The sequence below is a fragment of the Aerococcus kribbianus genome (assembly GCF_026805545.1).
GTDB lineage: Bacteria > Bacillota > Bacilli > Lactobacillales > Aerococcaceae > Aerococcus > Aerococcus kribbianus.
In genome coordinates, this window is the sequence record NZ_JAPRFR010000002.1 from 173014 (window position 1) to 230684 (window position 57671).

Annotated in this window: 62 protein-coding genes and 1 pseudogene (2 of these 63 only partly in view); 13 read left to right on the forward strand and 50 right to left on the reverse strand. The window is 37.8% G+C overall.

Annotation, left to right across the window (positions count from 1 at the left end):
• The 3 genes from OW157_RS05755 to OW157_RS05765 form a co-directional block, all read left to right on the forward strand.
• Positions 1 to 300, forward strand: partial view of an HIT family protein gene (locus tag OW157_RS05755; protein ID WP_268752405.1) — the 3' portion only. The gene continues 138 nt to the left of window position 1, outside the view; the window shows 300 of its 438 coding nt (coding positions 139-438); its start codon lies beyond the left edge, outside the window; the stop codon is at positions 298 to 300.
• Entirely contained in the window at positions 300 to 656 is a 357-nt protein-coding gene (locus OW157_RS05760) for a YtxH domain-containing protein (RefSeq protein ID WP_268752406.1), read from the forward strand. Before OW157_RS05755 ends, OW157_RS05760 begins: the two co-directional genes overlap by 1 nt.
• A 102-nt stretch (positions 657 to 758) precedes the next feature.
• Entirely contained in the window at positions 759 to 1850 is a 1092-nt protein-coding gene (locus OW157_RS05765) for a peptidylprolyl isomerase (RefSeq protein ID WP_268752407.1), read from the forward strand.
• Between the two features lie 190 nt (positions 1851 to 2040).
• Here OW157_RS05765 and OW157_RS05770 read toward each other — a convergent pair whose 3' ends face one another.
• The 14 genes from OW157_RS05770 to OW157_RS05835 all read right to left on the reverse strand — a co-directional run bounded on the left by OW157_RS05770 (position 2041) and on the right by OW157_RS05835 (position 16903).
• Positions 2041 to 2994 carry a 3'-5' exoribonuclease YhaM family protein gene (locus OW157_RS05770; RefSeq protein ID WP_268752408.1) on the reverse strand — a complete coding sequence of 318 codons (954 nt, stop codon included), beginning with the start codon at positions 2992 to 2994 and terminating at the stop codon, positions 2041 to 2043.
• 12 nt (positions 2995 to 3006) lie between these two features.
• A complete protein-coding gene (locus OW157_RS05775; RefSeq protein ID WP_268752409.1) occupies positions 3007 to 5769 on the reverse strand; it encodes an ATP-binding protein in 2763 nt (920 codons plus the stop codon).
• A gap of 4 nt (positions 5770 to 5773) precedes the next feature.
• Positions 5774 to 7048: a metallophosphoesterase family protein gene (locus OW157_RS05780; protein WP_268752410.1), complete on the reverse strand. Its 1275-nt coding sequence runs from the start codon at positions 7046 to 7048 to the stop codon at positions 5774 to 5776.
• A 231-nt stretch (positions 7049 to 7279) separates the two neighbouring features.
• Positions 7280 to 7648, reverse strand: coding sequence for a YlbF family regulator (locus OW157_RS05785; RefSeq protein WP_268752411.1), 369 nt, complete (start codon positions 7646 to 7648; stop codon positions 7280 to 7282).
• Positions 7649 to 7721: 73 nt separating this feature from the next.
• Positions 7722 to 9830 (reverse strand): transglycosylase domain-containing protein, encoded by a 2109-nt coding sequence (locus OW157_RS05790; protein ID WP_268752412.1) that lies wholly within the window; start codon positions 9828 to 9830, stop codon positions 7722 to 7724.
• 149 nt (positions 9831 to 9979) lie between these two features.
• The gene (gene trmL / locus OW157_RS05795) at positions 9980 to 10492 is read right to left on the reverse strand and encodes a tRNA (uridine(34)/cytosine(34)/5-carboxymethylaminomethyluridine(34)-2'-O)-methyltransferase TrmL (RefSeq protein WP_268752413.1); all 513 of its coding nucleotides are present in this window, start codon (positions 10490 to 10492) and stop codon (positions 9980 to 9982) included.
• A gap of 163 nt (positions 10493 to 10655) precedes the next feature.
• On the reverse strand, positions 10656 to 11201 hold the full coding sequence (locus OW157_RS05800; protein WP_268752414.1) for a GNAT family N-acetyltransferase: 546 nt from the start codon (positions 11199 to 11201) through the stop codon (positions 10656 to 10658).
• Between the two features lie 1013 nt (positions 11202 to 12214).
• Positions 12215 to 12847: a copper homeostasis protein CutC gene (locus tag OW157_RS05805; RefSeq protein ID WP_268752415.1), complete on the reverse strand. Its 633-nt coding sequence runs from the start codon at positions 12845 to 12847 to the stop codon at positions 12215 to 12217.
• A 118-nt stretch (positions 12848 to 12965) separates the two neighbouring features.
• Positions 12966 to 13667, reverse strand: coding sequence for a hydroxyacid dehydrogenase (locus OW157_RS05810; protein ID WP_268752416.1), 702 nt, complete (start codon positions 13665 to 13667; stop codon positions 12966 to 12968).
• A 153-nt stretch (positions 13668 to 13820) separates the two neighbouring features.
• Positions 13821 to 13964, reverse strand: coding sequence for a hypothetical protein (locus tag OW157_RS05815; RefSeq protein ID WP_268752417.1), 144 nt, complete (start codon positions 13962 to 13964; stop codon positions 13821 to 13823).
• Positions 13964 to 14704, reverse strand: coding sequence for a sugar phosphate isomerase/epimerase family protein (locus OW157_RS05820; protein ID WP_268752418.1), 741 nt, complete (start codon positions 14702 to 14704; stop codon positions 13964 to 13966). The genes OW157_RS05815 and OW157_RS05820 overlap by 1 nt, the downstream gene beginning before the upstream one ends.
• 507 nt (positions 14705 to 15211) lie before the next feature.
• On the reverse strand, positions 15212 to 16222 hold the full coding sequence (locus tag OW157_RS05825) for a DUF5633 domain-containing protein (protein WP_268752419.1): 1011 nt from the start codon (positions 16220 to 16222) through the stop codon (positions 15212 to 15214).
• A gap of 233 nt (positions 16223 to 16455) precedes the next feature.
• The gene (locus OW157_RS05830; RefSeq protein WP_268752420.1) at positions 16456 to 16743 is read right to left on the reverse strand and encodes an ASCH domain-containing protein; all 288 of its coding nucleotides are present in this window, start codon (positions 16741 to 16743) and stop codon (positions 16456 to 16458) included.
• Positions 16658 to 16903, reverse strand: coding sequence for an ASCH domain-containing protein (locus OW157_RS05835; RefSeq protein ID WP_268752421.1), 246 nt, complete (start codon positions 16901 to 16903; stop codon positions 16658 to 16660). The genes OW157_RS05830 and OW157_RS05835 overlap by 86 nt, the downstream gene beginning before the upstream one ends.
• Positions 16904 to 18114: 1211 nt before the next feature.
• On the opposite strand from OW157_RS05835, the gene OW157_RS05840 reads away from it, so the two are divergent.
• The 9 genes and pseudogenes from OW157_RS05840 to OW157_RS05880 all read left to right on the forward strand — a co-directional run bounded on the left by OW157_RS05840 (position 18115) and on the right by OW157_RS05880 (position 25413).
• Positions 18115 to 18687 (forward strand): Dps family protein, encoded by a 573-nt coding sequence (locus OW157_RS05840; RefSeq protein ID WP_268752422.1) that lies wholly within the window; start codon positions 18115 to 18117, stop codon positions 18685 to 18687.
• 180 nt (positions 18688 to 18867) lie between these two features.
• A complete protein-coding gene (locus tag OW157_RS05845; RefSeq protein ID WP_268752423.1) occupies positions 18868 to 19575 on the forward strand; it encodes a Crp/Fnr family transcriptional regulator in 708 nt (235 codons plus the stop codon).
• Positions 19576 to 19598: 23 nt separating this feature from the next.
• Positions 19599 to 19892 (forward strand): prolipoprotein diacylglyceryl transferase family protein, encoded by a 294-nt coding sequence (locus OW157_RS05850; RefSeq protein ID WP_268752424.1) that lies wholly within the window; start codon positions 19599 to 19601, stop codon positions 19890 to 19892.
• A gap of 146 nt (positions 19893 to 20038) precedes the next feature.
• The gene (locus OW157_RS05855; RefSeq protein ID WP_268752425.1) at positions 20039 to 20272 is read left to right on the forward strand and encodes a heavy-metal-associated domain-containing protein; all 234 of its coding nucleotides are present in this window, start codon (positions 20039 to 20041) and stop codon (positions 20270 to 20272) included.
• Positions 20273 to 20469: 197 nt separating this feature from the next.
• Positions 20470 to 22374 carry a heavy metal translocating P-type ATPase gene (locus OW157_RS05860; RefSeq protein WP_268752426.1) on the forward strand — a complete coding sequence of 635 codons (1905 nt, stop codon included), beginning with the start codon at positions 20470 to 20472 and terminating at the stop codon, positions 22372 to 22374.
• Positions 22375 to 22619: 245 nt separating this feature from the next.
• Positions 22620 to 23301, forward strand: a pseudogene (locus tag OW157_RS05865) (IS6 family transposase).
• A gap of 176 nt (positions 23302 to 23477) precedes the next feature.
• Positions 23478 to 24401: a 2-keto-3-deoxygluconate permease gene (locus OW157_RS05870; RefSeq protein ID WP_268752427.1), complete on the forward strand. Its 924-nt coding sequence runs from the start codon at positions 23478 to 23480 to the stop codon at positions 24399 to 24401.
• A gap of 38 nt (positions 24402 to 24439) precedes the next feature.
• The gene (locus OW157_RS05875; protein WP_268752428.1) at positions 24440 to 24709 is read left to right on the forward strand and encodes a hypothetical protein; all 270 of its coding nucleotides are present in this window, start codon (positions 24440 to 24442) and stop codon (positions 24707 to 24709) included.
• Positions 24709 to 25413 carry an amidohydrolase family protein gene (locus OW157_RS05880; protein WP_268752487.1) on the forward strand — a complete coding sequence of 235 codons (705 nt, stop codon included), beginning with the start codon at positions 24709 to 24711 and terminating at the stop codon, positions 25411 to 25413. Before OW157_RS05875 ends, OW157_RS05880 begins: the two co-directional genes overlap by 1 nt.
• Positions 25414 to 25462: 49 nt before the next feature.
• Here the strand turns inward: OW157_RS05880 and OW157_RS05885 are convergent, their stop codons facing one another.
• Positions 25463 to 25915: a GNAT family N-acetyltransferase gene (locus OW157_RS05885; protein WP_268752429.1), complete on the reverse strand. Its 453-nt coding sequence runs from the start codon at positions 25913 to 25915 to the stop codon at positions 25463 to 25465.
• 133 nt (positions 25916 to 26048) lie between these two features.
• Between OW157_RS05885 and spxB the strand changes: the two genes are divergently transcribed.
• On the forward strand, positions 26049 to 27809 hold the full coding sequence (gene spxB / locus OW157_RS05890; protein ID WP_268752488.1) for a pyruvate oxidase: 1761 nt from the start codon (positions 26049 to 26051) through the stop codon (positions 27807 to 27809).
• A gap of 43 nt (positions 27810 to 27852) precedes the next feature.
• On the opposite strand, the gene OW157_RS05895 is transcribed toward spxB, so the two are convergent.
• The 35 genes from OW157_RS05895 to OW157_RS06065 form a co-directional block, all read right to left on the reverse strand.
• Positions 27853 to 28974 (reverse strand): Fic family protein, encoded by a 1122-nt coding sequence (locus OW157_RS05895; RefSeq protein ID WP_268752430.1) that lies wholly within the window; start codon positions 28972 to 28974, stop codon positions 27853 to 27855.
• A 170-nt stretch (positions 28975 to 29144) separates the two neighbouring features.
• On the reverse strand, positions 29145 to 29339 hold the full coding sequence (locus OW157_RS05900) for a hypothetical protein (RefSeq protein ID WP_268752431.1): 195 nt from the start codon (positions 29337 to 29339) through the stop codon (positions 29145 to 29147).
• A 123-nt stretch (positions 29340 to 29462) separates the two neighbouring features.
• Positions 29463 to 30485 (reverse strand): SPOR domain-containing protein, encoded by a 1023-nt coding sequence (locus tag OW157_RS05905; protein WP_268752432.1) that lies wholly within the window; start codon positions 30483 to 30485, stop codon positions 29463 to 29465.
• Between the two features lies 1 nt (position 30486).
• Positions 30487 to 30690, reverse strand: a complete 204-nt coding sequence (locus OW157_RS05910) for a phage holin (protein ID WP_268752433.1) — start codon at positions 30688 to 30690, stop codon at positions 30487 to 30489.
• Positions 30674 to 31117, reverse strand: coding sequence for a hypothetical protein (locus OW157_RS05915; protein WP_268752434.1), 444 nt, complete (start codon positions 31115 to 31117; stop codon positions 30674 to 30676). The genes OW157_RS05910 and OW157_RS05915 overlap by 17 nt, the downstream gene beginning before the upstream one ends.
• Positions 31118 to 31172: 55 nt before the next feature.
• Positions 31173 to 31301: a CD1375 family protein gene (locus tag OW157_RS05920; protein ID WP_268752435.1), complete on the reverse strand. Its 129-nt coding sequence runs from the start codon at positions 31299 to 31301 to the stop codon at positions 31173 to 31175.
• 43 nt (positions 31302 to 31344) lie between these two features.
• Entirely contained in the window at positions 31345 to 31797 is a 453-nt protein-coding gene (locus tag OW157_RS05925) for a hypothetical protein (protein ID WP_268752436.1), read from the reverse strand.
• Positions 31794 to 33827, reverse strand: a complete 2034-nt coding sequence (locus tag OW157_RS05930; protein ID WP_268752437.1) for a DUF859 family phage minor structural protein — start codon at positions 33825 to 33827, stop codon at positions 31794 to 31796. Before OW157_RS05930 ends, OW157_RS05925 begins: the two co-directional genes overlap by 4 nt.
• Positions 33827 to 38395 carry a phage tail spike protein gene (locus tag OW157_RS05935; protein WP_268752438.1) on the reverse strand — a complete coding sequence of 1523 codons (4569 nt, stop codon included), beginning with the start codon at positions 38393 to 38395 and terminating at the stop codon, positions 33827 to 33829. The genes OW157_RS05930 and OW157_RS05935 overlap by 1 nt, the downstream gene beginning before the upstream one ends.
• Complete coding sequence (locus OW157_RS05940; RefSeq protein ID WP_268752783.1) at positions 38392 to 40038, reverse strand: distal tail protein Dit; 1647 nt, start codon at positions 40036 to 40038, stop codon at positions 38392 to 38394. Before OW157_RS05940 ends, OW157_RS05935 begins: the two co-directional genes overlap by 4 nt.
• Positions 40039 to 40043: 5 nt before the next feature.
• Positions 40044 to 44210: a phage tail tape measure protein gene (locus tag OW157_RS05945; protein ID WP_268752440.1), complete on the reverse strand. Its 4167-nt coding sequence runs from the start codon at positions 44208 to 44210 to the stop codon at positions 40044 to 40046.
• A 14-nt stretch (positions 44211 to 44224) separates the two neighbouring features.
• Positions 44225 to 44365, reverse strand: a complete 141-nt coding sequence (locus OW157_RS05950; protein ID WP_268752441.1) for a hypothetical protein — start codon at positions 44363 to 44365, stop codon at positions 44225 to 44227.
• Positions 44366 to 44391: 26 nt separating this feature from the next.
• The gene (gene gpG / locus OW157_RS05955; protein ID WP_268752442.1) at positions 44392 to 44724 is read right to left on the reverse strand and encodes a phage tail assembly chaperone G; all 333 of its coding nucleotides are present in this window, start codon (positions 44722 to 44724) and stop codon (positions 44392 to 44394) included.
• A 50-nt stretch (positions 44725 to 44774) separates the two neighbouring features.
• A complete protein-coding gene (locus OW157_RS05960; RefSeq protein WP_268752443.1) occupies positions 44775 to 45374 on the reverse strand; it encodes a major tail protein in 600 nt (199 codons plus the stop codon).
• A 17-nt stretch (positions 45375 to 45391) separates the two neighbouring features.
• A complete protein-coding gene (locus OW157_RS05965; RefSeq protein WP_268752444.1) occupies positions 45392 to 45787 on the reverse strand; it encodes a hypothetical protein in 396 nt (131 codons plus the stop codon).
• An 11-nt stretch (positions 45788 to 45798) separates the two neighbouring features.
• On the reverse strand, positions 45799 to 46209 hold the full coding sequence (locus OW157_RS05970; RefSeq protein ID WP_268752445.1) for an HK97 gp10 family phage protein: 411 nt from the start codon (positions 46207 to 46209) through the stop codon (positions 45799 to 45801).
• Positions 46206 to 46571 carry a phage head-tail adapter protein gene (locus OW157_RS05975; RefSeq protein ID WP_268752446.1) on the reverse strand — a complete coding sequence of 122 codons (366 nt, stop codon included), beginning with the start codon at positions 46569 to 46571 and terminating at the stop codon, positions 46206 to 46208. Before OW157_RS05975 ends, OW157_RS05970 begins: the two co-directional genes overlap by 4 nt.
• Complete coding sequence (locus tag OW157_RS05980) at positions 46555 to 46833, reverse strand: phage head-tail connector protein (protein WP_268752447.1); 279 nt, start codon at positions 46831 to 46833, stop codon at positions 46555 to 46557. The genes OW157_RS05975 and OW157_RS05980 overlap by 17 nt, the downstream gene beginning before the upstream one ends.
• 10 nt (positions 46834 to 46843) lie before the next feature.
• On the reverse strand, positions 46844 to 47005 hold the full coding sequence (locus OW157_RS05985) for a hypothetical protein (protein ID WP_268752448.1): 162 nt from the start codon (positions 47003 to 47005) through the stop codon (positions 46844 to 46846).
• Positions 47006 to 47019: 14 nt separating this feature from the next.
• The gene (locus OW157_RS05990; RefSeq protein ID WP_268752489.1) at positions 47020 to 48174 is read right to left on the reverse strand and encodes a phage major capsid protein; all 1155 of its coding nucleotides are present in this window, start codon (positions 48172 to 48174) and stop codon (positions 47020 to 47022) included.
• A gap of 21 nt (positions 48175 to 48195) precedes the next feature.
• Positions 48196 to 48855 carry a head maturation protease, ClpP-related gene (locus OW157_RS05995; protein ID WP_268752449.1) on the reverse strand — a complete coding sequence of 220 codons (660 nt, stop codon included), beginning with the start codon at positions 48853 to 48855 and terminating at the stop codon, positions 48196 to 48198.
• The gene (locus OW157_RS06000) at positions 48836 to 50020 is read right to left on the reverse strand and encodes a phage portal protein (RefSeq protein ID WP_268752450.1); all 1185 of its coding nucleotides are present in this window, start codon (positions 50018 to 50020) and stop codon (positions 48836 to 48838) included. The genes OW157_RS05995 and OW157_RS06000 overlap by 20 nt, the downstream gene beginning before the upstream one ends.
• A gap of 12 nt (positions 50021 to 50032) precedes the next feature.
• A complete protein-coding gene (locus OW157_RS06005) occupies positions 50033 to 51754 on the reverse strand; it encodes a terminase TerL endonuclease subunit (RefSeq protein WP_268752784.1) in 1722 nt (573 codons plus the stop codon).
• A gap of 1 nt (position 51755) precedes the next feature.
• On the reverse strand, positions 51756 to 52292 hold the full coding sequence (locus OW157_RS06010; protein WP_268752452.1) for a helix-turn-helix domain-containing protein: 537 nt from the start codon (positions 52290 to 52292) through the stop codon (positions 51756 to 51758).
• A gap of 123 nt (positions 52293 to 52415) precedes the next feature.
• Positions 52416 to 52673 carry a hypothetical protein gene (locus OW157_RS06015; RefSeq protein ID WP_268752453.1) on the reverse strand — a complete coding sequence of 86 codons (258 nt, stop codon included), beginning with the start codon at positions 52671 to 52673 and terminating at the stop codon, positions 52416 to 52418.
• On the reverse strand, positions 52666 to 52977 hold the full coding sequence (locus OW157_RS06020; protein WP_268752454.1) for an HNH endonuclease: 312 nt from the start codon (positions 52975 to 52977) through the stop codon (positions 52666 to 52668). The genes OW157_RS06015 and OW157_RS06020 overlap by 8 nt, the downstream gene beginning before the upstream one ends.
• Positions 52978 to 53950: 973 nt before the next feature.
• Positions 53951 to 54394: an ArpU family phage packaging/lysis transcriptional regulator gene (locus OW157_RS06025; RefSeq protein ID WP_268752455.1), complete on the reverse strand. Its 444-nt coding sequence runs from the start codon at positions 54392 to 54394 to the stop codon at positions 53951 to 53953.
• Between the two features lie 119 nt (positions 54395 to 54513).
• Positions 54514 to 54747: a glutaredoxin family protein gene (locus OW157_RS06030; RefSeq protein ID WP_268752456.1), complete on the reverse strand. Its 234-nt coding sequence runs from the start codon at positions 54745 to 54747 to the stop codon at positions 54514 to 54516.
• Positions 54747 to 54914: a hypothetical protein gene (locus tag OW157_RS06035; protein WP_268752457.1), complete on the reverse strand. Its 168-nt coding sequence runs from the start codon at positions 54912 to 54914 to the stop codon at positions 54747 to 54749. Before OW157_RS06035 ends, OW157_RS06030 begins: the two co-directional genes overlap by 1 nt.
• Complete coding sequence (locus OW157_RS06040) at positions 54907 to 55092, reverse strand: hypothetical protein (RefSeq protein ID WP_268752458.1); 186 nt, start codon at positions 55090 to 55092, stop codon at positions 54907 to 54909. The genes OW157_RS06035 and OW157_RS06040 overlap by 8 nt, the downstream gene beginning before the upstream one ends.
• Positions 55079 to 55669 (reverse strand): hypothetical protein, encoded by a 591-nt coding sequence (locus OW157_RS06045; protein WP_268752459.1) that lies wholly within the window; start codon positions 55667 to 55669, stop codon positions 55079 to 55081. Before OW157_RS06045 ends, OW157_RS06040 begins: the two co-directional genes overlap by 14 nt.
• A gap of 15 nt (positions 55670 to 55684) precedes the next feature.
• Positions 55685 to 56164, reverse strand: coding sequence for a single-stranded DNA-binding protein (locus tag OW157_RS06050; RefSeq protein ID WP_268752785.1), 480 nt, complete (start codon positions 56162 to 56164; stop codon positions 55685 to 55687).
• Positions 56165 to 56363: 199 nt separating this feature from the next.
• Positions 56364 to 56753, reverse strand: coding sequence for a RusA family crossover junction endodeoxyribonuclease (locus OW157_RS06055; RefSeq protein WP_268752461.1), 390 nt, complete (start codon positions 56751 to 56753; stop codon positions 56364 to 56366).
• The gene (locus OW157_RS06060) at positions 56743 to 56943 is read right to left on the reverse strand and encodes a hypothetical protein (protein ID WP_268752462.1); all 201 of its coding nucleotides are present in this window, start codon (positions 56941 to 56943) and stop codon (positions 56743 to 56745) included. The genes OW157_RS06055 and OW157_RS06060 overlap by 11 nt, the downstream gene beginning before the upstream one ends.
• Positions 56940 to 57671 carry the 3' portion of an ATP-binding protein gene (locus tag OW157_RS06065; RefSeq protein ID WP_268752463.1) on the reverse strand. It continues 102 nt past the right edge of the window, so the window shows 732 of its 834 coding nt (coding positions 103-834); its start codon lies beyond the right edge, outside the window — the gene reads right to left on this strand; the stop codon is at positions 56940 to 56942. Before OW157_RS06065 ends, OW157_RS06060 begins: the two co-directional genes overlap by 4 nt.

The following is a 57671-nucleotide window of genomic DNA, read 5'->3' on the forward strand; positions in this document are numbered from 1 at the left end:
ATCCAAGATATTTTTGCTTATACAGATGACGATGCCGCCATGGTTTTTAGCCGGGTACCAAAAATTACCCGTGCCATGCAAAAAGCTTTTCCAGAGATGACTGGGGTCAACCTCTTGTCAAACAATGGTGAAGATGCCTTCCAATCAGTTTTCCATTCGCATATCCATATCATCCCACGTTATTCTAAAGAAGATGATGGTTTCGGTTTAAAATGGGAAACTGCAGAAGACCAATATTCTGAACAAGAATTAGCTGAAATCGCCCAAAGTATCCGTCAAGAAATTGAAGAGGTGGACTAATGAACGGAAAAAAATTCGCTAGCGGTCTTATCTGGGGCGTCCTTCTCGGTGGTGGTTATGCCCTTTTGAAGACGCCACATGCAGGTAAGAAGAATCGGGAAATTATTAAGGATTATGCTGACAACTTGAGTGATGCAGCCCATGATATGCAAGGGTCAATTGCTCAAGCACAAAATGCGGTTACCGATTTAAGTCAGCAAGGCATTTCATCTGCTAAGATTGCGCGCGACGAAATTAATTTTGCAATCCAAGATTTCCAACGGACTGCTGTTCCTCAATACAACGACATGCAGAAGAAAATCAATCAATTCCACAATGACATGGAATCAGCTCAAATTAAATTCCAGAAAAATTAATAATTATGAACTTTCCTTGACTATTAAGTACAAGGCTTGTTTATAAATTCCATCTTGTGGTATATTGAATCACATAGTTTATATTGAGGAGTGTATCTATCCATGCGTTTATCTAAAAAAATCGGTTTAGCTTCCCTATCATTAGTATCTGCCCTCGCCTTAGCCGCTTGCGACCAAGCGAATTCCGGCGATGCTATTGTAACTGGTAAAGATATCAAGATTACCCAGGAAGACTTTAACCAACAATTAAAAGACACCTCAGGATCTGCCGTTTTACAACAAATGGTATTGTCTGATGTCTTTGAAAAAGAGGTTGGCGAAGACAAGGCCAAAGAATTACAAGACCAAGCCAAACAACAAATGGCTTTACTTAAACAACAATATAAGGAAGATGACAAGTTCAAAACAGTCCTTGCTTCGTCTGGTTTTGACTCTGAAGAAGCCTACCAAGAACAATTATATTACTATCAATTGATGTCAGCGGCGGTATCGAAGAATATCCCTGTTTCAGATGAAGAAGTCAAAGCCGCCTATGACAACTATGAAGCACCTATCGAAGTATCTCATATCTTAGTTAAGGATGAAGAAACCGCCAAGAACCTCATCCAACAATTAGATGACGGTGCTGACTTCGCAGAATTAGCCAAAGAAAATTCTACTGATACCTCAGCTGCTAATGGTGGTAGCCTCGGTGAAGTTTCAAAAGGACAAATGGTGAAAGAATTTGAAGACGCTGCTTTCCAACTTGACGAAGGGGAATACAGCAAGGAACCTGTTAAATCAGAATACGGCTACCATATCATTAAGGTAGACAAGAAAAAAGATAAAGGCTCCTTAGAGGACGAAAAGGGTCAATTAGAAGACTCTATCCGCCAAGATAAAATGCAAGATACTAATACAGTTAAGAAAGTCGTTCAAGACCTACTTAACAAGTATGAAATCGACATCAAGGACAAAGACTTAGAAGATGCCCTAGATGACTTCCAAATGCAAGCGGAAGATCAAAAAGATCAAGATGACAAAGCTAGTGGTGACAATTCTAACGAAAACAACAAAGACAATAAGTCCGATGATAAAGAATCTGACAAAGACAATGAGTCCGATGATAAGGAATCTAACAAAAACGCTAATCAATCAAACGACCAAAATAAAGATGACCAAGTAGACGATGACAACAGCGATAAAGCTGAATAAAATGGTTTGCTAGGACACACATAAGAAAATAGCCCAGCTAGTTTAATCATGCTAGCTGGGTTTTTATATTTTTTATTTAATACTACATATCCTAGTCAAATAAGTTTTCTCGGAAATAACCATGTAGTAAAACAAAAGCCAGGCCCAAGCTTCCAAGCTAGGTCTGGCTTTTATAGTTTATAATGTATTATTAGTGACTTTCTTTGAATTTATAGAAATTACGATTATCCATGCCGAAAATTCGCTCAGTGTATTGACCAGCATCGGTATGGTCAAGGGCTTCTTTGATCATTTCAATAGATGCGTCAAGATTATCGATATGGTGAAGCACTTCCGCTTCCAACAAGTGCGGTTCTACAGGCGACCCCCATTCGCGTTTACCATGATGAGATAGGACCATATGCTTGAGCAAGATAATTTCTTCTGCATTGTTATCCAGGCCTAAATCTAAGACGGCTTGGTTGATCCATTCAGAGATAATAGTGATGTGACCAAGCATATTACCAGCTAGGGTATATTCAGTGGTCAAAGGATCTGATAACTCAATGGTTTTTCCAATATCATGGAGAAGCACACCCGCATAAAGCAAGCTCTTATCTATAATGGGATATTGGTACGCTACAGACTGAGCCAAACGCAACATCGAAATTGTGTGAAAACCTAAACCGCCAACAAAGGCATGGTGGTTTTTCTTAGCGGCCGGATAGGCGAAGAAATCCTTAGAGGCTTGGTTGAGAATATGGCGCACAATCTGCTGGTAATCTTCATTAGTAATCGCATCGAGATAGGGATTAATTTCGTCAATCATTTCTTGGCGAGACATTGGACCTTGGTCGATATACATTTCTGGATCATTGGGTTCATCATCCCTAGCTAAGCGCAAAGCGTTAATACGAACTTGGGGCTTGCCATTATAAAGTTCACGACGGCCAGCAATATGAACCACGCGCCCAGCTTGGAAAGTTTCCAAATCTTCTTCACTGGCTCCCCAATACATACCAGAGATACTACCTGAACGATCTTCGAAGGTAAAGGCGATAAACATTTTTCCATTTCGATCTTGACGTTTTTCTGCCAATTTAATCAAAAGGTAGGTTTCAAAGTTTTCATCCACCGGAATATCATAAATTCGATTGTAATCCATCCAATCCCCTCTCTAAATTTCTTGATAATTAGTGTGTGGCAATTGGTCAGAGAATAGCTCGTCGGTTGACAATAAGATAATTTGGTTGTCTAAGCTACGGTCTGCCAAGAAGCGATAAACATTTTCCTTGTGTTGATCATCGAGATGAGCAAAGGCTTCGTCGATGAAGATAGGCAATTCAACTTGTCCTAACTGCGCATTAAGGAAAGCAAAACGCATGGCAATGAATAGTAAGGCTTTTTCACCATGAGAGAGTTGGTCCACTGGCAACCACCCTGTTGCTTCAGAATAAATGCGAAGCCCATCTTCACGGTAGGTTAACTTAGTGAAGCGACCATCAGTTAAATCGTTGACATAGCGTACCGCATTACCCATAACCAACTTGTTAGCATCGCCACCTTCACCCAAGGTTGCTTGTTCAAAAATATCCACAGTAATCTTCCGTGCGGCCCATTCAACTGCCGCTTGCCGGGCTTGTGACCGTGTTTGATCATCTTCCGCCACTAAACGAGTCAAGTCATCATTAGAAGAAATGTGATTTAAATCAGCTTGACTTTGCGATATCCGATCCAATAGTTCTTGAATTTCTGTTTGGTTGCTAGCAATGCTTGCTTTAGCTTGCTCAATTTGTTGGCTTAAGGCTTGGTCTTGATTCAAGAAAGGCAATAAGGATAAATCCAAATGATGGGCTAAAATGTCAAAACGTTGTTGCTTATCTGCCATAGTCATTTGTTGGTCTAATTTAGCTTGGAGGTCATCCGCATCGCGGGCAGAAAACTGGTCTAAAATAGCTTGTCGTTCTTGTTTTAATTCGCCAATCGCATGTGCTAGATGCTGAGTCCGATTTTGCCGTTCTTGGTTGGCGAAGTCTTGATAGTCACGCGTTGAACGAGCTTCACGCCAGGCCAGATAATCATTTTCAAATTGTTGATAGAGACTAGCATCACTGGTCTGACTTTGGCCAATAGTCTCTTGATAGTCTGCCCATAAATGATTTTGATCACTTGAAAAACTGTCAGCATCTAAGACTAATTCTAAATCACGAACATCTTGGTCAAGGGTCTTAATTTGATTGACATAGTCTTCCTCAATCCAAGCGAGACTTTCGATATAGTCTTGACCCCCACGTTCGACCATTAAATTTTCAAGCTCTTCCAAGAACTGGTCTAATTCATCGTCTAAGTGCTCTTTTTCCACACTATTATCATTTTGCCGGTGCTGAATTGCATCACGTTCTTGCTGGATATCAATAAAATCTAACTCATAGGCCTTGATATCGTCACGATATGCTTTTTTATCGGATTGGGTCAACCAAGCCCCTACTCCAATAAAGATTACCGCTAGTACAATGGCCATAACACCACTAGCGATAAAGAAGGCGCCATCTAATAAGAAATAAGCCAGCAATAAGACTAAACCAACTAGGCCCAAGACTAAACCAAAAACAAAGACCCAAGACCGGCCAGGACTTCCCTGTTGACGTAATTCTTGGTATTCTTTGCGCAATTCTTTTTCTTCAGCATCAAGATCAGCCAATTCATTTTGTGCGCTAATTGACGCCTGTCCTTGACTGCCTAATAAGCTCCGTCGATTTTGAATAGCCTTGTATTGTTTTTGCCATTGTTGCCGTTCAGAGTCAGACAATTCTTCAGGCAGTTCGCCAATTTCATCGGCGCCCATGATATGTAAAAGGCGGTTTTGTTCGTAACGTTTCTTAATCACTTCTTCATTAATATCTTCATTCTTTTGCAAATGATTTCGATAAGCTTTGGCTTGGGCATACATGACATCACTATCGGCTTGATGGGTATCCATCCAACCCATACCTTGTTGAGAAACACTTGTGTTTACTTCTGGACCTACATTGCTTTGGGCTTGCTCTTGGTCACTGGCTTGAAGACTAGCTTGATCAGCTTCTAATTCTTCGAGACGGTTATTGATTTGATACCATTCTTTGGTTAAGTTTTCATCATAATCAACAAAATTAAAACCAGCAAGCTCTTCTTCTAATTCTTGATATTCACGCAAAGACCCCTCTTGTTGTTTAGCTAGCTCCAACTGTAACTCTTTAGCTTTGACTTGTTCTTGTTGCGCCCGTAAGTCAGTTAACCGCGCCTTATCTTGGTCTAAACCATTCAAGAGTGTGAAGTAGTTATTTTGGTCTTGGCTAGCACGGTCAATCGCTGATTGGGACGCTTCCAAGGCTTGCAATTGTTGGTTAAGAACGGGGCGTTGCCCATTGCCCTTAAAGATTTGCTCCGCCTCTTGCTCTAAGCCAGGTGTGATTTCATTAAGCACCTTACGTCCAGATACACCTAAACTCATCAAACTCTTAGAAAAGTCTTCTTCATTTTCCCAAACAAAAGCCATTAAGTCTTCTTCTGTGAAGCCAAAATAATTAAGATAATCTTGTTTACTTAAGCCGTTAAGAAGATCTGAAAAGTCAGACACTGGCACCTTGTCCTTGTCATCAGCTTGCGTCATATAAAGTAACTGCTTACCGTTTTTACGGGTCCGTTCAATCACAAGATCGCCATAAATGGTGTCCTTAAGAAAAAGACGGCCCCCGAAATGATTATCTGGGTTAATATCATAGTCCCGCTGTCCCTTACGTCGCAAATTAGGAAAGCCAAACAATATGCTAAGTACAAAGCTCATCAAGGTCGATTTCCCTGATCCATTTGGCCCTGTGATGACATTAAGTTCAGGCCCTAAGTGAACCGTCTTATCGACCCACTTACCATAACCAAAAATTTCAATCTTTGTTATTTTCATCGTTTCATCCCCTCCGCTGTTCTTGATTTTGACTTGCTTGTTCCAACACAATCAGCTCACGGACCCGGTCCAAGACATCCGTTTGGAAGTCTTGCGAATCAAGACGTGTCGCCATTTGCTGTTGCCACTGACAATTTTTAGTCAAATCAGTGATTGCGGCTTGGAATACTTCTTCATCATGATAACGGTCGTAGGCAGCTTTGAGCGCATCATTAAAGGCACGCGATGCAGACCACTGAGCTTGACTAGAGACATCTAATTTTAGGTCAGCCAAATAAACTTTTTCTTGGCGGCTGGCATTCTGGTTGTTTAGACTCCATTGCAACTGTTCTAGTAATTCATTGGCATAGTTATGCCACCAGTATAGTGTTTCTTCATCACCATTAGATTGGAAACGCAAGCGTCCAATAAGATTAAGCCCCTCTTCCTTGGCATACATAATTTGTTCGTGAAGACCACGTTCAATTTGGTCACGTAAGGCTTCCAAAGAAGTGATTGGCTGCAATTCTTTGACTGTTTCAATAAATTGCCAGTCACTAGACTCAATAAACTCAAGTTCTGCTTTTTGTCCCACTTGTAAAGAAACGAGCAAGGCCCCTTTAGGCCCTAATTCTTTGAAATTGGCGCCTTGAATGTTACCAGGATAATAGGTTGGTGGGTTGGCAGACAACTGTTGACGTTGGTGAATATGACCTAGAGCCCAATAATCGTAACCATGTTGTCGTAATTCTGCTAGGTTAAACGGTGCATATTGTTTTCCCGCTGATTTGCGCGACATATCGCCATGGTAAACGCCAATATGGAAGTCAACTTCTCCTTGGCGGTCAGGAAAATGCCCCATTTGTGAGTCTTCAATCCAGCGCTTATCATATGAAAAACCAGATATAGCCACTTGGTCTCCATTAGTACTCTCATAGATAAAAGTTGTGCCATCACTAGCAAAAACATTGACGTTATCAGGTAATTGTAAACGATGGCTAGGATCTTTGACATAATCATGGTTACCATAGCTCAAATAAACAGGGATATTAGCTGTAGCTAAACGTTCCATTTCCCGTTCAAAAAAGAACTGAGCCTTCAATGAGGCACGCTCACCATCATAAGCATCCCCAGCTATAATCATGAAGTCAACTTGTTCATTAATCGCTGTATCCACTAGACGTTGAAAGGATTCAGCAGTAGCTAATGACAAGTTTTGCGCCAAATTACTGTCTTTGGCTGCGATTTTATTAAATGTCTGATCTAAATGGAGATCAGCAGTATGTACAAAACGAATCATTTCTATCTCTCCTATCGTGTAGAGTCCCACCTTATATTTTAACACATAGGGCTAGAAAAGCGGACTCTTAGCCTCACTTGTTATCTGATTTTAACCAAAAATCGCTAGAGACATCGTTTGACTTTCCGGTATAAGAAAAAGACCCGCTAGAAGCAACTTAACATAGTGGTAGACACTACTGTCAAAATTAGCTAGTTTAGCGGGTCCTATCTCAATTTAATCAGTGATGATTTATTGGTCTTGCTCTTGATCTTGGTTAGCAGCTTGATAGACTTCACGGATTGGGCGAGTCACTGCAGCGTTGATGTCTTCAACCAATTGATTTAATTGTTTTTCTTTGTTTAATAAATTAGCAATGATGTCATTTTCTTCCATTTGTTTTTGCAATTCTTGAGCTTTGGTCACGTCTTCTTCAGACATTTCTTGGCCCATTTGCATTTTCATCTGCAAATCAGCTTGCATCTTACGGAAGTCATCATAATATTTGTGGGCTGTTTCATCAGCAGCAACAGCTTCCATTGCTTGTGATAATTCAGTGTAAACGTCTTGTTCACGAATTTGTTTCTCTAAATCATTGATAGTATCATAAATATTTGCCATCTAAACACTCCTTTACAATGTCCTTAATATAACATGTTTATTCATAAATGAAAACCAATAACCCGTTAAGAGCTTAACCCGTTTGACCAAATAAGCCATCTAGGAAATCACGACCGCCTTCGAAAATTCGGTCAATAATTCCTGGCTCTGAATCTGATGATTCCTCACTAGTATCACTGGAATCAGAAGACTCTGGATCTTCATAGTTTTGTGAGGCTTCATATAGGGCCTTAGCCGATTCAACTTGGAAAGGTGTATTCGGACTAACCGCCACAACTTGATCGAGTATCGTTCGCGTCACCTCATAAGATGAACTTGGGGAATAAGCCCAAAGATAGTTTTCTTGATTGGTTTCATCAAAACCAAACCATGACACCGAAACAAAATCAGGTGTATAGGCCACATGCCACTGGTCATTAACTCCATCTTCAACGCCATCAACCGAAATCTCTACTGTACCAGTTTTACCTGCTAGCTCAACGCCATCTGGTTCCACACTGGCACCAGTGCCTCCTTCATCATAAGTCGCCTGCAAGATTGATGTCATTTCATTGGCGACATCAGCCGACACCGCTTGATTTTGTTGGGGTTTTTGTTCCTCCACAATGACATTTACATCTGAATCTTCAATCCGGCTAATGAAATAGGCTTGTGAGCGAACCCCTTTATTATCAAAGGCCGTATAAGCAGAAGCCACTTCTACAGGGGTCACTCCCTTACTCAAACCACCTAAAGCAGAAGATAAATTCATATCTGCATCACTATAAGGAATGCCAAAACCCTCCAAGGTCTTCATTGTCTTATTAACGCCTAGTTCATTCATTAACCAAACCGCTGATGTATTTTTACTCTTAGCCACAGCATCCCAAAGCATGATTTCACCTTGGGTTTGGTAGTCAGCATTTTGTGGTGTATAGTCATCGGCACCATATGATTTGACCTCATCTGGCAAAATATCATTCGCAGAATAGCCATTAGCCAAAGCAGTCGCATAAACATTGAGTGGCTTAATCACGGAGCCAGGTTGCCTGTACATTTGTGTGGCTCGGTTGAAGCCACGGAAGTTATGACCACCAGTTCCTCCGACAGTAGCAAGAACGCCTCCAGTATAAGGATCCATAATAACCGTTGCTGATTGAGAAATCTCTCCAGAAGGTGCCATTGGAAAGAGGTCCGTTTGATTGTAGACGTCTTGAACTTGCTCCTGGTAGGCAGAATTAAGGGTAGTATAAATCCGGTAGCCCTTATTCATCAATTCTTCTTCAGAAATGCCAAATTTATTGATGGCTTCCTCAATCACCGCATCGAAATAATAAGGATATTGATAAGCATCATTATCAATAGGGTTATTTTGTTGGGGCATATCAGTATAAATTGCCGCATTCGCCTGTTCACCACTGATAAAACCATTATTGGCCATGGTTTCTAGAACCAGATTACGTCGTTCGAGTGTAGCATCATAATCGTCAACAGGATTATAGACACTAGGTCCCTTCACTGCTCCAGCTAACACAGCCCCTTCAGGCAATTCCAGATCCTGGGCAGATTTACCAAAATATTTTTGACTAGCGTCCTCTACTCCGTAAACCCCATTACCGAAATAAGAATTATTCAAATACATCTCTAAAATTTGATCCTTGGTGAAATGTTTTTCAACTTCTAAGGATAAAAAGAGTTCCTTAAACTTCCGCAAGAGGGTTTGGTCATTAGTTAGAAAAGCATTCTTAACTAATTGTTGGGTGATAGTTGATCCCCCACCCACAATTTGACCACCATGAAGCACGTAGCCAAATGCGGCCCGACCAATTCCAATAACATCAAAACCGGGATGTTGATAGAAACGCTTGTCTTCAGTGGAGATAAGCGCCGTTTGCATTTCTGAGCTAATGGCATCCAGAGAAACGTAAGTCCCGTGATTAGAAGCGAGTTCTCCAGCTAGATTATTTTCTTGGTCATAAATTTCAGTAGTTTCTTGAAGTTGTTCTTGTAAATTAGAAACATCTGTCATCTTGGCTGAAACCACTAAATAGCTCTCAAAGACAAATGCAAATAAAAGCACCGCAAAAATGATCCACCGTGTCAAGTACCATTTCTTCCAATAATATTTGAATTTCTCCCAGGCAGTCATTTGCTCCCAGGGTTTTTGTTTAAAGGTGCGGGCTTGCCGCTTTTCCTTAGTCATAAACATTACCTACTTTAAATTTTTTGTCTCTATCCTATTTTAGCAAAGTTTGCTGATTTTGAATCAAACGGCAGACCGATTTAATAATTACTTAACCATCATTTAATATGATGGTAGTTAATTGATCTAAGAATAAAACGTCGAACCCTTTAGTCTAATTTATCATTAGCATAATGGTGTTGTCGTTCCAACTGGTTGAAGTTTTGCTGACGAAGAACTTCATAGATTACTATGGCAGCAGTGTTTGATAGATTCAAACTCCGTACATGGCGGTCATCCATAGGTAAGCGTAAGCACTTTTCAGAATTGGCGCGCATGAAAGCTTCAGGTAACCCCGTTGTTTCCTTACCAAACATAAAGAAAAGATCCTCATCGTTTGGATTAGAAAAATCTGGGTCAGAATAGGTTTGATGTGAAAACTTAGAAATTAAATACAGACGCCGGTTCCCTAAATAGGCCATAAAATCGTCTAAGCTTTGATGATAAGTGATATCAACATTATCCCAGTAATCGAGTCCAGCTCGTTTTAAATATTTATCATTGGTTTTAAAACCCAAGGGCTCAATTAAATGGAGGTGAGTGTCCGTGGCCGCACAAGTTCGGGAAATGTTACCAGTGTTAGCGGGTATTTCGGGTTCAAATAATACAATATGGTTTGTCATCTTATCTTTCCTCTCTAAATACTTCATTACTATAATTGAAAGCTAAGTGTTTGTAAAGGCGTTGTTATCTTAATATGACAACAAAAATAGTCTGCCTATAAAAGAATTAAGCAGACCATTAAAATTTTAAATAGATTTTATATCAGTTAGGTTAGCTAACGTTTTATCTATCTGATTTCAGGATAGCGTAATGATTCATATCAATTAATTGGCCATACAGGAGTCGACTCGAACGCGCACACCCTTCTAAACGAAAGTCACACCGCTTGGCTAGCGCATTGCTAGGTAAATTATCCACTGCTGCGTGAATTTCTAAACGATTGAGTCCCATTTGCTTAAAAGCCAAATTCACTAAGTGATTAACTGCCACAGTCATTAATCCCTGCCCTGTCACTGAAGAATGTAACCAATAGCCAATTTCAGCTGATTGCGTCTGCCAATTAATACAGTGCAAATCAATACAGCCAACAATTTTATCTTGGTAAGCCAGAAAATATAAACGATCGGTATTAGCCGCAATGCCTTGTAATTTGCTCTTAATATAGTTCTCTTCGTCGGATACTTTTTGGGTGGCATCAATGAAATCTAAATATGAACGCAAATGGTGTCGGTCTGAATTGATTAAGGCAAAGACTTCACTGGCCATAGAGATGTCCGGATAGAGTAAATAAATGTCTTGACCTAAGTCTTGTTTGAAATAGTTTTCCATCCCCAATTCCCCCTCGCTAGTTTTGGTCAATTATAGCATAATAGCTACTAAAAGAGGATGTGAGTCAATCGCAGTAAGGGACGGACCATATCGGAAGGAGTCAAAAAATGGTGAAAGCCATTTTTGATGGCTCATTCAGAAATAGACGTCGGCCCCGTGATTGCAAGCTCAACTAAAGGGTGTGATGAAAAGCGGTAGGACGGAATCGTTGGACCAAAAGACTGTAGATAACGACTAGCTATCAAAGACTTTTGGGAAACGCATGTCAGTCCTGCTTTTCAGAACCCGACTGATGAATAGACAGAGAGTATCCAAACAGCTTTAGGAAACAGTCGAAGGAGCTGCATTTCAGAACTCGACAAAAAGGGTGTGACAAAAGTCGCTAAGAACAGAAGCCTTGGACCAAAACACGAAAGATGGCAAACAGCCATCTGAGAGCTTTTGGGAAAGGCAGTCTGTTCTGACTTTTGGCCCCCGACTAGAAGGATGAGATGAAAACGTATAACTAGGTTAAATCGAAAAGACTGGAACTTTTGTCCCAGTCTCTAGGTTATTGTTATCAAAATAGTCGACAGTAACGCTAGTCACGCGAGATACGGGCATAATTTTCAGCCATTTGGATCACTACTCCTTTCTATTCTTCGGTTGGGATGTTTTCAAAATAGAATGTCATAGGACACCGCCTTTCCTAATGAGCTCATAAATAATGACTGAGTAAGGAAGGCGAGCTAAGTTAGAAATCCAATCTAGATGCACTAAATTAGCTAGCGATAATGAGGTCTGCCCCTAAAATTTATACATGAACAGACAAAAATAGACTATGGCAAGGCATAGTCTACACGTCTCTATAAAATGATAGGGAAAGGCATAGCTGATAGTAAGACACTCCAATGCGTTAGTAAACATGGACTTCACTATCTTCCCCTCCTTAATCGTCACTATCTATACATAAATTATAGCATGGTCCGACAAGAATACCAATTATTTTACTATTGCGGTAAATGTTTTATAGATTAAACAATCTGGCTACCATGGTATTCTGCAGCAGCAATAACCTGGTCAATGGCTTGTAAATTATCGCGGTGAATACCGCCTCCTGGCATAATGGTGATACGATTGTTAGCATAGTCAATAAGTTCCAACAAACGGTTATGATTAGCTAAAATATCGCTCCCAGAAGGCCCCCCGTGAGTGAGAATCCGCGCAAAACCGCTATCCACTAGAAAATCCAAAGTTTTAAATTGCTTGTCATAAGATATCTGATCAAAAGCCATATGAAAAACCATTTCAATATCGTGAGCTCGGCAAAAAGCTGCAATCTTACTAACAAATTCACGGTCAAGGTCATCGCCTTGCAAGGCACCAACCGCAATGCTACGAACCCCTAAATCAGCCATCATTTGCAAATCAGTCCACATTATCGCCTTGTCATCAGAAGTATAATTGAAGTCTCCTCCACGATTACGTAACATAGCAACAATAGCTAAGGGATGGGCTTGGCTATAGGCTAAGCTATGTTTTAACACTCCATAAGATGGTGTGGTTCCACCTACTGCTAGATTATCACATAATTCCACACGTTGGGCGCCACTAGCCAGTTTCTCAGGGATATCAGTAAAATTCTCTACACATGCTTCTAATAACACCTAATTTCCCTCCTTCATTCATAGAGTATTGGCCTTCTATGAAATTTGTTCGCCAGCTTTCTAAGATTCACCTATTTTAGCACACCTAATCAGAAGAATGAAGGCAGAGCATTAATTCTTAAGCCATCGTCGAATAACTTTCTTCTGTGATTTCATAAGTCAATTTTCCTTGATCTAAATAGTTTTTCGCTTCATCCGCCATGGCTTGTCCCATCCGTGCCAACTCATTACCTAGAGAACCAGCGATATGTGGCGTTAGAACGACATTCTGCATTTCATATAGGGGTGAACTTTCGGGTAAGGGTTCTTCAACTGTGACATCTAATATTGATGTCAAGTCAGGGCGGTCTGTCATGACTTGAATCAAGGCAGCTTCGTCGACTACTTTTCCGCGTGAGGTATTGATAAATGTCGCATGGTCACGCATAGAGGCTAATAATTGTCCTGTCACCATATGCTCTGTTGCTGGTAATAAAGGCGCATGCAGACTAACCACTTGGCATTGAGCAAAAATATCTTCCAAAGAAGCCAATTGAGCATCATAGTCGGTTAAGTCTGCTTGGCTGATGGTAGGATCATAAACCATAATATCCATATCAAAGTGCTGTAAGTGTCGGCAAACTAGACGACCAATTTGACTAAAGGAAACAATGCCCACCTTTTCCTTATAAGCACCATTGGTTTTTTGATGAATGTCAGCAAAATCATGATGACTTTCGTAATAGCGGTGGCTCGTCCATCCATTTTTTAAACTATACAAGATTTGACTAAGGGTAAACTCAGCCACAGGAATAGCATTCATCTGATTGGCTGTTGTCACGCGAATATCCCTCTCCCAGACTACAGGGGTTAGAATAGATTTCATAGTACCCGCACCATAATAAATCACTTCTAAATTAGGGAAATAAGCCAAATTTTTAGCATTAAGTTCAAATAAACCCCATGACCCGAAAATAGCGGTCACATCTTGCAATTAGTCAGCGTATTGGTCTAGCTCTTCTTCTTGGCCAATAGTAAAGGGCTTCAATTCATAACTTTCTTGAATTGCTTCCTTCACTTGCTCGGTATAAATTTTATCAACAAATTTAGGTGTCATAGCAATGATTGCTGCACTCATTATAAGTTCTCCTTCCATTCCTTTAATGTATCAACATCAGCTTCAAACTGGTCAACCGAATCATCCTTAACAAACTCCAAGAAATAATTTCTTGGGCTAGTTTTTAAAAGATTCAAGTACCCTAGCCATTCGTTTTCCCCTTCAGCTAAACTAAAACGGTTGTGATAATCCTCCCATTGAAAGACATGGACATTAGATACATATGGCAATAAATCGTCAAGCGAATGGGTGCGTTGGTCTACCGTCAAGTTTTCTGCCGGTTGCCAGTAGAGATAAACATTATCACATGCAATAGCTTGGATTAATTTTTGGGCATTTTCAGGGCTATCCGTCAAAGTCCCTTGGTGGTATTCAATCCCTAAATTGAGGCCAGCTTTCTGACAAAGTTTAGCCAGTTCTTTGGCGGCAAGAACAACTTTATGTCTGTAGTCTTCACTAGCATCCGCCGTCGCATATTTACCCGCCCAAACTCTAATATTAGTAGCATTTAAAGCTAAAGCGGTAGCAATTAGCTGAGAAAAATTATTATCTTCAGCCAAAAATAAATAAGACCCATAAGAAGTATAGCTAATACCGTATTCCTGGCTTTTCTTGGCTACTTTTTCAGCTATTTCAAGGTCTCCTAAAGGCACATGTGCATCCCCTGCCCATTCAATCGCTCTTAAGTCATTCTTTTCCATTAATTTTAAAATGTCATCCACCGATAAATGTCTAAAAGTTGCAGTATTTAAGCCAATCATCAATTAACCTCCTATTACTATAAAACAAAAAGTTAAAACACTCGTCATAATACAGGTAATTACAGTTTGGTCATGCTCATTGTTACACATAATAAGTCAATCTTCAACGCGAAAACTTCTAATAATAAAATACTGAAAATAATTGCGAAATTTGTAAAAAATAGCAATAGACGAAATCATGATTTTTATTGTATCAAATATCGACACTATGAAAATTTTAGTGAGTAATAGGTAGTGATATATTGAGGGTGCAATAAAATTGTTAAAACCAGACACCTTAAACTAAAATTTGAGAGACAACAAACCTGCATAAGAGAGATTAAAAAAGCATATCTATCGCGTTTCTCAGTGCCTAGCTAAATAGTAGGCTTCTCCTATAAGGCAAAGAGGCTGGGAATTTGATCCCAGCCTCTAAATGTACTTATCTATCTAACTAAACAAAAACTCTTATTGGAACAAATCCAGTATCGATCACTTTTCGTTTAAATGATTAAAAACAGATAAGAATTAATCTTCTTTCTTACCAAAAGCAAATACTGAACCAACAGAAGCTAAAGCTAATCCTAAAATTGCAGGAGTTGCAACAGCACCAGTAGCAGGTAGGGCAGCTTTAGCTTCTTTTTCAGGAGCTGCTTCTGCTGCTTTTTTAGCTTCTTCTTTCTTAGCTTCTTTTACTGCAGCAGCTTTTTTAGCTTCTTCTTTCTTAGCTTCTTCTTTTTTGGCTTCTTCTTCAGAATCTTTTTCACCTTTAGATTCTTCTTTTCCTTCTTCTTTTTCAGAAGTTTCTTCAGATTCTAATGGGCTTAATAAGTAGAAGTAGTTACCATTTGCACCTTGAGCAACAGTGAAACTCTTGTTGATTGGATCATTTTCCAATGCTTTTTTAGCTGCTGCTTCTGCTTCCTCTTTTGTTGGGTAGCCATTAATTTCGTTATCCGCTACAACTTCTTCTTCAGCAGTTTCTTCTGCTTCAACTGGGCTTAGTACGTAGAAGTAGTTGCCATTTGCACCTTGTGATACAGAGAAACTGTTATTAATTGGATCATTTTCGAGTGCAGCCTTAGCAGCTTCTTCTGCTGCTTCTGCAGTAGTAAATCCTGTTTCGTTATTTTCTACAACTTCTTCTGTTGCTTCAACAGGGCTTAATGCATAGAAGTAGTTACCATTTGCACCTTGTGATACAGAGAAACTGTTGTTTACTGAATCATTTTCTAGTGCAACTTTAGCAGCTTCTTCTGCAGCTTCTGCAGTAGTAAATCCTGTTTCGTTGTTTTCTACAACTTCTTCTTCATTTTCAACTACAGTAGCACCTGGATTAGCGGTCCAATAATATTTACCATCAGCACCCATCGTTGCTGAAACATTACCTTCTCCGTATTGTGCTTCTCCTGCTTCAATAGCAGCAGCTTCTGTATCATAAGCAGTTTCTGCTTGAGCTAAAGATGCATCGGTTACGAATAGAAGACTTGCAGCAGCAGTTGTTGCAACAGTGCTAAATAAAATCTTCTTAAAGTTCATAATAACTCCTCCTTAAAATTTACCAATTAATAGTACATATTTATTATCGCAAACAAAAGTTATTTTGTCAGCCCCTTTTATAAAAACGTTTACAAATTTTTCCTTAAATTTCCTTAATTATATAATATATAAGTTTTTAAATTGGAATAAGTTATTCTTATTCACCTGAACCGCATTATAATAGTTCAACATTATTACATGAATTGTAGCTTTTAAGGAAGTGTAAACCATTGTTAGTATCTAGCAATCACTTCAAACTCTACACACACTTTTTGAGTCGTTTCGTCAAAAACTAAATTAACTGCCTTTAATTCATCAATAAAAAAAGAACGTTGGACTTCCCGCCAATACTCTAAAGATTTATCTCCTTCACCTTCTTTATAGGCATGGTCACTACTCACTTGCTTAAATTGAGTGGAATATACTTTGCTTGTCTTATTTATACACAGAGGCTGATTGTCCGAACTTAAGATAATATTGCATGCCCCAAACTTGTTGCAAAGGTGTTTGCTCAATTTCATAAAGAATATAAGCACTATTAGTGGCCGTTTTTTCTTCTGTTAAAACTAAATTAGCTAAAAGCTCAGCGCTATCAGCAAATTGCCAGGTTTGGTAAGTAGCATCTGCTATATTATTTTTTGTAGTGAAGTGTCGCCAATATTCTGCAATTTTATTCTCCACTATAATAATCCTCTAGTTAAAATCATTATGCAAAACTTTTATGCCGAAACAGTTTATATCTAAATAATCACTTCTTAAGCTTATCTCTTATATGTCCTGTTATGATCTTATAATTTTTCAATTTATTATAATTATACCCTAAGAGTAAAAACAGTTTTAATTTGGTCGACTTTTAGATATTTGAAATCCTCGCTTCTATGTACTTAAAATTAAAAAATAGGACGATAACTTTTAATTTTAAGTCATCAGTCCTATTAATCGTAGAGGCTTTTAATTTAAGTCATCAATCTTATTGATTGTAGAGCCTTAATTATTAACAAATTGTTTTTTCTCATTAAAAAATTTCCCAATATCACGATACAAAATAACACTAGTCCAAAAAAAGTAAAATCGAAGGAATACCTTTTAATATATAGTACCAATTATCATTTAAATTAAGAATATCTCGGTTCAAGGCTGGGAATATATGGTCAATAAAGGAAAATAGATTTATACTGACAATTAATATAAAAAACGTTTCATAATAAATTACCATCTTACTGAGGAATCTCGCCCGCAAACATGCCAATGTTACCATGACTATAGGCTATAATATCTTTATACGTTAAAACTATCATAATATAACCTTCTATGCAAACGTTTACCATTTAAAATACAAAAAAAAGACTGAGCATTAGCTCAGCCTTATAAATTGGGCTCTACAATCGTTTCTAGTTATTTAGTAAAAGTTATTTGAGATTCTTTTTGAATCTATTTATACCGGCGGCCGGAATATTAATAGTTGACATGACAGTATTTTAGTTATCATAGTGCAAAATCGGTGCAAAATATTAATTAACACATCTACCCCCAAAAAAAAGAACGGATGATAACTATTTCTTTTATGTGGTTCTGTTGCAAAGTTTTAAATCTACTATCAAATAAGGTAGAATAATAGAAAAAGATAGCAGTCAGGTCTCTTGACAAAGTATAGTTGCTATTCTTTTTCTAGGCCCTACTTTAATGAAATTTTTGTTTGGAGGGAACAACTTTATTCCTTTGACTATTTCAGTTGAATTTAATAGAGAAGCCTAGCGTCTATTAAGAAATACTTTTCTTGATGAGCGTCAATTTTTTTGAGGTAGGGGGCCTTTATACTAAATTCAGTAAAGGAAAAGGAGGCATCAAAGGAAGCTATTTTAAACAAGCCAAAATTATAGGAGGAATAGATCATGACTAAAAATAAAGCGTCTCAAGAAAGAACACCCCAAGAAAGATTGCAAGAAGAACAAGAACACAAGGGACATGTCCATCATACAAAAATTAATGCAGCGGCCATTTCGGATCATCTTTTAGGGAACATGCATACTTTACATGTGAAATTGCACCAATATCACTGGTATGTAAATGGCGCTAATTTTTTCACCCTGCATGAAAAATTTGAAGAATTGTATAATCAAAACGAAGAATGGTTCGACAAACTAGCAGAACGCTTGATTACTTCCGGTCATAAACCGGCTTCAACCACCGCTGAATTTGAAAAATATTCCATGCTTTCAGAAGATGCCATCAATAAATATGCTAAAGCAGAAGACATGGTTGAAAATATTATCGAAGATTTCAGATGTACCCGTGAATTAACGATTCGTGCTATTCGTTTAGTACAAGATGAGGGTGACGATGCTTTGGAAGATACACTGATTGCTTTTAAAAATGACTTAGATAAAAACATTTGGATGCTGCAAGCGTTCATTGGCAAAGAGGCATTGGAAGACGACGATGCGTTTGATGAGGATGAAGATTAGATTTTTCGTAAACATACATTTAGAAATTAAATATTTTAGGGTTGGGACTCTTTCCAGCTCCTATTTTTTGCCGTTAAAAAGACTTTTCTTGATGAGTGTCAATTTTTTGAGCTAGGGGCCTGTATACTAAATATAGGACAGTAAAAAAAGGACAGTAAACTGATAAAGGGGAAGAACGAATTGACTCAATACACCAAACCACATGCAGCAGGAGACCACTCAGCTTGTATCCGCTTAGTCCCGATATTCAATCATTTGGAGGAAAGCACGATGGATCGCATCGCTGAAAAAGCTCACACGAAGCACTATCAAAAAGGGTCGTTTCTTTTTCGCTCGCAAGAAAAAGATGATGCCTTGTATATTGTTAATCGCGGAAAAGTCCGCATCTATCGCTTGTCTGATTCTGGCAAAGAGCAACTAGTGCGGATTTTGAATCCGGGTGACTTTACGGGAGAATGGACGTTGTTCAATCCTGATGTTGTGCACGAGGAATACGCAGAAGCTACTCGAGATACGTCTGTCTGCATAATTCAACAACATGATGTACAAGAGTTTCTAAAAGAGTATCCTACAATTTCGTTAAAACTGCTAGGAGAGATGTCGCAACGGCTAGAAAAATCCGCACGTCAAACCGCACAAGTAGCCGTGGAGAGTGTCATTACCCGTTTAGTTTTGTTTTTGGCAGAAAATGTGGAACCTGAAATGGGCAACTCTCCCACCATCACCCTGCCGATGGCAAAAAAGGACATTGCTTCCTATTTAGGAACGACACCTGAGACCATCAGTCGCAAATTTGGAAAATTGGAGAACGAGGGATTGATTCAACAGCTGTCTGGGAAAAGAATCAAGATTCAGGATTTAGATGATTTATTGCTTTACAGCGAATAATCGGACACACTTTTTTCTACACGTTGGTGTTCTGTCGCTCTTCATTAACAATGGGACAGAACTCAGTGCTTTTGCGTCAAGAAGAAGTCGCTTTGAGTTACTTTTTGTGGTACTCAGTGAATCGGTTCCTCATTGAAGGTATGCGAACGAACAGTTTATGGATTGGCGAGTGGATCTGCGTTTCGCAAGCCTTGTCTCTGGCCCTGTCTATTGGCGCGATTGTAGTATGGTTTATACGCAGACAAGATTATCCACCAATTTCTTATTATTCTGATGGCAATAAGGGGCAGAAAAAGACTATTAAGATGGTGAATTGAGCAAAAAGATAAAAAGAAGTGCCGAACTTGATATGCGTCAATTTTTGTTTGCTAAAAGTGAGCTATATTACAGTTGTAAAGAGGAAAAGGCAGTGTTCATTAATCTGCTGCCGATAAAATAAAAACACATAAAGGAGATAGGAATTATGGAAAAAGCTATATTGCAATTAGAAACGTTGTCTTGTCCAAGTTGTATGCAAAAAATTGAAGGTGCCGTAAAATCAGTTAACGGTGTTGATAAAGATAGCATTAAAGTATTATTCAACTCCAGCAAAGTCAAAACCAATTTTGATTCAGCTGTCACTACGATTGAAGAGATTCAAAAAGCTATCGAAAATGTAGGCTATCCGGTCCTTAAAACAAAAGTCAAGGCCGCTTAACAGATTAAATGAACTAGGCAATTCTGGAAGAAAACCTATTTTTTCAGGATTGCTTTTTTTGTTGCAATCCGATTCGAGGTGCTTAGAAACGATAAAAGAGAACTTTCTAAACTTGATGTCAGTCAATTAATTACTTAGGCAATTATCTTATATTGTGTTTATCAATAAAAGAGAAATTAAATTTGGAGGGAAAAAGCATGCAACAATATATATTAAGCAAGAAAAATATTATCACCGTCATCAGTGGATTGTTAATCGTACTCGGTTTCTTCAGTCACTTTGTTTTAGAAAACGTAGGACTTTCAGAGTGGTCTTTGATCATCGCCTCTGTCTTTGGGATTATGCCAATTGCCATCCAAGCGTTTCAAGCAATGAAAGTCAAAGTCATCAGTATTGATGTCTTAGTCAGTATTGCAGCGATTGGTGCGCTTTTTATTCAAAATTATGAAGAATCAGCTATTGTCACGTTCTTATTCTTATTCGGACACTACTTGGAACAACGAACATTGAACCAAACGCGATCTGCTATCAAAGAATTGACTGAAATGGCACCCGAAAGCGCCTTGAAACAAATGGATAATGGCGAATTTGAAGAAGTAGAAGTGGATGATATAGATGAAGGGGATATCTTACTCGTTAAAACGGGTGCGAAAGTTCCAGTAGATGGCATAGTCCTTACGGGTGAAGGGCATATCAATGAAGCTAGCATTACAGGTGAAGCTGTTCCGGTCAACAAGCAAGCTGATGCAGAAGTTTTTGCAGGAACTATTTTAGAAAATGGAACGATTCAAATCAGAGCTGACCGAGTTGGTGAGGACACTACATTTGGAAAAATTATTGAACTCGTGGAAGAAGCACAAGATTCTAAATCCGAAGCGGAACGGTTCATTGATCGCTTTTCTAAATACTACACACCAGCTGTCTTGGTTCTGGCAATTGTTGTATGGGCGTTCAGTCAAAATATTGAGTTAGCAATCACGATCTTGGTTCTAGGTTGCCCAGGGGCATTAGTTATCGGAGTGCCTGTCTCAAACGTTGCCGGTATTGGGAATGGTGCTCGTAATGGTGTTCTTTTAAAAGGGAGTGAAGTCATTCAAGACTTCAGCAATGTGGATACAATTGTATTTGATAAGACAGGTACTTTAACTGTCGGAAACCCAACCGTTGCAGCGACTGAATTGTATGAAAAAGATTCTGCTGAAACGCTTGGCTATCTGGCCAGTGTAGAACGGGAATCAGATCATCCATTAGCAAAAGCGGTCTTAAATCAAATTGGAGAAACAAACTTTTATCCTGTTGAAGAAACTGAAGTCGTGAAAGGCGGCGGAATCGTCTCAAGAGTAGCTGGACATAGAGTGGCTGTGGGGAATATGGCCTTGATGGAAAAAGAAAATGTCACTCTCAGCAGAAAAGTACAAAAAGATGTCAAACGGTTTGAACAACAAGGGAACTCTCTCGTTTTGACAGCGGTCGACGGTGAATTAAAAGTACTGCTGGGCATTCGCGATCAAGTCCGTCCGGGTGTGAAAGCTAATTTACAGGAATTAAAAGACTTGGGCGTGAAAAATCTAGTTGTTCTTTCAGGAGATAACCAAGGAACCGTTGATGTGGTCGCCGGCGAACTTGGTTTGACCGAAGCTCACGGCCACATGTTACCGGAAGACAAATCGGCTTATATCGGAAAACTTCAACAACATGGTCAAATTGTAGCCTTTGTTGGAGATGGCGTTAACGATAGTCCGTCCTTAGCTTTAGCAGACATTGGAATCGCAATGGGAAGCGGAACGGACGTAGCGATTGAAACATCCGATGTTGTTTTAATGAACTCGAACTTCAGCAACTTGCCTCACGCATTAGGATTAGTAAAAGCCACCGCAAATAATATGAAACAAAATATCGTGATTTCAGTTGGAGTAGTGTTGGTCTTGTTGACCAGCATCTTCTTCAGCGAATGGATGAATATGTCTATCGGAATGTTGGTTCATGAAGGTAGTATCTTGGTGGTAATTTTCAATGGTATGAGATTAATGAAGTATAAGTTGAAAGGTCGAAAAGAACAAAAAGAAGTATCAGCACCTGCAGAGAAAGTAAAAATATCTTAAGAATAAATTAGAAGAGGTTGAGACAATAGTCCATCCTTGAAATGATAAAAGCGGAAACTCAGATTTTTAAATTTGGGATTTTCTGCTTTTTTGAGTTCTTGAAAAAAATAAGAGTATAGAGTATGCTCTTTATAAAATGGGTATTCGGACGGGGAGAAGATTTTTCTATTTGGTTCTGTTGCAAAGTTTTAAATCTACTATCAAATAAGGTAGAATAATAGAAAAAGATAGCAGGAGGAATGACGATGAATCATTTTAAAGGAAAGCAATTTCAGCAAGATGTGATTATTGTAGCCGTGGGCTACTATCTTCGTTATAACCTAAGCTATCGTGAAGTTCAAGAAATCTTATATGATCGTGGCATTAACGTCTCTCATACGACGATTTATCGTTGGGTGCAAGAATATGGCAAACTACTCTATCAAATTTGGAAAAAGAAAAATAAAAAATCCTTTTATTCATGGAAAATGGTTGAAACGACATCAAAATTAAAGGAAAATGGCATTATTTGTATCGAGCCATCGATGCAGATGGTTTAACCTTGGATATTTGGTTACGTAAAAAACGAGACACACAAGCAGCCTATGCTTTTCTTAAGCGGTTAGTGAAGCAGTTTGATGAACCGAAGGTTATAGTCACAGATAAAGCCCCCTCTATTACAAGTGCCTTTAATAAACTAAAAGAATACGGCGGCTTTTATCAAGGGATAGAACATCGTACCATTAAATACCTGAATAATTTGATTGAACAAGACCATCGTCCAGTAAAGAGACGCAATAAATTCTATCGAAGTTTACGCACTGCCTCTACCACGATTAAAGGCATGGAAGCCATTCGAGGATTATATAAGAAAACCCGAAAAGAAGGCACTCTCTTCGGTTTTCGGTCTGTACTGAAATCAAGGTATTATTGGGAATCCCAGCTTAAATCATGGATACCGTAAGGGATTTTATTCTTTATTTAAAACTTTGCAATAGAACCTTTTATGTTAATAAATATAAAAAATAAAGAGCAAAATATTTAATATCAGAAAATAGTTGTAGTAAACTACTTTTATAAATTTATAATAGATGGCCATCTATTATTATAGAGAGGATATGAATATGAAAAAATACTTAAACTTTCCTGGAAGTAATTTTCTAATTCCTATGTTTTTAACAGCTATCATTTATACTTTTGTTCCTGATGTGCTAACACTAGGATACCCGTTCTCGGGGCTTTTTACGCAAGATGCTACGTTTTTTATTATATCTACTCTTCTAATTGTATCGGGAATACAAACAGATTTGCGTAAATTACCAAAACTAATGACCTCAATTGGTACGGTCATTGTAATAAAGATAATGCTTGTTTTACTTGTGACCCAATTATGGATTGTATTATTCCCAATCTCAGGAGTATTTCAAATTACTGCCCTATCCATCGTGTCTGTACTTATGTCATGCAATCCTGGGATGTATCTTGTATTAATTGGAGAAGATATTACTTCGATTGAGAAAAGTGGATTTTCACTGGTCAACCTATTAATGCTACCAGTACTACCTTTAATACTAATTAGTGTTGGTCAATCCAAAGTTGATATATTAATTCCAATATTAACTAGTCTTTTACCTTTCTTGATTGGTATCGTTATTGGAGAGCTTTTCCCTAAATCACGAAATATGTTCGCTCCTCTATCAATGTTATTAATTCCGTTTTTAGCTGTAACTTTTGGTGCACGAATAAATTTACTGAATTCATTCCATTCAATTGGATCAGGAATCATATTATTAATATTATTCTATTTAGTTTTAGTTTTCCCATTATCTAAAATAGATGATATATTAAATGATAATGGTGGAAGAGTCTCCCTATCTATGCACTCTGTTGCTGCATTTTCGATGTCTATTCCACCTTTCATAGCAACATATATTCCTGAATGGCAACCATACGTTAGTCAATCCGTTACACAGATAGCTTTTGTAGTTATAATTTCAAGCTTTTTAACGCCATTTATCTATAAAAAACTAATTACAAAGAATAATTAGGTAACCGTACAATAATACATAGAGAAGGAGTTTATATTATGTCTAATATGATTATTGATACACATGCTCATCTATGGCCTGATAATTATTTAGATCGATTAGAAGAATTAGGCTCTCCTGATATTTCAATTGCAAAACAGATGAATGCTTCAGATTCTCTTGATGACCTTAAACATCGATTTAATAATATGAAAAGTGCTGGCGTTGACCGTCAAATTCTTTCTGCAACACCACAAAGCCCACAATGGGGCTCGCCACAAGAGTCGCTAGAGTCAGCTATGTTTATAAACAATAGCTATACGAACTGATAAAAAAATATCCAAATCATTTTCATGTCTATGGAGCAGTACCTCTACCTAACGTTGAGGAAGCAATCAGTGAAGGAAAACGTGCTATAAAAGAACTAGGCTTCTTAGGAATTGGTGTAAATACATTAATTCAAAATAAAATCCCTATCACTGACGAACAGTTTTATCCATTCTTTGAAGCAATGGATAAGCTTAATACTGTTATCTATATTCACCCTACTGGATGTGGTGCATTAACGCCTCTAGTTAACGATTATGATCTCGAGTGGGTTGTTGGGGCACCCATTGAAGATATGTTAGTAACTCTGCAACTACTAAAATCTAACATCCCTCAAAAATTCCCAAATATTAAATTTCATATTGCGCATCTTGGTGGGGGAATCTCTTTCCAAATGCAACGAATTATGGATAATTACTCAGATTGGGATGCATTCTCTGAGAATCCATTAAATATTTTAAAAAGTAACTTCTGGTTTGATACCGCTAACTTCTTAGAAGGAGCACTAATGAATTCAGCAGAAGTATTAGGCAGTAATCGTCTATTAATGGGTAGCGATTTCCCTTATTTCATGGATGACAAATATACTCGAGCTGTCGACTATATATATAATTCACGTCTAAACAGTGAAGAAAAAGAAAATATACTGTCTAAAAATGCTTTGAATCTATATCAAAAATCTGCATCATTCGATACAGAAGCTTAATAATGCAAAAGAGTAGAAGGAATCACTTAATAATTCCTTCTACTCTTTTTTAATCAATCTTTTTTGTTAAAAGGCGCATATATTCACCTTTGATATTTTTTTCTTCACCGATTTGTCGGAATCCTTCTTTTTCATACAACCCCTCATGATTCGTCACAATATACAATTGACGATATCCTTCAGACAAAGCAATATTCTCAATTTTTTGAACTATTTTTAAGCTATACCCTTGTCCTCTATAATCCGGAGAAACAAATACTGCTGCAATAAAAGGAGAAACATTAGTATCCTTAACAATATCTTCTTGTAAAAGCGATCCATGTCCGATAAAAGTTGAATTATTGTCTACAAGTAAAATAACATGTTCTGAGTCTTGTAACTCATCATCTTCAACCTTTTTAGCAAGCATTTTAGAGCCACCCCAATCAAGGTTATTAAACTGTTTTAACATGAAATCTTTATATCTTGTTACATTTTTGTTAGTAATATCTATTATTTCCAACATTATTCTCCTTTTTATTTCGTAATATATAAAAGCAAACTAATTGTTTGACGTTTATTCTTTGATGTTGTTTAATAATAATACTACGTAGTAAAAAAGACAAGCGCTTGAGGAAATTACTTCAGGGGGTTATATAATGTCTAACAAAATTTCGGCTGCTAAAGCTGCATTAAATGTTCTTAAAACCTGGGATGTCGATACAATCTATGGAATTCCTTCAGGTACATTAGGGACGCTAATGGACGCTTTAGCAGAAGATAATGACATTAACTTTTTACAAGTGAGACATGAAGAAACTGGCTCACTAGCTGCTGTTATGCAGTATAAGTTTAATAATCGCTTAGGTGTTGCTGTTGGTTCTGGTGGCCCAGGAGCAACTCACTTAATTAATGGTGTATACGATGCTGCCATGGATAATATCCCGTTCCTCGCTGTTCTAGGTTCACGTCCTAATCAAGAACTGAACTTAGATGCCTTTCAAGAGCTAAATCAAAATCCAATGTATTCAGGTATCGCTGTGTATAATAAGCGTGTTGCTTATGCAGAACAGTTACCCAAAGTAATCGATGAAGCAGCGCGAACTGCTATTGCTAGAAAAGGACCTGCCGTTGTAGAAATACCTGTCGACTTTGGTGGTGTTGAAATCGAAGAAGATTCCTACTACGGATCAGGTAAACTTCAACAAAAACCGTTACTACCAGAACCTAAATTAGAAGATATTAACAAAGCCGTTAAACTATTAGAAGATGCTGAACGTCCACTTATTTATGCTGGATTTGGGGCTAATGAATCAGGAGATATCATTTCTGAACTTGCGCATAAGATTAAAGCACCTATTTTAACAACAGGTAAGAACTTTGACGCATTCCATTGGAATGACGAAGCATTAGCCGGTTCAGTAGGTCGCGTGGCTTGGAAAACTGGTAACGAAACGCTATTTGCTGCTGATACAATCCTTTTCTTAGGTTCAAATTATCCATTTGCTGAAATCTACCATGCATTTAGCAAAACTGATAAATTTATTCAAGTGGATATCGACCCATTCATGTTAGGTAAACGTCATAACGCTGACTTAGCCATTCTAGCTGATGCTAATTATGTTGTTAAGGAAATTCTTGGTAGAGTTAGTGAACATAAAGAAACTGGTTGGTGGCGTGCAACTACAAACAATATCAAGAATTGGCATGATTACACTAATCAATTAGAAACAAAATCTGAAGGTCCATTACAACTTTATCAAGTGTATAATGCTATTAATGAATTTGCAGATGAAGATGCCATTTACTCAATTGACGTCGGTAATATGACTCAAACTTCTATTCGTCATTTACACATGACACCAAAAAACATGTGGCGAACATCTCCATTATTCGCAACAATGGGTATTGCACTTCCAGGTGGTATTGCAGCGAAGAAAGAATTCCCTAATCGCCAAGTATGGAATATTATCGGTGATGGCGCCTTTAATATGTCCTATCCTGATGTAGTAACCAATGTTCAATATGACTTACCAGTAATTAATGTGGTTATGTCTAACACTGAGTATGGCTATATTAAGAATAAATATGAAGATACCAATAAACATTTATTCGGTACCGACTTTATTGATGTTGATTACGCTAAAATTGCAGAAGCTCAAGGAGCAGTTGGTTATACGGTTACACGAATTGAAGATATCAAGGAAGTTGTTAGAAAAGCTGTAGAAGATAACAAGAATGGTAAAACAGTCGTAATTGATGCTAAAATCACTCATGACCGCCCATTCCCTGTAGAAGTTATGCAATTAGATGAAGAAAAAGACGGTAAGGAAAACGTAGAAAAATTCAAAAAACGTTATGAAGCTGAATCGCTAATTCCGCTTCGGAAATTTTTGGAAGAAGAAGGACTATATTAAAAAAAGAGGGCGCAATTAAGCGCCCTTTTTTTACTACGGTATATTAATTCGATATTGCACGAAGTAATTCATAATTATAATACTTAATATTACGTTTCACAGATTGGTCTTTATCCAACAAATTATTGGATACCAAATGATTTAGCGCACTCTGAGCGGTATTATAATGAACACCTAATTCGACTTTTAATTCATTTACGGTAATAATCGGCAGTTGGAAGGTAGCGATCCAAGCATCCTTTTGAGAGCGTGTTTTGCAATACTTTAACCCCTCTTTCATCACCTCTTCAGCGTTTTCAACTTTTTTTATTAAATTATCAGCCATTCGTTCGCTAGCATCTAGAAAAAAGTTCAACCACAATGCCCAATTAGGATTATCGCCACGTGTTGCATTCAATGAGTTATAATAACGAATACGTTCCTTCTCTAATTCCTCACTCACAAAAAATACCGGGAGTGAAATAACTTTCTCCTGCACAGCCATTAGAGCAATGAGAATACGCCCTAGCCGCCCGTTACCGTCTAAAAACGGATGAATAGACTCAAATTGAGCGTGAGAAACAGCAATCCTTAACAAACTATCACTATCATATGTAACAGCTTCATACCCTATTTCATTTTCGTGATCAAAAGACTGATGCGGTAATCCATTAATAAAATATTCTAAATTTGTCATATACTCTGGAATACGGTTAGCCGAGACAGGAATATAACTCGCGTTTTCAATATTATTATCAGGACCAATAAAGTTTTGAATCTTTCGGAATTCGCCACCATTTGAGCGTGTTCCTCGTGCCTCAGTCATTAAGATAGTATGAATCTCTTTTAACAATCGTGTAGATAATGGGATGCCTTTTTTTATCTCATCAAAACCAAAATCAATTGCTTTTTTATAATTGAAGACCTCTTGTTGCTGCCAACTAATGTTTTTATCTGTCTTTATTTCCATTACTTCATGAAAAGTAACTTGAGTCCCTTCAATTCGTGTAGATTGAACAGACTCATTAAAAGATAACAGACTCAATAAGGAGGTGTTAATAACTGAACGTGAAAAGAGCATGTCGAGCTTACCGATTTTTTTATTCACTCTCGCTAATTTTTTGTAAATAGATATACTTTCCTGCTGTGACAATTCAACCGGTAGTAATGTTATCCCTTTAAGCATACCAAACACCTTATTCTAATTCTTATTAATAATTGAATTATATAAAAAGATAACTATAAAATCAAGATAAAAAATAAGAAGCTATTTTTAATGAATCATCAAAATAAGTCCCTATTTATTGCAGAATCTAAAATTATCTAATAAATCCTGAAGAGAGATAACTGTTAGGGTCAATTTTCAAAAACTCCCTTTAAGAAGTTATCAATACCTTCTTTATTATTATGATTTAGATAGTTTATCCTAGAATCCGTATGTATTTTCGTCTTGGAAATAGGAGCTTTTTCATTTTTTTCAAAAGTCTTAAGCACTTGATTAACCCCATTATCTTTAATTTCTTGTGGTTCTGTAAAACTTTTCGTTGCCATTGCTATCCCTCCTAATGTAACAGTGTAGACTAGTTATAACACGTTTTTATAGCTATTCATCAATGAAAAGAAATGAAAACAATAAAAAATAGGTAGCCAACTAAAGTCCACTACCTATTCCAACTAATCCTTAACAATATAAGTATCATACCCATCTTTCTTCAGTTCGTCAGCATTACGCTCGGCGTTTTCTTTTTTACTGTAAGCTCCAGTTTGTACTTTGTAAAGCGGGTCATAATGTTTAATGTCCCACTCATAAGCCACATACCGCTGTAGTCGCTGTTTACCGTCCACCACCTCGGCTAACTCAAGTGTGCCATTACCATTTAAATAAGTCACTTTAAATTCAGCGTTTTTGAGATGGTCTGCAATCTTGCCATTCATCTGCCGAGTCCCACCCTGACGAACTAACTTGTCGTACCATTTATACCAATGGCTTGCTTTATCAGTTAACTTAACTTTGTCGCCGACTTTAAAAAGCTTTGTTTTGCCGTCTTTGTCTGGGTTTTTGGAATGGTTTTTTTGCACTTCTTTTTCCGCTGATTTGATTACTGCTTTATCACCTTTTTTATCTGCAATTGACACTACTCGTCGAGTATCACCGCCGGACACTAAAAGACCATAGTAAGCGTGTACTTGATTCTTATATTCTGTCCAAGTTGTCCCTGCTTTCTTAAAGTAAGCAATTGGGTCAGTATGATTAGTGTCATTAGGATACATTGCTGAAATATCTGCATGTGAATACATACGACTTAATGGAATTTCATAATAAGCATGCTGAACTGCGATATAAAAAGCCTGTCTATCAATAGCCTGTAGTTTTTGTTTATTTGTTAAATTCTTATCTTCTGTAACCTCGATTTGAACTGCTCGTGCATTTGCGGTTGGGCCCGCACCCCAACATGGATAATCAGTGTTGGCAATTTCCACAATCTTGTTATGGCCTACCCAAGCATGAGTGAATGCACGTTTATAATTATTGGTCATATAATTAATCTCACTATCCACACTAGCATTTGGATTTCCGCTTGAATGTGTCACTGTCCACGTTGGTTTCCCACCAATATATCGCCCCGCTACTCCTGTAGGAATCGTATATTTTTGAGAAATATCATATTTAAATATTGTTTTCTTTGGAATGGCCATATTATCCCTCTTTCTTATACTGATGATTAGACAATTGTAATACAGCGCCTAAAAATACATTAATCGCCGAGATGGTAGGAACAACCTGCTCTGTGTTGGGCCATCCCCAAATTTCGCCTAACGTGCTGTATAAAACAGCTAATGCTGGCAACAAGATTAAAGCAATCCATTTTCCAGCATCATAATAGTTATTGTTTAGTTTCATCGATGTACTCCTTTCTATAAATTCGCTCCCCCTTGGGGATTTCCAAATACGTCTCAACTCGTATCAGCCTGCCCTCGTGATTGTCTAAAACTTCATCATGTTTTTCTAGCAATTTTGAGTTTGTTTCAGCGACATGGTTTAGATTCTTTCTATCTGACTCGCTCTCTCTAACATGAGTTTCAAACAATTTAGAATTTGCTTCAATTGAGGCATCAATTTTATCGATTAAATGATAAATTGGCTCAGTCTGTTCTTGAGTCATTTTTAGCATTTTATCTTGATATTCCTTATCCGCTTCACGACGCTTCCGCTCTTTTGGTTCGCCGATAAAAAAGTTGTAAGCCCACATGAGCCCCGCACTGATTGTGGATAATGAAAGAAATAGGCTTGCGATTAGTCCAACGTTATCAATTAGTGTTTGCCACATCAGTCAACCCCCTTTTTCGTAATAAAAAAGGACGGTTTGACCCGTCCTCTCCTAGTTATTTAATTAATTCTTCTAAGTCCATTGCTCGTAATTCTTCGTCTACTTTGTCTTTTAGCAAACGTGGCACTCTGTCATAGTCCCAAGTCCCTTTAACCACATGAATTGCATAAAGTTTTGCTAACATATCGCTCACCCCCTTTCCATGAAAAAGCGTAAGCAGAAGTAACCTAATCATACATACCTGCTCCCAGTTCCAGAACGCACTGCTCTAAAATCGCTACACGTTCTTTTTGCTTATCCAGTTCATCCTGTAGTTGCTCAATTTCGCTTATTGGTTCTTCTTGGCTATCTGGTGGGATTTCTTTGAGCTGAACAGTCTCGGTGACTTCGAATTCCTCGTTATTAGGTGTAAACGGCTCTGGAAATAATTTACTGTCGTCTGCATCAATCGGGACATAATTAAGTAAGGTCACTTGTAAATCGTCGTTAGTATCAATTGATAAGATATAGTCTGTCATTTCATACTGCTTATCTGCAGTGATTGCTGTCAAGTCATAAACGATTGTTTTGCTTGTTCCCTCTGTTAAGTCATTGATCGTGACTTTAATTAATTTGTCGTTAAACTGATAACTGATTTCTTTATCATCACAAATTTGAGGACTATATAATACTTTCATCATTTCCACCGTCCAATCGCTAAACACCGCACACTTCCATCAACTAAATTTTTATCTGCTTGATACACAAACGACCAACCGACAAATTTTGATTGAGTGGTGTTCGCACCGTCGGACGTGTACCAAATTCGCCACTCGCCATATGACGTAAAGCTTGTAAACACTTCGCTGTCTTTAAATGCGATAGGATAGACCCAAGTGTTGTGCGATGTGCGCCACAATCCGCCTGAGCTACTAAAATCAGCATTCCATTTAAAGTTCTGGTCATATTTGAAATGCCAGCAAATCTGCGTTCCATCCGGAAATCGGACCCAGTTGCCATTAGCGTTACTGCCAGATGTAAAATCAGCTTCTGTCATGACTTTGCGCCAGTTCTGCCAAGTCGAATTATAATCATAATATCTACGATAGTATTTATTGCCGTCATAATCAGTAAATGTTTGATAGACCATACCTCTGCCCGTATCGACTACCTCTAAGATAAACGCTCGATCAGTTGCAGTATTACTAATACTACGAGCATCAGCATTGGATATAGTGTAGTATTTCCCGCTTGTCTTATAATTGTTCAAGTCAGCACTGCTTGGAATGATCACTGTTGAGCCAAACGGCACTCCGTTTTGATAAATATCGCCATCAACATACACGTCACCAGCAACGTCTAAAATTCGTCCATTTTCAACGATTTTACCAATTCCGACACCTTTATCTGACCAACTCATCACTGTTGATGACGTTGAGATACTTGCCATGGAAATGGACTGACCTACTTTATCTGAGACAACCAAGCGAATGTCATAGGCTTTAGTTAAGTCATAATTCGTCCCAGCGTTTTCGCCGGTATTGCTGTAAGATGTGCCTTTTACATTAAGCTCTCGCACTGTCTCCCAATTACTGGCGCTTGTGAGTTTCCGTTGGATTTTGATATTAATCGTGTCACTACCTAGCCCACTTGTTGAGACATTGATGACTGCCTTAACACTAGTGTTTGTCCCATCGCCTGTTCGTGCAGGCACAAATAAATGAATTTTTGGCGGGGTGTATTGCTCAACATTAAACGTGATAGTCTTGCTTGCTGAGCGCCCCCTGCTATCTGTAACAGTAACAACTAACTTGTTTTTACCAGCACTGAGATTGGTCCAAACGTATTCAGCACCGCTTGCTTGTACACCGTTTAAGTTTTGTCCAACACTTCTAATACTTGAATTCCACACACCGCTAGCAGACACCACCGCTTTAAGTTGTGAGAGTCCGGCAATGTATTTGCCACTTGCTTTTGCTTGAGCATTTTGTTCGACTAGCGCCACACTATCTATGACTGGCACAACACTGCTAGACATGACTAATGTCAGCCAGTAAGTATCTGTCCCTAATTTTGTGTTGCCATTGTAAGTATCAACCCAAAACTTAACTGAGACTTTGTCTTTATCTGGCACATCATTCATCATTGATTTTTGGATAGTGTGGTCATACTCACCGTAATCAATCTTTTGGGCAATAGTCACTCGTTGACCGTTTAATTCATAACCAATATCAGCTTTGTAACTAGTGTCTTTACGCCCCAACGAAATCCGTACAGTATCCCCAAATTCTGCTTGAGTTATTGGCTTGAGGTCAGAATTTTTAATTGTAATTGTGTGACGTCTGGCAATATCTGGCAAACTTGCTGAGCCGCTTAAACTAATGTTACCAACCCATGACCCGTTCCATGTCAGATTCAGCGCATAACTTGCATTAAACCGCACTGATCGTGACCCGTCGCTTGCATGAGACACCCATAAGGTTTGCGTCCGTAATAAATACCGCCCAGCACTCGTTAGACGAGTACCAGGCGCAGTAAAGTTGTATGAACCCCCAGGGCTAACTAATAATGACCCACCGCCACGCATGGTGTAGCCAATTGACCCAACCACATTTAGGTATACCTTTGTTGTGATTTTTGTTCGGTTGTTAGACATATCTTGCTCATTAATTGTGTAATCGAGTTCAAGCCAAGGTCTTGTCCCTGACTTACTCCCTACTACTGTTGACATTAGTTACCCCCTATCCAAGAAATCGTGGTGATTTTATTGCTGTCTGCTAACTTTTCGATTTTATGATTACCGATTGTCAAAGTATTTAAAAAGACCCCAGAAAGAATATATAGCATTTGTCCAGAGACATAGGCCACTTCTTTCCCAGAGTCTAAGAATGAGATTTTTTCATTGTCAATAGCTACTTTTAAAGCATTGCCTTCTTGACCTAAAACAAGGCCCTCTTCGCCAAAAGATAAGTAGCGACTTATCGCTTGCATAAATGCTTGGCCACTGCCGACATTCGCTTCTAAAATCTTAAAGCGGTCAAGAACATCAGTCTTGTTCGAATCAATAGCATCTTGTAACACTTTAGTGTAAGCATCCAAATCAGAATACTGACCAGATAAATTATTTAGGCTATCGGCTGATGGATATTGTTCAAGCAATGATTGCACAGCTGATTGGGCTTGTTCTAAATCAGACACTTGGCCTTGACTAGCCTTTTCGTCGATTTGGCTTTGCCAATCTTCTGGTGCAGGTGACCAGTCGGTGCGGACGTTGCCTTTTTCTATTTGAAAATTTTTTGCTTCTACTGCGTACGTAAAATCATCAGGACCATATTTAGCAAAATAAAATACTAATTTTGTTGTTCCACTAGGGATTTCAAAAGTCGTTGATGTATAACCGTGAGAAATGCTATCACTCGTTGCAACACGATTGCCGTCTTGGTCATCAATACGCAAACCACCACCAGGTCCACCGCCTCGTCCAATATAAATACTAGCAGTTAGAGTATCACCGACTTTAGAATCTAATTCTTCTAAAGTATATTCGTTTTTACTTGTCTGATCAGGCACAAGACTACCTGCATAACGGCCTATCTGTTGATAATATTTTAAGTCAGCACTTGTTCCGAGCGCATAATTCCGTCCACCAACTTCAACATTATCATACAGTGGACTCCAACTATAATCACCTCGATTCGTTGATTTGCTAGGTGTCGATTTATTATAAGCGATGCCTAAGTAGCGTTTACCATCGGGATTATCAGACATACCATTACCATCTTCGTCATCAGCATACTTAATCCAGGTATATAACGTCTCACCTTCAGGTCCTCGACTACCTGCTTGACCTTTTTCACCCTCAATTTTGGACCACTTATAATCTTGAGGATTGTTTGATTCCGTGGCTGATTTTTGATTGCTGGCGATCCCTAAGTAAGATTTACCATCTGGGTACTGACTCATGTTCTTGCCATTAGCATCGTCAGCATAGCGTATCCATGTGTAAGTCGTAACACCATCTTTACCAGCTGGTCCAGGTAATCCTTGTGGACCTTGTGGGCCTGGTTTACCATCTTGACCATCCTTACCAGCAGGCCCTGTGGCACCTGTAGCTCCCTTAGGACCAGTGTCGCCTTTGTCCCCTTTTTCGCCTTTAGGACCTTTAACAGCCAACCAAGTATAATCACCAGGATTATTACTGTCTGCTTTTGTGTAGTCAGTGTAATGTCCGATGTAGTCCTTATCTTTGCTATCGCTAACACTAAAGTCGGTTTTTCCATCTGTAGAATTTGCATAAGCTGTGTGGAAGTAAGGGGTCCGTCCGTCAGCACCTGGTTTGCCAGGAATACCGTCAGAACCATCTTCGCCTTTAAACAAACTCCACTCGTAAGCTTTGGGGTCTTTGCTGTCAGCTTTTTCAAAGTCGCTGTAAAAGCCCATGTATTTCTTGCCATTAGTAGCAGTTAGAGTAAAGCCTACAGTGCCATCAGCACTGTCAGCATAGGCAAAGTGGGCATAGGACGTTCTACCGTCTTTCCCATCTTTACCAGGTAAGCCATCCTCACCATCTGCCCCTGGGGGGCCTGGTGTCAGTTCCAGTTGTTCCAAGTCACGTTTGGTGATAGCATCTTGCCAGCTAGACCCTGTCCAAAGTCGGTTGAATTTGCCATCTTCATCCTCAAATTTCCACACATCACCAAACCCAGGATTCTTTGGCTCTTCTTTTTGGACGTAGACTCCAATAGTTAAGTCTTTAATGGTATAACTAGCAACTGCCACCGCAATCTCGTCAATCATTGCGGTACAAGTAAATGTGGCTTCATTATCAACATCGTCATTAGTCACTTCCAATTGATTTGATTGGTATTCTTCATGTTGGGCATTCCATTCGCTATCCGAGGTCAGTGTTTGATCAGGTGTTGCAGAATGACGTTCCCAGATAAAATAATCAATCATTGCAGTTTGGTCGATACTCAAACGAGTTACATTAGCAATTAATGAAGTACTAACGACCTTATCTTTAAATGTACTCCCTGAACTAGATTCAATTGTCATCACATAAGGTTGCTTATTCCAGTTAAAACGTTGCGCTTCTAATTGCCCTTGTAAATTTAATAATGCTGAAGCAATACCACTCTCTTGTTCTTTAAAATTAGTAAATATAGCTTTACTATCATCAGGGTTTACCGTACTACGAGTGACGTCCACTAAACGTGCATCAAGATAAAGTGCTGGAGAATAATCATGATCAATAAGACGTACCCAGTCACCTAATTCAATATCTTCAGGGAGATAGTTTAAATCTACTTCATAACTCACTTTCGGTTCATTATTCGCTTGCAATTGTCGCAATCCTTCATCAAATAAAGTCTTTTGACTGGTTGCTTCTGAGTTATAAATTTTAACAATATAACCCATCTTGTCGTTATGATGACGGCTCCAGACCTTGCCTTGTTCACGGTCACAGATTAATCCACTATCTGTAACATAAAAGCGCCCATCATCATATTCATAACCAATAAGATTGGTATCTCGTTCAACTTCAGTATCTTCATACACTGTCTTTGTAATCGTTCGAGTGGTCTTAATTTCCCCTTTATCATTTGTTGACGCGGGGTTTGTATAACGCTCAGACCGCTTCATAATATTGGCTATTTTAGTATGCCAATTAGGGTCTGTTGCATATTGATGGATACCGCTATTATGACGCATTTTGTATAAAGTAGTTTGCTTATAACTAGACTTATAATAATTACGAGCAATCCATTTAGCACCCTCGATAATACCATTAGCTAAACCTGCATTACCGTAGTTCTTAGCGTTATCAGGATTATTATCAAATGCACCAATACCAAAATAGTTATGATACTTACGCCCATAATTTGAATTACCCCAAGCAGATTCGAGGGCAGCATGCGCTAAAATATAACGTGCGTCCAATCCACTTTGTTTTTGAGCATCAATAAACACATTACCTTGACCCTTAAAAGCACTATTAGGCGCTACTGCTTTAATCCAGTTGTTAAGTTGGCCAGCAGTTAGACCAGGCAAATTAAAGCCTAAATCATGTTTAGTTAAATCAGAGTTAGTCCAATAAGCTTTTTTATTGCTGTTGCTAGTAGTCACTGGGTCAGTATTTTTCCAACGCAACCAAATTGTTGGCGGTCCACCTAAATAAACTTGGCGGTTTGGTGTAATCGCAATACCGTTAGACCCGTAATTACAATGGATAACTCTATTTTTATCATACACAACACCTGTATGACCATAAGCCCCACCTGAGCCACCTCGGCGACCAGATAAAAAGATGTCCCCTTTTCGAACTTGACTTTTATCAATTTTTTCAACATATTTACCAATCCAGGAAAACATCGTCTCAGTATTTCCTATCCTATGATTAGATGGTATAAGCCCTGCATGTTTCGCGGCATAGTGCACTGCACTAGAGCAATCGTACGAATGAGGGCCATTACGAGCGCCCATTGAGTATCTGACTTTGCCACGACGGGATTCGAACCATTGCACAAATTTAGTAATTTTTGGATTTTCTTTAGTCGATGACGTGCTACCAGTACTTCCTGGTTTAGTTTCAGTGATAGTCTCAGTGACTGTCTTTGGTGTCTTGATAGTTTCTTTGTGTGGTTTACCAATTGGGCGAATCGCCGTACACAAATCTGTAATCGAAATATTACGATTAACATTTTTCAATTCTTTTCCAATTACTAACCGATGTCCAACATCATTTCCACGTTCTTTATGAAAATTAATATATTTATGTTTTAACTCAGTTCCATCAAAATCAAAACTGAAACTAATTTCAGCTCCAAAGCGCCCAGCTATCTGATTGATGCGTTTTGTCTGATTAGTAATACCCTCGTATTCCAAAGTCAGGTTATGTTCGTCTTGAATTTCGTCTAAGCCTATTTCCCAACCAGAATCAGTACCAATAACTTTTTTGATAAACTCAACTAAAGTTCCTTTAAATTTCAAATCACCAGTGTCTTCATTAAGCAAGTCCAATCCTGCGTCTTCTGCAATAATCGTTTTGCTTGCACGTGTTTCTTCCACTTCCATGATTTCTAACATAACGTGATGTCCACGTTTATTAGGAATAAAAACATAATGTCCTACTTGAATCTGTTCCACTGTCTCAAATGATTTTTCAATCTCTGCAGAATATAGCGACGTTCCTGACTCGATTGACATATTTAATTGGTCATTAATAAGTCTTAAGCCACTTTCTGTTTCAGATTTAGCAATCGCCACTGTATTAAAAAAACGGTCTGTAAAATAAATCATCTATAAACCTCCCTATACCGTACCGTTACATCCGGGGGAGCATCACTACTAGAAACCACTCCAACTTCATATTTTCCTGGTGGGATACCAAACGTTGAACTACCATAAGCAATTGGTGTCAATTCGGGGACTCCGTTAACTTGTACCGTTTCATTAGACATATCCATCAATAATAAATCATCTTTATGCCATTTGTATCTTGGGTCAGGGAGGTTCAATACATTAGTCACTGTTTCGGTCGTAGGCTCTACCCATACTTGCGAATTTAACCCTCGCATATAAACAAATTCCGGCCGGTTATCACTGGCTTTCGCAAAATTACCATATTGTCCACACCAAATGATAATATTGTCTGCTTCCATCGTCTCAATTTCAGGAACCGTGTAAGTTCGTGATAACTTTTTCTTTTTACGGTCATTCCGCAGTTCAAAAGTAATATTCTTTCCTTTTTTTACCATCAAAATACGTCCATAAGAATCTGTAGAGAATGTTGTGTCACCACTTCGTAACGGTAATCCTTTATTTCCGGCACTAAGATATTGCATCACGTCACGATTACTTTTATGAGCACTGTATAGCACTGATGCAATTTCATCATTTCCAGAACGGACTGAAATATAAACAGCACCCATTTCTGCTGCAGAAGCAATCTTAAAAAAGTGCCACATCGAGCAAGACCAATCGGTAGGCTTTGTACCAAATGTCCGACGAATGGCTGGACCATGCCACTGATATGCGTCTCCTGTCCCATAATTAGGCACAATAGACCCAGTTTGATTATTACCAGCACCTTCAATATCTTGTTCGAGTAACCATCCTAAGTATTTTCCTCTGTTCATAAGTAAGTAAGCTTTTTTACTATGCGATTGGTTAACGTTTTTAGTTTTAACTGCAAGAAACGTTTTGCCCTTCACCCAGTTATCCATTCTCTCGCCGGTTTGCCAGTGAGTTGCATTTTTACTAATCGTAGCTTTTCCATTCGAAGGGGTAGCAGTCGACTTTTTACCCGCCGTAAAGCCTCCAGATGATTTCCAACCAGGATTAATCAAACTAATATCAGAAGAATGCCAAGCGTTAGGTGTATCCATTTGATCAATAAAAATATCATGACTACGGCGTGTCATTTGACCGTTAGTCGTTTTCGTTTCAGTCACTTTGACTTCTTTTAACGGGGAAGCTTCTATTGGTTCCCCATATTGAAATATAGCGTCATTAGTAACGAAAGAAACCATATGTGTTGTATCATTCAAACGACATTCAAATTGGGGATAGATTAAGTCTGTCCCATTATTTTCAATCATAATACTTGTTGCTTGCTTAACAGTATATTCTTTCGGTTCAATGGCATAAGAAACACCATCAGGCACTTCTATTTGTAATTCTGCTTCTGATAAATGCCAGGAATTAGAAGGAAGAATATCTCCTAATACTCTTCCTATCCAATACCGGTCCGGTTGGTCACTAAAATAAAAATGTTGTAATTCACCAGTAAACAGTCGATTTAACACATCAATGGTTTCTAATACATCATTAATGATAGTCAATTCGACTTTAATGATTCGGTTTTTAACCCGTGGTCCCATATGACGGTGAACCTGATTGATAAAAACTAAACTATCTAAATCTTCGTTATCCACACGCATTTTTATCATAATAAGTCACCTGTCCTTCTTGGTTGGAATGTATTTCTAATTTTTTCATCCTTTTTAAGGCGTCTATCAATTCGCTTAGTTACTTTATACTCATCCATATATACATCAAAATCCATTGTTTCTAATAGTTCTAATAAATGTTTGTTGTAACATTTTAAATCATCAAAATTTGCATTCAACTTCTTGTTTTGAACAACTAAAGTACGAATGAGAGCATTGTTGTTAGTTGCATTGATATTCACTGTCCGCCCGTATTGTTGAATAATAGGAGACGTCGTCTGAGCACCAATACCTTCAGCGTATTGAGGAAGCCCCGGAAAAATGCTGCGCGTTTGTGACGCGCGCAATACTTTGGAACCTCTCGGTAACGGTAAAATGACATTCCGACCATGAGGAATAAATTGTTCTCCAGAAGGAAGCGTGACCATTTCACGGAAAATGCCACCTTTTTGATCATTAACCATAGCTAATCCACCAGGGTGATAAGTAGTACCAGAGGCCCAGTTTTTAGGATTAATCCCCGAACCATCCCACCAGCTAGAAAGACGAGCTGTGATAGTAAATGATTTGTCTTTCGCTGAAGCACGTAAATTTTCTACTTCCTGTTGTGTTTGTGATGAATTTGTGCTAGAGGGGATGCTTACAGATGTACCATTTGTTTGGTTAGCTTTTGATTGTAAATTCGCAACAAGCTTCTGTGTATCTGGTGAATTTGAATCGGATGGAATATAAACCTTCGTTCCATTAACATCTACTGATTTTAATCCTAAACTATTAACTTCTTCTTCAGTTAAAGGTGAACTTGTATCACTAGGTATGTACACATCTGTGCCATCAATATTACGGACGGTATAACCTAATTGTTCTAATTTATTAGTTGTATCGGGCGCATTAGTCGTCGTTAGCAGTTGTTTGGCTTCTTCAACTGATTCAACCAACCCCCAGTTATACATCAATTCAGCAATTTTTTGATTAGAGTCATCTGCATTTGTATCAATAGAAGCAAATTGTTCTACAAATTCTAAATCATTCCATAGTCCAGCATTCTCGATAGCAGTATTTAACTCACCATTGTGTAATTGTTCTTGCAACACGACTACTTTTTCAGGAATGTCCAACGTTTCCCATTGCCCAAGTTGGACTAGAGCTTGCTCTAAATCTTCTCCATTTTTGACATTCATCAATAATTCTTGCTCTTCTGGACTAAGATTATTCCACTCTACTCCGACCTTTTCTAGAATTTCATCAATTTTTTCTAGAGATAAATCGGTATTTAATTCAAGGTCTTTTGGTGGAATCTCTTTGGCACCGTAATCATCAAGTGCATCACTAATGACTTGAAGTGCTTCTTCAGTTGTCTCAGCATTTTTCAATTGATTAATGGCTTCTTTATCAAGGACACCCATTCGTTCGAGCGATTCAATCGTTGTCTTTTGTGTCAGAAACTCCATGTTATCCCCTAGAAGTTTCATCATTTCTTCGTTATCTGATAACGATTCTCCAGTAGTCTTAGAAATCTTTTGTAAGCTTGTTACCATAGACAGAACTTCTTCTTCCGTCAATGACCGCCGTTCTTGAGAAGCAGAACTTAAAATTTCTGTGATACTTTGTTGAGAAGTCTTCAATGCATTTATTTTTTCTTGAGTTGTTCGATTAATCATTTCAACTTCATCATTGTATTGTTGTTCTGTAATTAGATTATTTTCCAACTGACTATTTAGATTATCTATTCGAGCTTGACGTTGCTCATTTAATGCACTGATTGTTTCTGACGTCACCTTATCGACAGAGGCAATTTGAGATTGCGCCCAATCAGCGGTAACCTTTTGCCCGCTTTCGAAAAAGCGAGTAATTTCTCCGGAAGTATTACCTAATTGAATACCGTAATTATTAAACGCTTCCTTAATACGATTTATTTCTGATTCACTGGCACCAAATTCTTTCAACTTCACATTCAAATTATCTAATTCTAATGAAAATTGTTTGAAAAGATTGCCCTGAAAGAACTTATGGGTATTATTAAATAAACCTTCATCAAATGTAGCCTCTAAACTATTCTGAATATCCGCATTTGCTTCTTGAATTTCCTTTGCCGATGAACGATAAGCATCTGCTGATTCTTTACTGCCAGTTTTTACCTCATCATTCAATCGTACTAGTTCTTGACGCCCCTTCATGACACCATCGAACCATTCTTCATAGGCACCATCAGTTTCATCAATAGACTCTTTATGACGACGAGCGGGCTCTGTGGCATTACGATAAAGTGCATAACCAATACCACCAATAGCCGCCACTGCTGCTGCAGCACCTACAATCCAGGGATTGAAAGCCAACGTTCCTGCAGTAGACACTGATTTCCCGGCGCTAGTTGCAGAAGTACTAAGCTTGCCGACTTCAATCGAAGCATCCGCTGCACTAGTCGCAAACTCTTCCATCGCTTTCTTACCTGCATTTTTGGCTAAGATATCAATTAACCCTTTTCCAAGTTTTCCGAGACCACCAGTCAGTTGGCCAACGGTTTCAACGACGCGCCCTCCTGTGGAAAGAACAGGACCTAATGCAGCTGCAAACGCTACCCATTTAATAATATTACGTTGTTGTTCTTCACTTAAAGAAGAGAACCATTCGGCCATTTCTGACGCTTTTTCAATCCAAGGTTCTGCGGCATCTATAGCATCAGTTAGTGCATCAACTAATGGTCCTCCGAATTCGATAAGAACATCGGTTACTTTGTTCTTTAAAAGTTCCAATTTATTCTGTAATGTATCAAAAGCTTCAGCCGCTTCCTCATTGAGTGTAGAGTTTTCTTTATAAGCATCTGCAGACATATCTAACGCTTTATTTAAATCATCATGACCTCTTGCTAAGGCAAGCACCGCATTAACTTCCTGAACAGAAGTAATTCCCAAATCTTTAAGTAACTGATTGGCATTTCCACCGGATTGTTGAAATTCATCTAATCCTTTTAAAAAACCTTCCATTGCTCGTGCAGGATCTTCTTCCCAAGCCGTAGCAAATTCAGATGCAGACATATTGGCGACCTGCGCAAATTTTTCTAGATTAGCTCCACCATCTAAGACCGCGCTATTTAACTTACTTCCAAATCGTTGTAACGCCGAACCTCCAGCTTCCACATTAACCCCCATAGAGAGTAATGCTGCTGAGATAGCTACAATCTCATCATCCGCTAAACCAATCATTGCACCGGTTGTAGCCCAACGTTGTGACATGTTCATAATATCGGACTCTGTTGCTGCAGTATTATTTCCTAACTCAACAACTGCACTCGCTAAATTTTGAACTGTATCCGCTCCACTACCAGTAACATTTAAAAATTGAGCCATTGAAGTTGCGGCGTCTTCGGCTGACATATTCGTTGCAACACCCATTTTTGCTACTGTTTCTGTAAACTGAGCTACTTTATTAGATTCAATACCTAACTGTCCGGCTGTTTCGGCTAAACCAGCGAGCTCTTTAGCACTAACAGGGATCTCTTTCGCTAATGATCGAATTTGATTTTCTAATTCTTCATGGCTAAAAATTACATTTCCGTTAGAATCAACAATTTCATCGTTAGTTTTACGCATACCAGCAGCGGCTGTCTCCCAGTCACTAGCTGCTTTCACTGCGGCAGTTCCTAACCCTGCAAGCGGTGCAGTGACGCCCATAGTTAAGGCATCACCAACATTTTTAGCAGTAGCTCCAAACTGCTCAATTTTGCCCCCCGCTGATATAAGTTTTTCAGAGTGGTCATTTAGTTTTCCTGTCCATCCAGTGGTACGAACTTCTGCTTCAGCCATCTCTCCAACAGTCCGTTGTAAAGCTAAATTGTAACCTTGTAAGACACTTTCAGCTTGTTTCACTTGCCGAGCATATTTTACAGTCGATTCTGTTACTTTCCCATCAACAAACGATTTATCAAAGGAATCTTTATAAGAGTCAACGACCTTGCGCTGAGCTTCGATAGTTTTTGTTAATCCTGTGTATTTTGCCTCTAACTTACTTAACTGACTTCCTGCTAAGTCAGCCACTCGCATATTAGTCTTCATATCGTTAGACCAATACTTTACTTCGTTTTTAGCTTTTTTTAAAGACTTACCAAAATCAGTAGAGTCTAACCCTAGCTCAATTATCATTTCTCCTAAAGGTGCTTTACTCATAAAATACCTCCTTTCTAAATCGTTTGAATGAAGTTGGCTAAATCAACCACTTCTTCTTGTTGTGATTCATCATTTTTGCACAGGATATCCACAATCAAGTCATAATCTGTGGATAACACATCATTAATAGTAAATCCATTAAGATTGGTTACCACTTTCTGGATTAAAGTCTTGAGACTGGCTAATACTTCTTGTGCTGGGATAGCTTCCCCGTCTCTTTTGGGTCTGTTTCTCCTAGTACTACTTGATTAATTAAACCGTGAATTTTTTCTTCAAATTGACGTGAATCCAAACCACTTAAGATACGTTCAGGGGTTACACGTTCATCATCAAATAATGAGGCAACAAATTCAATTTTTTTCACGATAACATCAACACCGGGTTTAATTTCACCTTCCTCAATTAATGATTGATTTTCATACCATTCCAACAAACGTTTCATAGGAATAAAATCCTGTACAAAAGTATCCACTTGACCATCTTCGTTTTTGAGCTCTAATCGTAATTCCTTCATCATCTCATCCTTTCAAAATAAAAAACCCCCTCAGTTGAGGAGGCAAAGTATTAAGCTTCTGGAGTAATAACAGTATCAGTATCCCCTGGCAACAATTGGGACCGAAGTTTGCTTAGCTCTTCTGAATCTTTCCCAACATATTTTCCTAAAACTTGACCAAAAGTTTCACCATCTTTAGTGTCTGAAATTGCACTAAAGACATAAGTTTCTGCTTCTGGAGTATAAGCTTCATTATTAAGAGTTTGCATATTAATTGCTTCTTTAGAGAACTTTCCTTTGAAGAAACCTAATACTGCTTCATCTCCCTGTAGTGTCTTTGACTCAATAATAAGCGAGCAGAAAGGAGCTACTGTATCAGAACCAACATAGGAAATACCACCTGATTGTTTATATCCTAAAATCTTATCATTTACTTTGCTAGGAAGGTCTAATAACCCAAGGTTACAAGTAACATCGCCTGTCCCCTGTTGAGATACATAGTAGGCTACGTCTGACCCATATACGCGTGTTGCTTCTTTAGAAAGACCTGTAATCTCTGCGGTTGTAGTGGCCCCTTCATCTTGCTTACCTACTACTTCATACGTTTCTGTAATATTTCCGCTTTCATCTAAAACTCCAATGATAGCGCGCTTAAAACCAACTAATGTCATTATGCTCCATCTCCTTTTTAATATTCTGTATCATTCAATTTTGTCACTATACGATAGCGTTTAACAATTACATAGCTTTGGATTTCTTCTAAATACTCATCAAGTGATTCAGGAAGTTGTACAAATCCCATCGCTTCTAGGATACGATGAATCCGATAACTAATTTGTCGTACGACACCATCATCCTTACCTTGAATATGTATATCGAATGTCAACTCCTTGCTTAACTCTTTATTACTCCCATGGACAGCTGGATGAGGAGTCCCTTGCGGTACGATGGCAATATAAGGAAATTGAGTCTCAGTATGCTCCACCCATTGATAGAATTTAATATGAGATTTATCAATTAGAAGCATTAACTCTCTATCTGCAATAAAAGAATTTCGAATGGTTTCTTTCATATCTTTTACCATGCAACCACCTCCTACATATCCATCTGTTTCATAATGCTGTCTTTTACATCACTTAAAAATATTGATTCAGCCCCATCAATATAATTACGAATAACACCTTTTCCTGGTGGGGAATACCGTCGATTCCATCGAGTATAGCCAAATTCATTCAAATGGACTAAACGATACCGTTGATGCGGACCGTTCCAACCCACTTTAGCTTTACGTTTACCATCCGCTTGTTTTCTTGGATCACTTATCACTACTTCATCGCGCGTATAGCCATAATCAGCATACACATTAACTGCTTTTTTTAATCCCTCTTTAAAAGGTTCACCAGCTTCTCGTATCGCTTTATTTTGCACACGTGAAATCTTCCGTTCGCCTAATTCTTTTTCCATATTTTTTAAAACTTTATCTAAACCCTTTATATTGATACTCATTCATTCACCGCCAATACAAGAATAATAAAATCACTGTTTTGTATATCAGGACGAATTGAGATAATACGCCATAGCTTATTAATAAACCGACGGTCATTAATACGAACTAAATGATGATTTGAAGGATAATAATCGCCTAAAGGGTCACGTATTTTAACCGTCACCCCTTGCTCGACTCCTTTTGTTTTCATAACCTCCATATCCTTAAAAGATGGATTATAGACTTCTGCAAAACAGTAAAACTGAATCACTTCTTCTGATTTATCAGTGGGTTTGGGTCCCGTCTGCCCCAATTCAATAAAGTGAATAGGTGTCCTCAGTTCTCCAATATCTGTCTGTGGCTTTTTATATTGTCGATGCATCTTCTTCACCTAATTTCATCAATGATAAATCAAGAATTTCACTTTGATAATTCTCACTGAAAAACTCAAGGTCACCGTTATATGCGTAACGCACACGATTAAACACTAATTCTTTAAACCGATTATTTGTCATTGTTAACCCACACAACGGAGATAAAGCATCATTTGAAGCAGATAATAAGAACAGTAAGTAGTCATCTTCACTTGAATGGAAGATACGCAAGAATTGCTTTAGTTCTTCAATATACTGATCTATAGCCATAAAAAACCTCCTAGTCTAAACGTTCTAGGAAGGTTTTATTGGGTACTTGTTCAGCTAATTTTTTCTCAACTTCTTTAGCACGTTTAACCGTCATTTCTACTTCTTCTTCAGGTTCCAACTCACGGTCTAATTCTAAATCTTTGTATTTATTCAAAACTTTGAATTTTGCCATGTTTTATCCTCCTTCTATGCTTCTGGGGTGTCGATTGTTGTTCCTGGTGCATCTTCCGGAATATCAAGCGTCCATACTGCAGTTGATTTACTATCTTTTGCTTTACCAAACACAAATTGTTTAGCAGTATACAAATCCATATCTTCAATTGGTAAGGCTTGGTCGTATTTACGGACAGTCACTCCTCCGCCAATTACTGCATCATAACGTCCTTTAATAAAGGTTGTCACCTCATTAATTGGTTGAGCAATAGATTCTACAATTTGAATATTAAATGGTAATGCAGTCACATAGACCCCATTAGCATTTAGAACAGTATGTTGTGCTTCAACTTCCCATTTATTTTCAGGGTTTACCACCATCACAACTTTCCCTGAAACATTAAGTGAGTGCCCATTTTCTTTAGTGGAGTGATATTTCATCACTTTAGTCAATTCATTGACTGTTGCTCGCGGTGTCGCAAAGGTCAACGTCCCTTCAGCTTCTTTTTTTGGATAAGTTGTAACTTCCCCTGAAACAGAACCTTTCTTAATATCCCGATTTAATCCTATTGGTTTATCGTTACCGTCACCATCAACAAAAGCTAACTCAATTGCCACAGAAAAAGCTTCAGTAATTTGAGTGCGAACAAATGCTTCAATCCAATTCACATTTAAATCTTTAAGATCTTTAGGAATTACCACAAAGGCTGTTAACTTATTGGTAATCTCAGTATCTTCGCTGAAAGCAGCGTCCAGTTGCCCCTTAATTTCACCAAAGATTTTACCCCATACAGCAACCCCAGATGTTTCAGAACACAAGAACTTCACACGTGGGCCGGCAGAACGCATACCAATAGCATTTAGTAGTGGATGTTCTGTCGTTAAATCTTCAAAAATTTCATTAATAGTGGTCTCAGGTAACAGTTTTTCTTCTTTATAACCTACTTCTTTGTCAATCTCATTAAAGAATCGATATTGTTCAGGGGTTAAGCTTGATTCTTGTACAGCCAATCCTTGTTTAACTACAGCCTCGGCATCAGATTTCGCTTGTTCACGAACTGTTTCTGCTAATTCGTCAATCATTTCTCCATAAGCTTCACCCTGGATATTTACATCTTCATTTGCTTTAACTGCATCAATAAAAGCTTGACGTGCATCTTTGAAAGAGTCACTTAATTGTAATTTCATCATATTTTAATCTCCTTTATATCAAAATAAAAACCGCTCAAATGGCGATTCTGTTTTCTTTGTATTTTGTTCTATTTGCTCTTTTTGTTTTTCAGCTCGAATTGCATCAATTACTTTTTTAGGAATAATTTCTGCAGTAGCATTCGCTACTAATTCAACAGGTGGTTGTCGTTGAATAATTTCATCGACAAATCCATAATCCAAAGCATCTTGAGCTGTGAGCCACGTCTCATGATTCATTAAATCGAGTAATTCTTCTACAGATTTCCCTGTTTTAATTTGATAAGCTGCTGCAATTGATTCATTAGTTTTGGTTAATACTTCTGCAGTATGTTTCATTGCATTTGAATCACCAGCTGCCCAAGTTGAAGCGTTGTGAATCATTATCTGTCCTACAGGACTCATTCGCACAGTATCTCCAGCCATTGCAATTACACTAGCTGCACTACCAGCCCAGATAACGTCAACCTCAACATGACCTATACGTTGCGTTAATTCATGGTAAATTTCTTGCCCTGCATTGACATGACCCCCACCACTATTAATCTGAATCTGAACATCTTGTTCGTCTCCTAAAGCATCTAAAACATCTTTGGGACAAGTCGCTTCAATACCAAATTCATCATAAAATGGTTTTAATTCATTAGAAATGATTGTGCCATTAATCTTGATTTTCTTCATCTACTTTCTCACCTCTTTCTAATTTTTGTGCTTCTTGATAATTCTTAGTCATATAGCGTTGATTCATAAATTCTTCCTCTGATGGTTCGCGCCCTAATTCGATTAATAAATCATTAGGTGTAAACAAACCAGAAGAAACCAATTTATCAATCGCTTCTGACATAGAAAAAATATCTGGAGAAGCAACATTTAATACCCGAATGCGAATGTGCTTTTGATATTCCTTCTTAGACAACAACTTAACATTTAATTCATCAGTAATTAATTTAATTAGCGGATGAATACAGTTATTTCGATACATCTTCCAATTACTTTCTAAATCGAGTTTTTCACCATGTATTAAATTAGGAGGAACACCAATAATTTCAGCAATATCATCAACTAAAGCAGCGCGTGCTTTATCAATATCATCGTAAGGCTGCATTGCTCTAGTCCCTTTATTTGACAGTTCTTCATATTGAAAACCATTAGCATTCGGTACAGTAGCCACTTGCTTATCTCTAAAAGAACTGTAAAGAGAATCAATATAATTCTGTATTTTTTGTTGTTGGGCTTCACCATCAGCAAAAGAACCAGTACGATTTAAATTAATAACACCCCGAATTTGGTTGTTTCGCTTTACCGCGTTTAACAAATTATCAATTAATTCTGCATAGTCTTCAAATAAGCCATCAATTAAACGACATAACTCCTCGTTGTTATAAGTTACATAGATAACATCCTCTTCACGGAAAGTTCTTTGAAATTCATAGCCATTCACAATAACATTTTTAAATGTTGTACCATATACAGCTGTCGATTCTTTGAAGTAATCTTCCGCAATCAGTAGTTGGTTATCATCTGTAATAATAACTAATAGTTCATTTTCAAACAGTAGAGTATAGATAGCAGCTTTCCAAAATTCACTAGCGTTTTGATTGCGATTAGGTTGAGCATTAAGCAGACGCTCCCATTCAGCGAACTTTCCTTCTGAAAGGTGTCTGCCATCTCTATGAAAGTGTATTTCAGCTGTACTAAAGGTACGGGAAACATACCCTAATACTTTTTCAATTACTGCACGTTTTAAATAAGTTTTATCTCCTAAACGATCAATATCACCATTAACAAAGATAAATTCTTTATCTAATGTGATAAAATCCTTAATCCGTTGAATAAATCCCACCATTTATCACCCCCTCTACCAATTCAAACTACTTGTAAAGTCTAAGAAACTATCAACATCAATTTGATCATCTAATTCATTTGCACAATATAATGCATACAATAATGCATGAAAGCCATCTGTCTTTCGTTTTACTTCTTCCTTTTTGTCAAAAATTTTTCCTGCATTAGTTTCTTTTACATACACATTAGAAGTAAACCAGCGCATCATTTCATTATTACCAAATTTAAATTTATGATTAGCGAATCCATCTTCCACACGAGGAGCTAATAAAGGATGAACAGATTGTGGTCGTTTAATCACTTCAACTTCAAAACCTTCATCTTCAAATAATGGTCTTAAAATATCCATTTTATAATTATCTGCGACAATCTTTTGTACACCATATTTCTCTCTTGCATCAATAAACCAATCAATAATGTGATGAGGATTTAATGAAGGTTCATCAATTACAGTTAAATGACCTTCCTTTTCCCACTTTCTTATGGGGGCCTTACGTCCGCCACCATCCATATTTGCGCTATTAGAATAGCCATAATGGACATCAACGAACTGTTTAATAACAAAGCTATGGTTGATAAAAGAGTATTCCTCGCCACGTTTAAATAACAAACCGCATGAGGCGAAATCACGCACTGAACCATAATCAAGTCCTCCTATTGGTATAAGGCCATCTAGATTGAATAGCGGCTGGATTGTTGCTTCTAATTCTTCTTTTGACGCAACGGAGTGTTCCATGTCTCCTTCGATTAAATTCATTCGTTTGGTAACGAATGCAGGCCGTTTAGAGGGTGTATAAACTAGCTCAGAGTACTCATCTCGAATGGTTTTCAGCAATCGTTTACCGCGTTTATTTAACGGTTTATCAAGCGCTGGATTAGCCTTTGCCCACTTCGATTCATCATCCATTTCATCAATATCATCTAATTCGCATATGAATGGAAATATACCGTTATAATCCGCTTCTCCATTTAGAATATCTTCACACCGATTATATTTACTATCAAAGTATGCACCACGGACAAAACCCTTTGTTCCAATAAAGAATTGGCGACCGTAATCAACTTTACCAATCCCTCCACCTAATACATCAGGAATCGAACTATCAGGCATTTCATGAAATTCATCATAAAAAATACAGCCTTCTCGTCCACCATCTAAGGTGCTTGAGTTAGCTGCAACAAATAATATTTCTGATTGGGTTTCTAAACTTGACACACGTGATTTATACGCCTCGAATTCTCCAGGTTCTCCTAGATAATCTTCGGGTGGATGAGCGTTCAAGGCTTCGTGCCCTTTTTTATTAACACACAAACGTACATCGTTCAATGAGCGTTTAGCCTGACGTTCAGAGTTTGCTACTAAAGTAATATCATAAGCATTCACTCCATGTAAACTACTAATAAAATAATGCGCTAATGTTGAAATGAATCCGTTTTTTCCAGCTCCACGTCCAATAATCAATACAAACTGATTAAATACAACATCTTCTGTTTCATATTCCATTAAAAAGACAAAGGCAGCAATAAACTTTTCCCATGCATCTAAAGGATAATACCACTGTTCACTAAACTGTATATAGTCGTTTAATTTTTGTTCATCATAATAATACAAATCATCATAAGGAAGTATCTTTTTCTCCAAAAAATCAATCAACTGTTTTCGCTTAGTATTTACTACCATCTCACCATTTTTTACTCGTTTAATATAGTCATCAACATAGGAATTTTCTAACACGTTAACCACCTAACAGTCGATTACGTGCCGTTTTAGAAGATGCTTTAGGTAATAAATTCGTCAGTTGGTTGATAATGTTAGCATACTGTTTTTCTCGATAATCGTAATTTTCAACAATTGGTCGCTTTCGGTCGTACGGCTCCATATTTTCAGATTGTTTGAAGCGCTCATATTCACCATTTTCCAAGATATCACGCCAATTATCATCCAATAGAACACGTAAACGAGCAGCTTGACGAATGAGTCCTTCAACCAACTTAAAATTCTCATCAGAAATACCACTAAATAAATCCCCTAAACGTTGTTCTTCCTTTTCAACGCGACTTTCCATTGCTTCAACCCGATTATTTAACAAGTAAATATAAGGCACATTCAATACTTTGGCAATTGATTGAAGGTTATCTAATGTTGGAGACGTTAATCCTCTCTCGATTCGACTATATTGATTAACCGATATGCCTACTTTTTCTGATATTTTTGCTTGAGTTAAACCTTTTTCTAATCGAAGAGCTTTTATTTGATCGTTAATTTGCTTCACATTCACATTCTCCTTTCCTCTGAGCCAGGGAGGGGCACAAAATTAGAGGTGACAGTCGTGCAGAAGACCCCTCCCACCGGTTCCCACAAAACATTGTCATATCAACCTTTTGACCGGGGGGGATTATGATAATTCACTCTTAATTTTGATAATTTTCAATGCAAAAGCTATCACTTTTTCTCTCATTTCATTCTTTTTGTTTTCAAAAGAACCAAAGTCTACTGCGTATCGCTCTTTTAGTACATATTCATTCAGTGTTTCTTCTAATGCTAGTGTACTAATCAAGTCACTGACATTGTCTGTTAATTCTTCTGGCTTGAGTAGCTGTGTATAAGCTTTTACTCTTGCTGCCCAACTTAATGCTAGTTCACCTTCAGTCATCTAACCATTCATCTCCTTCCCACTTGTTCTGTTGTTTCTTATTAGGTCTATAGTTAAAGCGATGATGTCGCTTGTTATGACATTCCTTACATAGTGTTCGTAAGTTATCTGGATCAGTAGCTAGCTCAGGATAGTGCTCCAATTCCTTTATATGGTCTACCTCTAATACGGTTGTCTGTCCTGTAGTTACCCTACCTTCTGCTTTACATAGCTGACATTCATAATGATCCCTCAGAAGTATCTGTTGCCTTAGTTTTCTCCACTTGGTGGAGTTATAAAACTGTCGTCTTTCTTTCTTATTCATCCATTCTCCATATAAAATCAAAGCGTATTTATTGTGTATATGTTACATCACTTGATACTACTAATATAACTTATTTATCACTCAGGTTTCTGTCAACTTTCCATCATTTTTCACTCATTTTTTTCATCAAAAAAAGCACCTCATAAAAATGAGGCGCTTCTATAAATAGTGCGGAAGGTATAATGCTAAATCATCAGTCTTAAAAGAAATGTCTAAAGAGTTTAAGTAGCAATCCTATAGCTATAAAAAGATGACATTTATGTGTATCCACCATATCTTCTTCCACACACTAATAATCATAACATCTTTTGAATTCATTTTACACCTAACAGTGAAGTTTTACATATCCCGTAATTTTATTAATTAAAAGCGCCCCCATTAATAAGGGACGCCATATGTGTGAAGGTAAAGTGATGCGAATATGTTATATAGGCTGAATAGAAAAGGATCGTTATACGTTTTCAGTAAGTGTAGTCTAAAGGGTATACGACACCATTTTGTTTAGTTATTTACCTTCACTCTACCAATATAAAACTTTTCTGCCCTTTTTACCAGTACAAACTACTAACCTAAGTTAAATAGTAATAATATAAGGGTATAACTACTATGGAAATCAAAAATAAAGACACTTCGTTGTTAGTGTTGAGCGTTTTAAAAGAGAGTTTGTTTAACAATTTTTTTCGTTTTATTAATCAATATAATCCATAGACCACATTATAATCCCTCTCCCAAAAATACTATACTTTGATTATAGTTTGGAGTCAAATGTACTACCTAAAAAACGCCTCACAAACTGCGAGGCGTGAAAACGTATTGTCATAGAGAAAAGAGAGGTATCAACCAAACGGGTTCTACAATCTAGTAAAGTAGTGGAGACTAATTTGCAATTATCGAATTTATTTAAAAAGAAAAGAAAATTCAAATTTAATATGGAAATATGCTGTAAGTACCCTTCTTTTCTCTACGTTATCTATTATAAATCTTTGTAATCATTTTGTCTAATCTCCCGAAACACGAGTAACTCACCATTATTATAAGCTTCAGCAAATTCTAGCTGTGCTTTACCTAGTTCTCGATAATAACTGGCTTCGCTAATATTTTCAGCGCGATAGATCATATAGTCATAACATATTTCATTTGAAAAATATTTTAAGTATAACCGCCGCCTAGAATACCCATCTAAACAATTTATCGCATGTTTTATCGCCTCGAATTGTGCCTCTGCCTCAATTTTTACTGCAACATCATCTGCCATTTTATCTGTTTTTCTTCCGCTACTTTTGGGTTCAAATGAATAAGTAGCTGTAATTTTTTGATCAATTGGTTGACCAGCTAATCGTCGAATTGAGTGATATTTCCCAAGCAAGCGATTAACCTTTCTTTTTGTTTTTTCTGTATCTAACTCTTCTAATACCACTCGCTGGTCACTCTCCTTATTTCTCTTTAAATTCGTAATGATTTGTAGAACTTGCAGTTATGACATCCGTAACAACAGCAGTAAAAATACTCTAAATAAAAACTGTATTTGTAATTTGGTTATCTTTCTTTTTCATTCCTTAGTTCCATAATCTTATCTGGCTTAAATCCGCAAAACGTCTCTTTATCGGTAACGACAATCGGCATTGATGTAAAACCTGTCATTCGCGCTTCCTGTAGTGCCTCGTCTGATTTTGTAATGTCTTTGACTGCAAATTCTATTTTATTATCTTGCAACATACGTTTTGTAAATGTGCATTGGCTGCAATTCGGTTTGCTATAAACTGTTATCATTAATCATTCTCCTTTAAAATTTCCTCACATAGTTCAATCGTCGAATTCAATGCATTAACCAAATAAAAAATATCTTTACTATCAAATTCTTCATACTCTTTCACTTCTAAATCTGCCAAAATCTTTTTATTATGATTTATTGAATCTTTTAAATTTTCTTTATTCAACTTCTATTACCTCTCCGTTTATGTCATTAGCAATTCGTTCCGCACGTTCTTTATCCTCGAATTTGTAAAACTCTTTTGTTTTGCGATTGCTGATCGTGTAATTGACATGTCGAGTGCCCAACATCTCGCCAGCAACATAATCAATCAGCACTTTGTCGCCTCTCTTAACGATATACACGACTAGGAACCCCTTCCCAGTAGGAAATAACACCATTCCCTGTTTCCGGCTTGCGTTCGCCTCTTATTTTTTTAATCTGTTTTCTCAATATAAAATTCCCGTTAACGTTTTTAAACGACAAAATTTCTTTTTTATAGGTGTTTACTTTTTTCTCTTTATTAGAGTTCACCAGTTCTTTTAATGTGATGTTATAAGCTTTTTCGATTTGTTTAATTTCGTAAAGTGATAACTTCTTACGGTTTTCGATAAGCAGTTTTTGTCGTCTAACTGGGATACCTGTTTTCTCTTTGACTCCGTCAGATTCGTCTTTTTCCCAAAGTTTCTTCAAGACACCTCCAGCAAGATTATTCAAAATTGATTTTCTATCTAGCCGATGTTTTACAACAACTGGATCAAATGTTTCTTCTCCCAAAATACTTTTAATCCAGTACATTTCCATGTAATTCAATGGCGCATAAGGATTGCAACGAAACTTTGCTATGTGAAACAAACCTTTTCTATGCAGTTTGCTGATTGGGATTTGTTTTAGTTCGCACGCTAAACGTATGGCTTGCTCGTAATTAATTTCTTCATTCATCCAACTAGTCCTTTCTTAAAACGGTAATTCGTCATCGTTCAAATCAGGTGTTTCGTTATTTAGGATAAAATTGCCGTTATTTGAGTTTTTAAAGGGGTCAGCACTATTCGTATTAGTATTAGATTTCGGAGCATAATACCCTTGTTCTCCGCTTGATTTCGAGGTGTTATTCTGTTTATTGTTTCTAAATCCGATTCTGTCAACTAAAATTTGTTTCTCGTAATGCATTACCCCGTCTTTTTCGTGATTGTTATCTTGGATTTCACCCATGACACCGATCATATCGCCCTTTGAGAAATATTGTGACACTGTTTCTGCCGTTTTTCCAAAAGCCACACACTGTAAAAAGTCAGCAGGATAATTCCCGTCATTATCTTTTCGTGAGCGATTGACCGCAACTGTAAAGCGAGCATAAGACATGTCACTATTACTTGTCTTTAACTCAACGTCTTTGACCAGGCGCCCGTTGATAATTACTACGTTATCTGCATTCATTCAAATACCCCGTTTCACCATAAATTTTCTTTTTCGTACTCATAAACACTTTATATTTGCTTTTTACTTCGCGAACAAAATCGTCGTCTTGCATATAGCCCAGATCGTGTCGACGGATTGCTTGATAGATCGCTTTGTTAAAGTTGTCTGTGACTAATTCGATTCGTTCCGCTTTTGTATATGTTCTTGATGCTGGCATTCACTCAGTCCTCGTCACTAATTCAATTACTACTCTTGGATTTTCTTTATCAACATAAAATTCATCTTTAAAATTACCGACTTGCTTCCAGCCGTCATTTTCAATCAAGCCCGATTGCAGCATACCGTCTAAAATAAATTTTTTAGCAAAGGCGATATTATCTTTGTCTTTTCGCTTATTCGGAACGTACCACTGAAACCGAAAGTCCAGCGGTAGCTCCTCGTCATATATCTTTAAACCTTCATTCATCGCCGCTTTAATCGCTACTGCACAGCGATAGGTATTTTCTTTTTTAATTTTGGCTGCTTGAAATCGATTTGAACGTTCAGCGTTAACATATCGATTCAAGTCCATTAATTCGTGTGGAATGACCAATCGCTTAATTTTCAATCGTCATCACCTCGACGTATCCAAAGTTTGTCGCTAACCCAATCGCTTGCCCATTCCATTTTTGACAATGACTTAATGCTTCGTCTTTGTCTCTAAAGGCATGCGACCATTTCTCGCCATCATAGATTCGCCAAAGCCCCGAATAATCAGCACTTGATGTCACACCATCAAAACCCATAAAAATTGTCATAGATATTTACGCTTCCCTTCTGTTTTCTTAAACATCAATACATGATTTTTATCTTTCATTGCACCACGCATTAATCGATCATAGGTCTTCTTGTCATATAACTGATCTAATTGCTGGCTTGATAAATTCGTCGTTAAAATGGTGCTCTTATCTTGACGGCCTTCCATCACTGCATATAACATCCGAATCACAAAATCACTTGCTTGCTTTTGGCTATCAATCGCACCAGTCTCTGACCCCAAATCATCAATAACCAAAAAATCCGCATCTATCATTCTTTGAATTAAGTTTTCTTCCGTCACATTACTATCACGATCTGAGTAGCTATATCTGACGAGTTGTAATGCTTTTCCAATCGAGATAAATAAACACCGTTTATTTTTCAATTCACTATTCAGTTCTTTGAGAATCGCCATCGCTAAATGGCTTTTACCTACTCCAGCATTACCTTGTAAAAAAGTATTGCCAATATAACCATTTTTATAATTAGTTAGGACGTGCTTCGCTTTATCTTTGTTTATCTTCGTCTCATCTTCTTTGATGAAATAGTTATCAAAACTTGCTCTTTGGATGGTTGAGTCAGAGACGATACTCTTATTTGCTAACCAGTCATACGTATCTCGCTTCTTTTCTTCTGCTTCACGTTTTCGAATTTCATCGCCACCACGATATTCAATTTCTTTATTCTTTTGATCAAGTCGCTTACGGCCGCAAGATAAACAAGCTCT

Coding starts and splice junctions, on each gene's coding strand:
- OW157_RS05760 (WP_268752406.1), top strand. CDS start 300: ATGAACGGAAAAAAATTCGCTAGCGGTCTTATCTGGGGCGTCCTTCTC.
- OW157_RS05765 (WP_268752407.1), top strand. CDS start 759: ATGCGTTTATCTAAAAAAATCGGTTTAGCTTCCCTATCATTAGTATCT.
- OW157_RS05770 (WP_268752408.1), bottom strand. CDS start 2,994: ATGGATTACAATCGAATTTATGATATTCCGGTGGATGAAAACTTTGAA.
- OW157_RS05775 (WP_268752409.1), bottom strand. CDS start 5,769: ATGAAAATAACAAAGATTGAAATTTTTGGTTATGGTAAGTGGGTCGAT.
- OW157_RS05780 (WP_268752410.1), bottom strand. CDS start 7,048: ATGATTCGTTTTGTACATACTGCTGATCTCCATTTAGATCAGACATTT.
- OW157_RS05785 (WP_268752411.1), bottom strand. CDS start 7,648: ATGGCAAATATTTATGATACTATCAATGATTTAGAGAAACAAATTCGT.
- OW157_RS05790 (WP_268752412.1), bottom strand. CDS start 9,830: ATGACTAAGGAAAAGCGGCAAGCCCGCACCTTTAAACAAAAACCCTGG.
- trmL (WP_268752413.1), bottom strand. CDS start 10,492: ATGACAAACCATATTGTATTATTTGAACCCGAAATACCCGCTAACACT.
- OW157_RS05800 (WP_268752414.1), bottom strand. CDS start 11,201: ATGGAAAACTATTTCAAACAAGACTTAGGTCAAGACATTTATTTACTC.
- OW157_RS05815 (WP_268752417.1), bottom strand. CDS start 13,964: ATGAGTGCAGCAATCATTGCTATGACACCTAAATTTGTTGATAAAATT.
- OW157_RS05820 (WP_268752418.1), bottom strand. CDS start 14,704: ATGATTGGCTTAAATACTGCAACTTTTAGACATTTATCGGTGGATGAC.
- OW157_RS05825 (WP_268752419.1), bottom strand. CDS start 16,222: ATGAACTTTAAGAAGATTTTATTTAGCACTGTTGCAACAACTGCTGCT.
- OW157_RS05830 (WP_268752420.1), bottom strand. CDS start 16,743: ATGAAATTGAGCAAACACCTTTGCAACAAGTTTGGGGCATGCAATATT.
- OW157_RS05840 (WP_268752422.1), top strand. CDS start 18,115: ATGACTAAAAATAAAGCGTCTCAAGAAAGAACACCCCAAGAAAGATTG.
- OW157_RS05855 (WP_268752425.1), top strand. CDS start 20,039: ATGGAAAAAGCTATATTGCAATTAGAAACGTTGTCTTGTCCAAGTTGT.
- OW157_RS05860 (WP_268752426.1), top strand. CDS start 20,470: ATGCAACAATATATATTAAGCAAGAAAAATATTATCACCGTCATCAGT.
- OW157_RS05870 (WP_268752427.1), top strand. CDS start 23,478: ATGAAAAAATACTTAAACTTTCCTGGAAGTAATTTTCTAATTCCTATG.
- OW157_RS05875 (WP_268752428.1), top strand. CDS start 24,440: ATGTCTAATATGATTATTGATACACATGCTCATCTATGGCCTGATAAT.
- OW157_RS05895 (WP_268752430.1), bottom strand. CDS start 28,974: ATGCTTAAAGGGATAACATTACTACCGGTTGAATTGTCACAGCAGGAA.
- OW157_RS05900 (WP_268752431.1), bottom strand. CDS start 29,339: ATGGCAACGAAAAGTTTTACAGAACCACAAGAAATTAAAGATAATGGG.
- OW157_RS05905 (WP_268752432.1), bottom strand. CDS start 30,485: ATGGCCATTCCAAAGAAAACAATATTTAAATATGATATTTCTCAAAAA.
- OW157_RS05910 (WP_268752433.1), bottom strand. CDS start 30,690: ATGAAACTAAACAATAACTATTATGATGCTGGAAAATGGATTGCTTTA.
- OW157_RS05915 (WP_268752434.1), bottom strand. CDS start 31,117: ATGTGGCAAACACTAATTGATAACGTTGGACTAATCGCAAGCCTATTT.
- OW157_RS05920 (WP_268752435.1), bottom strand. CDS start 31,301: ATGTTAGCAAAACTTTATGCAATTCATGTGGTTAAAGGGACTTGGGAC.
- OW157_RS05925 (WP_268752436.1), bottom strand. CDS start 31,797: ATGATGAAAGTATTATATAGTCCTCAAATTTGTGATGATAAAGAAATC.
- OW157_RS05930 (WP_268752437.1), bottom strand. CDS start 33,827: ATGTCAACAGTAGTAGGGAGTAAGTCAGGGACAAGACCTTGGCTTGAA.
- OW157_RS05935 (WP_268752438.1), bottom strand. CDS start 38,395: ATGATTTATTTTACAGACCGTTTTTTTAATACAGTGGCGATTGCTAAA.
- OW157_RS05940 (WP_268752783.1), bottom strand. CDS start 40,038: ATGCGTGTGGATAACGAAGATTTAGATAGTTTAGTTTTTATCAATCAG.
- OW157_RS05945 (WP_268752440.1), bottom strand. CDS start 44,210: ATGAGTAAAGCACCTTTAGGAGAAATGATAATTGAGCTAGGGTTAGAC.
- gpG (WP_268752442.1), bottom strand. CDS start 44,724: ATGAAGGAATTACGATTAGAGCTCAAAAACGAAGATGGTCAAGTGGAT.
- OW157_RS05960 (WP_268752443.1), bottom strand. CDS start 45,374: ATGACATTAGTTGGTTTTAAGCGCGCTATCATTGGAGTTTTAGATGAA.
- OW157_RS05965 (WP_268752444.1), bottom strand. CDS start 45,787: ATGGTAAAAGATATGAAAGAAACCATTCGAAATTCTTTTATTGCAGAT.
- OW157_RS05970 (WP_268752445.1), bottom strand. CDS start 46,209: ATGAGTATCAATATAAAGGGTTTAGATAAAGTTTTAAAAAATATGGAA.
- OW157_RS05975 (WP_268752446.1), bottom strand. CDS start 46,571: ATGCATCGACAATATAAAAAGCCACAGACAGATATTGGAGAACTGAGG.
- OW157_RS05980 (WP_268752447.1), bottom strand. CDS start 46,833: ATGGCTATAGATCAGTATATTGAAGAACTAAAGCAATTCTTGCGTATC.
- OW157_RS05985 (WP_268752448.1), bottom strand. CDS start 47,005: ATGGCAAAATTCAAAGTTTTGAATAAATACAAAGATTTAGAATTAGAC.
- OW157_RS05990 (WP_268752489.1), bottom strand. CDS start 48,174: ATGAAATTACAATTAAGTGACTCTTTCAAAGATGCACGTCAAGCTTTT.
- OW157_RS05995 (WP_268752449.1), bottom strand. CDS start 48,855: ATGAAGAAAATCAAGATTAATGGCACAATCATTTCTAATGAATTAAAA.
- OW157_RS06000 (WP_268752450.1), bottom strand. CDS start 50,020: ATGGTGGGATTTATTCAACGGATTAAGGATTTTATCACATTAGATAAA.
- OW157_RS06015 (WP_268752453.1), bottom strand. CDS start 52,673: ATGACTGAAGGTGAACTAGCATTAAGTTGGGCAGCAAGAGTAAAAGCT.
- OW157_RS06020 (WP_268752454.1), bottom strand. CDS start 52,977: ATGAATAAGAAAGAAAGACGACAGTTTTATAACTCCACCAAGTGGAGA.
- OW157_RS06030 (WP_268752456.1), bottom strand. CDS start 54,747: ATGATAACAGTTTATAGCAAACCGAATTGCAGCCAATGCACATTTACA.
- OW157_RS06045 (WP_268752459.1), bottom strand. CDS start 55,669: ATGAATGAAGAAATTAATTACGAGCAAGCCATACGTTTAGCGTGCGAA.
- OW157_RS06050 (WP_268752785.1), bottom strand. CDS start 56,164: ATGAATGCAGATAACGTAGTAATTATCAACGGGCGCCTGGTCAAAGAC.
- OW157_RS06060 (WP_268752462.1), bottom strand. CDS start 56,943: ATGACAATTTTTATGGGTTTTGATGGTGTGACATCAAGTGCTGATTAT.